Here is a 57,088-nt window from a genome sequence, read left to right on the forward strand (position 1 = left end):
GATGGGCAGCGCCCCGTCGGAGTTGTCGATGGTCAGGGAAACCTCGGCGCGGCCGAGCGGCGGGCGCCCGGTGGTGCCGGCGAAGATGACGTCCTCCATCTTGCCGCCGCGCAGCGACTTGGCGCCCTGTTCGCCCATGACCCAGCTGAGGGCGTCGACGACGTTGGACTTGCCCGAGCCGTTGGGCCCCACGACACAGGTGATCCCCGGCTCGAACCGGAGCGTGGTCGCCGAGGCGAACGACTTGAACCCCCGGAGGGTCAGGGCCTTGAGGTGCACGCCGCTGGACTCTACCTTCCGGGGGTGTCTCGCTCCATGAACGCGCTCTCCCCCGCGGTTTCACCGTTGAACATGCAGGGCACACCAAACGTTAAGAGGGTGAAAGGATGCGCGGGGGAAAGAAAGAAGGGACGCCGAAGCGTCCCTTGCAAACTCTGACAACTTAGCGGTTGGTACGAGCCGCTCGACCACTGCGTGAGCTGTCGTGGAGCAATGCAGCGATCAGGTGAGCGCAGGCTCCGCCTGGTGTGCGTCGATGCTCTCCATGATCCTGTCGTGAGAAGCGGCAGCCGCGAGCGCGTCGTTCTCGGCCTGGATCCGTACGAGCTCGGATTCCAGGTCCTGGACGCGCTGCTGGAGCCGTCGCATCTCGGCGAGGAGTCGAGGGTCGGAGCCGCCGACGTAACCGAGAAGCGCCTTTGCCATGATGGATGGTCCTCCACACTGAGTGACCGACCGAAGCGGTGTGGGTCGTGAGGGATTCGCACCCGCGGTGCTTGACACTTTTGAGTTCATACTGCCGTTCAACCATGCCAAACAGCTAAGGTGCTCGGGGTGCTTTCAGCGTCTCACCAAAAAGTTTGACGGTCAACACGATCACGCCCCGTATTGGCAGGCAACCCGGTGCGGCGCGGCCTGGAACGGCGGCGCGACGGCACGCTCGGGACCCCCGGGGCGTAGCGATCAATCTTAGGTGCGGAGCCTGCCACGGCAGGCGCTTCTTGGCAACCACCAGCACCTTTCCGCTGCGGGCAGGTGCCGGTGGCACATCCCTACGCCTCCACCGGGGCCGTTCCACAGAAACGGCTCATCGGATGGCGAAGCCGTCGTAACCCCCGCGAGGTGTGTCCCAGATCTCGGTGACGCCGTCCACACGACCGGGCGTGTCGTCACCCAGGAGCCAGTCCAGGAGCCCTTGGCAGCCCGCGCGCGGTCCCTCTGCGACCACTTGGACGCGTCCGTCGTCCAAATTGAGAGCAAAACCACTCAGGCTGCCGATCTCGAGAGCCTTGGCCCGCGTGAACCAGCGGAAACCCACACCTTGGACGCGTCCGCGCACCCAGGCCACCAGTCGTACATCCTCGCTCATGGGTGCAACCTAACCGGCCAATGTCTCTCCGGACACACCCTCCCCTGGCGCCATGCGGTACTGTCCGCAGCCAATGAATCTCATACGAAACTCACTCGATCGTGTGGGTTTTGTGACTTTGGTTGACCGGGGGGACGCGTCGACCTCAAGAACAGACGAGGAAGGCAAGGACATGGGACGCCACCGACGCTCCGCCGCCGGCCGCGCCGCCACGGGCCGCGCCACGGGGGTCACAGAGACATACAGCTCCCACCGGAGCGGCTTCGACCCGCAGGACTCGTACAACTTCGCCTCGGCGAGCACCACCACTTACTCGAGCCACGTCGAGCCCGACCCCTACGCGCGCAGTGACGCCTACCTGTTCGCGTCGGAGGAGGAGTACGCGCTGTACCGGGGCGAGGACTACACACCCGCCGACGGCTCCCGGCCCGGCCGCTCGCACCGCCGGCGCAAGAAGAGCCTTGTGACACCGGTCAAGACCGGTCTGCTCGGGGTCTCCGCGGCTGTCGCGATCGGCACCGTCGCGGTCGCCACCGGGGTCGTGCCCGGCCTGGACAACTACAAGATCGGCGGCAGCACCAAGACCGGCGGCGACGTGCAGGCGGCCGGCTCGCCGACCAACACGCCCGCCGAGCAGGGCGGCACCTCCGGCGGCGCCGCCGAGGGCCGTGAGGACGGCAGCTCCACGAGCCGGGACGCCCAGCGTGCCCCCTCCCCCGCCCCGTCCTCGCCGTCCGCCTCGACGGCCGCGCCGACCGAGAAGCCGACGGAGAAGCCGCAGGCCACGCCCAGCAAGAAGCCGAAGGCGACTCCCACCCAGAAGGAGCGGGAGCCGGCCAAGAAGGAGACCACCGCGCCGGTGGAGGTCTCCACGGAGGCCGCTGCCGCCGCCGAGGTCCTCCAGCTCGTGAACGTCGAGCGGGCCAAGGTCGGGTGCAGCCCGGTCTCCGCCAACAGCGCGCTGGCGGGCCTGGCCGAGGACTTCAGCAAGGCCATGGCCGCCCAGGGCTTCTTCGACCACACCGACCCGAGCGGCGCCTCGCCGTGGGACCGGGCCTCGCTGGCCGGGATCACCAACCTCGGCGGCGAGAACATAGCCCGGGGGCAGTCCGACCCGGCGGCGGTCATGGAAGCCTGGATGAACAGCCCGGGCCACCGGGCCAACATCCTGAACTGCGACTTCAAGACGCTCGGCGTCGGCGTCCAGTTCGGGACCGGCGGCCCCTGGTGGACCCAGGACTTCGGCTACTGACGGCGCCCCTCCCCCAGGTGGCACTAACTATTGGTTAGTGCCACCTGGGGGTTAGCGCTGTACGCTGGTGGTATGGACACCACGCAGCAGCCCGTGGAGCCTCAGCTCCCGTACGACGTGTTCGCCAAGGCCTGTCCCTCACGCGGCACCCTGGAGCACGTGACGGGCCGCTGGGGCGCACTGACCCTCGGCGCCCTGTACGAGGGCTCGCTGCGCTTCAACGAGCTGCGCCGCCGGGTCGACGGCGTGAGCGAGAAGATGCTCTCCCAGACCCTCCAGTCCCTGGAGCGCGACGGCCTGGTGCACCGGGAGGCCCAGCCGACCAACCCGCCGCGGGTCGACTACGAACTGACCCCGCTCGGCCACGACGTCGCCGAGCGCCTCCTGGGCCTCATCCACTTCGTGGAGGGCCGCATGGACGACGTCCTGGCCGCCCGGGAGCGCTACGACGTGACGCGCGGCGCCCGCTGACAGCTCGGGCAGAAGTAGCTGGACCGGTTCATCCAGGGCCGTCGGCGCATCGGCGTACCGCACCGCTTGCAGGGCAGCCCCTCACGGCCGTACGCGTCGAGGGACCGGTCGAAGTACCCGGACTCCCCGTTCACGTTGACGTACAGGCTGTCGAAGCTGGTGCCGCCGACGTGCAGGGCCGCGGTCATCACCTCCCGCACATGGCCGAGGAGTTCGGCCGTGCGCGGGCGCGTGAAACCGGCGGTCGGACGCTCGTAGTGGATGCGGGAGCGCCAAAGCGCCTCGTCCGCATAGATGTTGCCGACTCCGCTGATCAACGACTGGTCCAGCAGGGCCCGTTTGATGGTGGAGCGCTTGCGGCGCAGGGCCTGGTGGAAGGCCTCGTCGTCGAAGAGCGGGTCGAGGGGGTCGCGGGCGATGTGCGCGATGACGTCGGGCAGCCCGTCGGGGGTGTTGTCGTGCAACGACAGTCCGCCGAAGGTGCGTTGGTCCACGAAGCGCAGCTCGGTGTCGATTTCGTCGGCGAACCTGACGCGGATCCTGAGGTGCTTCTCGTCCGGCGCGGCATGCGGCTGCACCAGCAGCTGGCCGCTCATGCCGAGATGCGCCAGGATCGACTGGTCGGTGTCCTCCAGCGGCAGCCACAGGTACTTGCCGCGACGGCACGGGGTGCCCACGCGGTGCCCCTTGAGGCGGTGCGCGAAGTCGTCGGCACCCGCCAGGTGACGCCGTACCGCACGCGGGTGCAGCACCTCGGCCTCGGCGACCGTGCGGTGGGCGACCCACCGCTCGAGACCGCGCCGTACGACCTCGACCTCGGGCAACTCGGGCATGGGGCTCCCCCGTCACGGACCGGTGTATGAGCCGAGCGCCCGCCCCGGTGTACCAGGACAGGCGCTCGACTGCGCTGTACTTCCGGACGCTCTGCTTTCAAGCGTCGCACGCGCTGGTTCAGACGCCGACGCTCTGCTTGCAGGCGTCGGACGCGCTGTTCCAGGCGTCAGGCGGAGACGGACGACGGACCCTCGTCGTCCTCGGAGGCTTCGACTGCTGCGGCGACTTCGACAGCCTTCGCTGCCGCCGCCTCGGCGCGCTCGTCCGCGGCGGCCCGGATGGACCTCCAGGCGGACTCCGCGGCCTGCTGCTCCGCCTCCTTCTTGCTGCGGCCGGTGCCGGTGCCGTACGAGACGCCTCCGACGCGGGCGGCAGCAGTGAAGGTCTTCTCGTGGTCGGGGCCGGTCTCCGTGACCAGGTACTCGGGCACGCCGAGTCCTTCGGTCGCGGTGAGCTCCTGGAGACTGGTCTTCCAGTCCAGGCCGGCACCGAGGTTGGAGGACTTCTCGATCAGCGGATCGAAAAGCCGGTGGACGAGCTCGCTCGCCGCATCGAGACCCTGGTCGAGATAGACAGCGCCGATCACCGCTTCCAGGGTGTCGGCGAGGATGGACGCCTTGTCCCGGCCGCCCGTGCCCTCTTCACCACGGCCGAGCCGGATGAAGGAACCCAGGTCGAGCCCACGGCCGACCTCCGCCAGCGCACGCGAGTTGACCACCGCGGCCCGCAACTTGGCCAGCTGGCCTTCGGGCAGGTCGGGGTGGGTGGTGTACAGCGTGTCCGTGACCACGAGCCCCAGCACGGAGTCCCCGAGGAACTCCAGGCGCTCGTTGGTCGGCAGACCGCCGTTCTCGTACGCGTAGGACCTGTGGGTCAGCGCACGCACCAGAAGGGCGGACTCGAGCTTGTACCCGAGCCGCCCTTCCAACAGCGTGTGGGACGAGGCCTGATTGTCGACCGAGTTCTTCTTCGGAGTGGACACAGTGCCTCTCACCAGCCGCTCAGACCTCGAGGACCTGGCGCTTGTTGTAGGTGCCACAAGCGGGGCACGCGATGTGCTGCAGCTTGGGCTCGTGGCAGCGCTCGCACGCAACCAGGGTGGGGACCGCAGCCTTCCACTGCGACCGGCGGTGGCGCGTGTTGCTGCGCGACATCTTCCGCTTCGGAACAGCCACGGCTACTTCTCCTGCTTCTCGTCGACGCCCGCTTCCGCGTCAGCGCCGCTCATCTCGTCCTTCTCGCCGTCTTCGAGTGAACCGGCGAGTCCCTGCAATGCCGCCCAACGGATGTCGACGGCGTCATGGTGGTGGTCCGGGTCGTCCGTGAGCCGTGCTCCGCACTCGGAGCACAGACCCAGACAGTCGTCCTGGCACACCGGCTGCATCGGCAGTGCGAGCACCACCGCATCACGCAGCACGGGTTCGAGGTCGAACAGGCCGTCCTCGATGAAGAGCCTGTCCTCGTCTTCCTCGGCGTCGTCGGCCGGTTCCGCTTTCACACGGCCCCGGTCGTCGGCGTCAGGGTACGAGAACATCTCCTGGAAGTCCGCTTCGAGCGCAAGCTCCAGCGGCTCCAGACACCTTACGCACTCCCCCTTGGCCTGTGCACGGGCGGTGCCTGTGACAAGCACCCCTTCCATGACCGACTCCAGGCGGAGTTCGAGCTCGACCGGGGCGCCTTCCGGCACTCCGATCACTCCCTGGATCCCGAGATCCTTGGGAGCGTCGATCTCACGGGTCAGGCGCTGGAGCGCGCCAGGACGCCGCCCCAGCTCGTGTGTGTCGAACACGAGAGGGTTGCGGTGGTCGAGGCGCGCGTTGGGAGCCATTCCTGCTTTCGATCTTCGAGCTCAGAGGGACGCCGCCCTTCGGTGTTCCCGGGCAGCGTTGATCGCGGACGTACGCGCGACCGAAGAGCCAGGATACTGGACCTTTCGCTCACGGCCCAATCCGGTGCTCTCCTACCGGTTGATCACTGGCCGCGACCCTGCTCGTAGGCCCTCAGCTGCTCCGGCGTGATCATGCCGGTGTCGAAGAGGCTGGTCTCGTCCAGGGCGTACGACTGGTGCGCCTGCTGGGCCTGGTGACCCTGCTGGACCTGGTGGGCCTGGTTCGGGTCGTAGGCCTGCTGCTGGTCGTACCCCTGGTAGCCGGCGGCGTACGGGTCGGCCTGCTGGTAGCCGTACGGGTCCTGCTGCTGGGCGTACGGGTCGGGCTGTTGCTGGTAGCCCGCGTAGGCGTCGCTCTGCTGCTGGTAGCCGTACGCCGCCTGCTGGGCGTAGTCCTGCTGCTCGGCCGCGGCGCCCGCCGCCCGGGCCGCCGCCTGGCTGTCCCGCTCGGCGAGGGCGGCCAGATCGGCCAGGTAGTCGGCGTCGCTGGAGTGCTGGACCGTGGACAGGTCGTCGGCGAGGGCACCGAGGTCGTCCGTGGCGATGCGGCCGTGCAGTTTCTGCCGGCCCCGGCCGACCGCCTCCAGGGTCTTGGCCAGGACCGCCTCGAAGGCCCCGAGCTTGGCGTCGACATAGGTGTCGGCGTCCTTGCGCAGGGTCTCGGGGTCGTGGCTGCGCTCGGGGGCGTCCTCGTCCTCGTAGCCGTTCTCGTCGAGGCCGGGACCGGTGCCGAGGAGCTTCTCGCGGCCGCGGCCGACCGAGCCGAGGGTCTTGGTGAGGACGACCTCGAAGTTGGCGAGCTTGGAGTCGACGTAGTCGTCGGCCTCGGCACGGACCTCCTCGGCCTCCTGCCGGGCCTCGTTCAGGATCCGGTCGGCCTCGGCCTGCGAGCGGCGGGCCACCTCGGTGTCGGAGATCAGCGAGCCGCGCTCCTGGTGTGCCTGCCCGATGATCCGCTCGGCCTCCTGGCGGGCCTGCTCGACCAGCTGCTCGCGGTCGCCGATCAGCTCCTCGGCCTGCGCGAGGGAACCCGGCAGGGCCTGGCGCAGTTCCTCCAGCAGCGCGAGCAGTTCGGCGCGGTTGACCATCACCGAGGCCGACATGGGCATCGACCGGGCGCCGGAGACCGTGGCCACGATCTCGTCGAGCTTCTTCTGCACGTCCACCTGTGCTCGCCACTCTCTACAGCTGTGTTGGAGACGGACGGGACGACTGTAGCCCCATCAGCCTTTGCGGAGGCGCTCGTTCAGCGCTTCCAGGACCCTCGGGGGTACCAGGTGGGAGACGTCTCCGCCCCAGGTCGCGACCTCCTTGACGAGCGAGGAGGACAGGAAGCTGTAGGTGGGGTTGGTCGGCACGAAGAGGGTCTCGACACCGCTGAGACCGTTGTTCATCTGGGCCATCTGGAGTTCGTAGTCGAAGTCGCTGACAGCGCGCAGGCCCTTGACGATGGCCGGGATGTCGCGCTCCTTGCAGTAGTCGACGAGGAGGCCGTGGAACGCCTCCACGATCACGTTGCCGTACTCGGCGGTTACCTCGCGGATCAGGTCGATCCGCTCGTCGATGTCGAACAGGCCCTTCTTGGACTTGTTGATCATCACCGCGACATAGACCTCGTCGTACAGCCTGGAGGCGCGGGAGATGATGTCGAGATGTCCGTTGGTGATCGGGTCGAACGACCCGGGACAGACGGCGCGGCGCACTTGAGATCCCTCGCTCTCCGGTCCGGTCATCGTGCGTCTTCGCACGTAGAGGCGTTGTCGCCCATGGCGGCGCGACCGTACCAAAACGTTCCCTCGCCGTAGCGACGGGCCTTGACCGCCTCGAAACCGGGCGGCCAGGCGAATTCGCCCCCTCTGGTACTGCGCTCAACGGTGACCAGGGCCTCCGGCGCTAGCCAGTGTTCCGCCCGGAGTGTGAGGAGAATCTCCCGAAGATCGTGATCCGTGACGCGGTAGGGCGGATCGAGGAACACGATGTCGTACGGCTGCGCCGGCGCCGGTTGCTGGATGATCTGTTCCGCTTTGCCCGCGCGCACCTCGGCGCCGGGGAGACCGAGGCTCCTGACGTTCTCGCGGATCGTGCGGGCGGCTCGCGCGTCGGCCTCGACCAGGAGGGTGTGGCTCGCACCGCGGGAGAGGGCTTCCAGACCCACCGCGCCCGAGCCCGCGTACAGGTCGAGGACCCGCTCGCCGTCCAGGGGGCCGCCGAGGAGGGACTGCCAGGTGGAGAGGAGCCCTTCTCTGGCGCGGTCGGAGGTGGGGCGGGTGCCGTTGCCCGGCGGGACTGCGAGTCGGCGTCCGCCGGCCCGGCCGGCGATCACGCGGGTCATCTTCGGTCCTTGTTCGGGGAGTGGTTACGGGGTCAGTTTCTCAGCCCTTCTCCAGGTACTGCTCCCTCTCCTCGTCCAACAGCGCGTCCAGGGCCGTGCGCAGGCCGGGCAGGCCCTTCAGCTCCGGGTCCGCCTCCACCACTGCCGTCGCCTCCTCCCTCGCCTCCGCGATGATCTCCTCGTCCTCGATCACGGCGAGGACGCGCAGGGAGGTCCGGGCGCCGGACTGGGCCTGGCCCAGGACGTCGCCCTCCCTGCGCTGTTCCAGGTCGATGCGGGAGAGTTCGAAGCCGTCCAGGGTGGACGCGACCGCGTTCAGGCGCTGGCGGGCGGGGCTCGCCTCCGGCATCTCCGTGACCAGCAGGCACAGGCCCGCCGCGGAGCCGCGGCCGACCCGGCCGCGGAGCTGGTGGAGCTGGGAGACGCCGAAGCGGTCGGCGTCCATGATGACCATCGCGGTGGCGTTCGGGACGTTGACGCCGACCTCGATGACCGTGGTGGCGACCAGGACGTGGGTCTCCCCGGCGGCGAAGCGGCGCATGACCGCGTCCTTGTCGTCCGGGTGCATACGGCCGTGCAGGACCTCGACCCTCAGACCGCTGAGCGGGCCCTTGGTCAGCTGGTCCGCCACCTCCAGGACCGCGAGCGGCGGGCGCTTCTCCGCCTCGTCCTCGGCGGACTTCTTCCGGCCGGACTTCTTCGGGTCGTCCTCCTCGTCGCCGATGCGGGGGCAGACGACGTAGGCCTGGTGGCCGTTCTCCACCTCCTCGCGGACCCGCTCCCAGGCGCGGCTGAGGAAGTGCGGTTTGTCGGCGGCGGGGACGACATGGCTGGCGATCGGGGAGCGGCCGGCCGGGAGCTGGTCGAGGACGGAGGTCTCCAGGTCGCCGAAGACCGTCATCGCGACGGTGCGCGGGATGGGGGTGGCCGTCATGACGAGGAGGTGGGGCGGCTGCTTGCCCTTGCCGCGCAGGGCGTCCCGCTGCTCGACCCCGAACCGGTGCTGCTCGTCGACCACGACCAGGCCGAGGTCCTCGAACTGCACCTTGTCCTCGATCAGCGCGTGCGTGCCGATCACGATGCCCGCCTCGCCGGTGACCAGGTCCAGCATCGCCTGCCGGCGTGCGGCCGTCCCCATCGAACCGGTGAGCAGCACGACCTTGGTGGCGTGCTCGGCCCCACCCAGCATGCCGCCCTCGGCCAGCTCCCCCATCATCTCGACGATCGAACGGTGATGCTGCTGGGCAAGCACCTCGGTGGGCGCGAGCATGGCGGCCTGCCCACCCGCGTCGACTACGGCGAGCATGGCGCGGAGGGCCACCATCGTCTTTCCGCTGCCGACCTCTCCCTGAAGCAGGCGGTGCATCGGGTGGGCCGTTGCCAGGTCGTCGAAGATCTCCTTGGAGACCTTCTGCTGGCCTTCGGTGAGGGTGAAGGGGAGGCGGTCGTCGAAGGCGGTCAGGAGGCCGTCCGGGGACGGTTTCCGCGGGACCGCGGGGAGTTGGGCGTCCGCGTGGCGGCGGCGGGCCAGGGCCACCTGGAGGACGAAGGCCTCGTCCCACTTGAGGCGGGCGTGGGCGTCGGCGATGTCGGCCTTGGTGTGCGGGCGGTGGATCTTGAGGAGGGCTTCGGGCAGGGTGACCAGGCCCCGGCCCTCGCGCAGGGACTCCGGGAGGGGGTCGAGTGCCTCCTGCGCACTCGGCAGGACGGTCTGGATCGCCTTGCCGATCTTCCAGGACTCCAGTTTGGCGGTGGCGGGGTAGATGGGGATCAGGGCGCCCGCCCAGGTCTCCACCGACTCCGCCGCATCGTCGTCGGCGCCGCGCAGCAACTCGTAGGCGGGATGCGCCAGTTGGAGGCGGCGGTTGAAGAGGGAGACCTTGCCGGCGAACATCGCGCGGGTGCCCGGCAGGAGTTCCTTGTGGGGCTTGTGGACTCCGCTGCCGAAGAAGACCAGTTGGAGGCGGCCGCTGCCGTCCGTGATGGTGACCTCGAGACGCTGGCCCTTGCCGCGCGGCGCCTTGGCGGAGGCGAAGCTGTGCAGCCGGGCGTCGGCGACCTGGGCGACCACGGTGACGTGCTCGTCGAGGGGGAGGTCGGCGAGGTGGGTCAGCTGCCCCCGCTCCTCGTATCGGCGCGGGTAGTGGTGCAGGAGGTCGCCCACGGAGTGCAGGCCGAGGTGCTCGGCCATCACCTTCGCGGTGGCGGGGCCGAGCACCTTCTTCAACGGTTCTTCCAGTGCGGGCACGAGATCCATTGCACACCACGCCACTGACATTCCCGTATACGTCCTGGGAAACCCCTGGTCAGACGGCTGGTTGGGGACTTAGGATGACGCGCTCCGGCCATCCCCGCGGTCACCGCCCCACCCGGGACCGCCCGACCCCGCGCCGCGCGAACGTTCCCCCCACCGGCGCTGCGACGATGGATTCCCAGACCTCACAGTCATCACAGACACCCCAGGTACCTCAGCAACCTCATACGTTCCAGGTCGACCTGCGCGGTCTGGTGGACCTCCTCTCCCATCACCTGTACTCCAGCCCCAAGGTCTACCTGCGCGAGCTGCTCCAGAACGCGGTGGACGCCATCACGGCCCGGCGGGCCGAGGAGCCGGACGCCCCGGCCAGAGTGCGGCTGTACGCCGAGGAGGGCGCCCTGCGGGTCGAGGACTCGGGGGTCGGGCTCACCGAGGCGGACGTGCACAACCTGCTGGCCACCATCGGGCGCAGCTCCAAGCGGGCCGAGGGGCTCCAGGAGGCGCGCGCCGACTTCCTCGGGCAGTTCGGCATCGGTCTGCTGGCCTGTTTCGTGGTCGCCGAGCGGATCCGGGTGGTCAGCCGCAGCGCCCGGACGCCGGACGCCCCGCCCGTGGAGTGGACGGCGAGCGACGACGGTTCGTACCGGGTGCGGACGCTGCCCGCCGACGCCCGCCCGGAGCCGGGGACGACCGTGTACCTGGTCGCGCGGGCGGGCACCGGCGAGTGGCTCGCACCCGAACGGGTGCTCCAGCTGGCGCGGGACTTCGGCTCCCTGCTGCCGTACGACGTCCGGGTGGGCGAGGAGGCGGTCACCGATCTGCCCGCCCCCTGGGACCGTCCGTACCCGTCCCCGGCCAACCGCAGGGTGGCCCTGGCCCGGCACTGCCACGACCTGTTCGGCTTCACCCCGCTGGACTCGATCGAGCTGAACGTGCCGCTGGCGGGGGTCCGGGGCGTCGCGTACGTCCTGCCCTCCGCCGTGAGCCCCGCCCAGCGGGCGACCCATCGCGTGCACCTCAAGGGCATGCTGCTGACCGAGCGGGCCGAACAGCTGCTGCCCGACTGGGCGTTCTTCGTGCGCTGCGTCCTGGACACCGACAGCCTGCGGCCCACGGCCTCGCGCGAGTCGCTGTACGAGGACGAGACGCTGGCCGCCGTACGGGAGGCGCTCGGGGAGCGGATCCGGTCCTGGCTGACGGGGCTGGCCGCCGGGGACCCGGAACGGCTCGGGGCCTTCCTGTCCGTGCATCACCTGGGCGTGAAGTCGCTGGCGCGGCACGACCGGGAGATGCTGCGCACGATGCTGCCCTGGCTGCCGTTCGAGACGACCGACGGGCGGCTGTCCCTGGAGGAGTTCGCCCAGCGGCACCCGGTGGTGCACTTCACGCGGACCGTCGAGGAGTACCGGCAGGTCGCGCCGATCGCCTCCGCCCAGGGCATCGGGGTCGTGAACGGCGGTTACACGTACGACAGCGACCTGGTCGAGGCGTTGCCCTCGGTGCGGCCGGGGACGGTCGTCACCGAGCTGGACGCGGACACCGTCACGGCCCACATGGACCTGGTCGATCCGGCGGAGGAGCTGGCGCTGTCCGGGTTCCTGGCGGCCGCGCGGGCCAAGCTGGATCCGCTGGGCTGTGACGTGGTCCTGCGCGCCTTCCGGCCGCTGTCCGTGCCCGCGCTGCACCTGGACGACCGGGACGGACGGCACGAGCAGGCGCGGGCGGACGCCGAGGAGCAGGCCGACGACCTGTGGGCGGGCATTCTCGGCTCGCTGCGCGGCAGCGCCCCCCGCGCGCGTCTCGTGCTGAACCATCTGAGCCCTCTGGTACGGCGGATCGGCGCGCTCGGCGATCCGGAACTGATCGGCACCGCCACCGAGTCCCTGTACGGGCAGGCGCTGCTGATGGCCCAGCGCCCGCTCAGGCCCGCGGACTCGGCGTTGCTGAACCGGGCCTTCATCGGCCTCCTGGAGTGGGCCACGAACGGCGAGGAGGGCCGCTGATGAGCGGATTCGACGGGGAGGCGGCGTTCGACGCGCTGCGCCGCGCGATGGCGGAGAACTCCGAGGAGCCGGAGGGTCCCGCCCGCAACGCGCGCGCGGAGCAGCTGCTCGCCGAGGCGGAGAAGCTGAACATCCCGCTCGCGGTGATCGAGGCGCTCGGACACCAGCTGAAGGTCTACAACTACAGCTCCGAGAAGGCGAAGATGTTCGTCCCGTTCGCGCGGCTGCTGCGCATGTGGGACGAGCGCCCCGAGGACTTCGACGAGTACGAGACGCACACGCTGCACTGGGTCTTCAAGTGGATGACGGCCGGGATGCTCGACCAGCCGCACATCCCGCTCGCCGCGATGGAGAAGTGGCTCGGCGAGATGGAGCACCGCTACCGGCTGGCGGGACACTCCGAACGGGCCGTGCGCAGCGCCGAGTACAGCGTGGCGGCGCACATCGGGGACCGGGTGCGGGCCGAGCGCGCGTACGCCGCGTGGCTGGCCGCGGACCGGGACGCCATGGCCGACTGCCACGCCTGCGAACTGCACGAACAGGGCTGGTGGCAGGTGCGGCAGGGCCGGGACGCGGAGGCGCTCGACCTGTGGGCGCCGGTCCTGGAGGGCGAGTTCACCTGCGCCCACGAGCCGCACGCGGCCCTCGCCTCCTCGCTGGCGCCGCTGCTGCGGCTGGGGCGCCTTGAGGAGGCGCGCGCCAACCATCTGCGGGGCTTCCGGCTCGTGCGGTCCATGGAGAGCATGCGCGGCGCCTACGCGGACCATGTCGAGTTCTGCGCGCTCAGCGGCAACGAGGCGCGCGGCCTGGAGCTGCTCGCGGAGCGTCCCGCGTACTTCACGGACGACGGTCATCCGCGCAGCAGGCTGGACTTCATGGCCGTGGTGACGCTGCTCATGGACCGTCTCGTCGAGCTCGGTCCGGCCGACCGGCCGGTGCCGGGGCCTTCGGGCCGGTCCTGGACCGCGGCCGAACTCGCCGCCCACGCGCGCGAGGAGGCCCTCGCGCTGGCCGCCCGCTTCGACGAGCGCAACGGCACGGCCCATGTCAGCGAGCGGGCACGCGCGCGCATGGCGCAGCGGCCGCTGGTGGACCGGCTGCCGCTCGGGGTGCGGGCGGCCCGGACGGTCGCCGCTCCCCCGTCTGCTCCCCCGGCCCCCGTGCCGGCGCAGGAGCCCGACCTGCCCGCGCTGATCGCCGAGGCCCGCCGGTTGTCGGACACCCTCCAGCCGAACGCCGTGGAGGCGTGGGCGGCGGTCGCACGGGCCGCGCAGGACGTCGAACTGGACCCGCGCGACCGTGCCGAGATAGCCGACCACGAGGCGATGGACCGCGGCCCCGAGGGCGCCGGACTCTTCGAACAGGCCGCCGAGCTGTACGAGCTGGCGGGCGACCCCGGCGAGGCACTGGCCGCACACGCGCGTGCGGCGTACGTCCGGGCCCTGGCCGGCGAGGTCGACGAGGCGCTCACGGCGGTCGCCGGGCCGTACGACGAGGTCCTCGCGCTCTACGCAGCGGACGGCACCGGCGTACGGCAGACCGCGTCGGTGGTGATGTCCCGGGCACGGATCCTGATGCGGCAGGTGCAGGAGGGCGGGGAAGGCGGGGAGGGCGAAATCCTCTCCGAGGCCGAGCGGGCCGTGCGGGAGGTGCTTGCCCTTGTGGAGGGTCGCACCGAGGACGACGTACGGCTCGCCGCGCGGGTCGCCGAGGCCCGGGCGATGCTGGCGGAGCTGGCCGCGCGGACCGGGGACGTGGAGTCGGCGGCGGAGCTGTTCACCCGGTCCGCGGCGGGGTTCGTGGAGGCGGGGCTGCCGTGGTTCGCGGTGGAGTACGAGGCCCGTCTGGCCGGCCTCCTGCACCACCTGGGCGACCTGGCCGGGACCGAGCGGGCGCTGCGGGCGGCCCTGGAGCACGGCGGGCCGCATCTGGAGCCGGTCGGACGGGCCCAGCTGCGTCTTCAGCTCGCCGAGGTCGTCGGGGGCCGGGGACTCGCCGAGGAGGCCGCCGAGCACGCCCTGGAGGCGGCGCACTGGGCCGACGAGGCCGGGGAGGGCCGGACGCTCGGGGCCTGGGCCCGGCACCAGCTGGGTGGCTACCTGGTGCGGCTGGGGCGGTGGGCCGAGGCCGCTGAGGTCCTGGAGTCGGCGCTGCCCGACCTGCGCCCCGAGACGCACGGTGACGGGGTGGTCGTCCAGACGCAGTGGTGGCTCGGTGACTGCCTCAGCGAGCTGGGCGAGCACCGGGAGGCGGCCGAACGGCGTCTTCAGGCGGCGGAGATCGCCCGGCACTGGCCGGAGCAGCACGACCACGCGACGCTCGCCCACCTCGCCGCCGAGTCCCTCGGGGCCGCGGGGCGGCCGGCCGAGGCGGACCGGGCGTACGCCCGCGCGGGTAACCTCTGGCGCGAGATCGGCAATGTGCACGGTCTGATCCGCTCTCTGCGGGCCCGGGCGTGGCTCGCGCTGCGGGCCGAGGACGGGGCGGACGCGGCGCGGGAGTTGATGGCGCAGGCGGTCCGGGAGTGCGAGGCCGCGCTGGGCGACGCGGGGAGCGACGAGGAGGCCCGGGCCCGGCTGGTCGGCGAACTCGGCCACACGCACCGGCAGTTCGGTGACCTGCTGGCTCGATCGGTGTCCGAGGACGCCGAGGACGACGCGATCCGGGCGGTGCTGGAGGAGGCGCTGACGCAGGTGGCCGAGTCGATCGTGCTGTTCGCCTCGCTCGGCGAGGACGCCCTGGACGCCCGGACGGGCGCCGAGCTCGCGGCCGGCTGGCTGGCGGCCGACCTGAGCCGCCCGGAGGAGGCGGCGGCACGCGCGCGGGCGGTGCTGGCCGCCTACGGCTCCCCTGGCTTCCCCTCCGGCGACGACACGACGGAACGGGACCGTCGCGACGCCGCCGATCCCACGGCACAGGACCGTCCCGACGCCGGCGGTGGGACGGGACGGGCCCGTCGCGACGCCGGCGACGCAACGGCACAGGCCCGTCGCGCCGAGGCCGCCCAGATGCTCGCGCTCATGGAGGAACAGCAGGACTGACCCGTGCCGCCTTCCGGTCCCGGCGCCCTGTCTACTCGACCCCGATGAGCAGCACGGCCCCCTGCCGCCCGCCCCGGTACACCACGGTGTCCACGGCGAGGTACGCCTCCCGCACCCGCGTCTCCAGGTGATCGGCGACCGTCTCGGGGGCCTCGTCGCCGAGGACGAGGGTGACCAGTTCACCGCCGGCCGAGAGCATGCGGTCGAGGACGCTCTCCGCGGTGGCGGTGACGTCCGAGCCGATCACGGCCACGTCCCCGTCGATGAGACCGAGGACGTCACCGGCCTGGCAGATGCCGGCCATGGTCCAGGACTGGCGTTCCGCGACGACGACCTCGGCATGGCGGGTCGCGCCGGCCGCCGAGGTCATCTGGACGACGTCCTCGTCGAACCGCCGCTCCGGCTCGTGCACGGCGAGCGCCGCGATGCCCTGGACCGCGGACCGGGTCGGGATCAGCGCGACCCGGATGCCCTCCGCGCGGGCCTGCTCGGCCGCCGCGGCGGCGGTGTGGCGCAGGTCGGCGTCGTTGGGCAGCAGCACGACCTCGCGCGCGTGGGCGCGCCGTACGGCCTGCACGAGCTCGCCGCTCGCGGGCGGCTCCCCTGGCCGGGCGAGCACGGTGGTCGCGCCGGCCTCGGTGTAGAGCCCGGCCAGGCCCTCGCCGGGCACGACGGCGACAACGGCCCGCTGGGCGCGCTCGCGGGGCGGCCGTTCGGCGCCGGTGGTGTGGACGTCGCCGACGCCGAAGTGGGTGATCCGTATCCGGTACGGCCGGCCGGCCTCGACGCCCGCCTCCACGGCGGCGCCCGCGTCGTCGACGTGCACATGGACGTTCCACAGTCCGTCGCCGCCGACCACCACGAGGGACTCGCCGAGCCCGTCGAGCCGCTCCCGCAGTCGCGCCACGGCGGTGTCGTCGGCCTCCAGGAGGTAGATCACCTCGAAGGCGGGGCCGCCGGTGTCCGGGCCGTCGGCGCACTCGTCCAGGGGGGTCGCGGAGACGTCGGACACCTCGGCGACGAGCTCGGGGGACGTGAGGGCCGTAGCGCCCGCCCCGCGCGCGTACTCCGGACCGGCCGCCACCGGGACGGCCCTGGGCGTCTCGCCGGTGAACGTCTCCACCAGGGCCGCCAGTACCGCCACCAGCCCGCGTCCGCCGGCGTCCACCACTCCGGCCCGCCCCAGGACGGCCAGCCGGCCCGGGGTCTCGGCGAGGGCGGCGCGGGCCCCGTCGTAGGCGGCCCGTGCGACCGTCCCGCAGTCGCCGTCCGTGTGCTCGGCCGCGTCGGCGGCGGCCGAGGCGACCGTGAGGACCGTGCCCTCGACGGGGTGGGCGACGGCCTGCCGGGCGGAGTCGGCGGCCTGCCGCAGGGCGAGCCGCAGTCCCTCGCCGTCCGTGTGAGGCGTCTCACTGTCGGCGGCCAGCACCTGGGCCATGCCGCGCAGCAACTGGGCGAGAATCGTGCCGGAGTTGCCGCGGGCGCCTATGAGGGCACCGTGCGCCATCGCGCGCGCGGCGTCGGCGAGTGCGGGTTTCCCCAGGTCATGGGCGTTGTGAGCCTCGAAGACGGCCTCCACGGCCGCGGCCGCCGACTCCGCCGTGAGATACAGGTTGGTGCCGGTGTCCCCGTCGGCGACGGGATAGACGTTGATCGCGTCGATCTCCTCGCGCGCCCGACCCAGCGCCCGCAGCGCGAGACCGCACCAGGTGCGCACCGCGAGAGCATCGAAGAATGTCTGCGGCACCTGCGCCACCTGCGCCTCCTCGGGCTGCTGGACTGGACGCAGCGTAGACCCCGGGCGGGCGTCCGCCGGAAGAGGGCCGGGAGCGAGTGCCTGATCAGCCATGGTAGTTTCGTTCTACTGGCGCAGTCGTTGTATGCTGCTCCGGTTGCCCGATCCCGATCGGGCCATTCCCCTGGCAGCGCCACTCAGATCTTTGATCCTGCGATCTCGATCCCGGCCCGCCCGGGATCCCACCGTAAGTGCATCTGAAGTCTTTGGAGTGACCCGTGGCTGCCAACTGCGACGTCTGTGGCAAGGGGCCGGGCTTCGGCAACAGCGTGTCCTTCTCGCACCGCCGTACGTCCCGTCGCTGGAACCCGAACATCCAGCACGTCCGTACCGTGATCGGCGGGACGCCTAAGCGCCTGAACGTCTGCACCTCGTGCATCAAGGCCGGCAAGGTCTCGCGCTGACGCACCGCTGAAGCGCGCGGCCACTGCTGGTTCGCTGCAAAGCCGGTCCACCGCAAGGTGGGCCGGCTTTTTGCTGTGCTCACTGCGCTTATGTGCTGTGCCCATTGCGCTTGTGCGACCGGCGTCAGCGTCAGGCCGTCGGAGCACCCGGCGTGAGATCCCGGTCCAGCGCCCAGCCGTGATCCACCGGTCCGATCCCGCCGCCCAGCGCGAAGCCGGACGCGATCGCGCCGGTGACGAAGTCCTTCGCGTCGGCCACCGCCTCCGGTACGGACCGGCCCTTCGCGAGCTGGGAGGCGATCGCGGAGGCGAGCGTGCACCCCGTGCCGTGCGTATGGCGGTTGTCGTGGCGGGGCGCGCGCAGCCAGTGCTCCTCGGAGCCGTCGGTGAGCAGGTCCACGGCGTCCCCGCTCAGATGGCCGCCCTTGATCAGCACCCAGGACGGCCCGAAGGACAGGACGGCGTCGGCGGCCTCTCTCATGCCGGCCTCCGACTCGACGCGGACACCGGTGAGTTGGGTCACCTCGTCGAGGTTCGGAGTGGCGACCGTGGCCACCGGGAGCAGCTTGTGCCGCATGGACTCCAGGGCGGTCGAAGCCAGCAGGGAGTCCCCGTGCTTGGAGACACCGACCGGGTCGACCACGGTCGGGACACCGGTCGAGCCGAGCAACTCGGCCACCGTCTCGACGAGTTCGGCCGAGGCGAGCATCCCGGTCTTGACGGCCTGGACGCCGATGTCGTCCACGACACTGCGGTACTGCGCCCGGACCGCCTCCACCGGCAGCTCCCAAGCGCCCTGCACGCCAAGGGAGTTCTGCGCGGTGACCGCGGTGACCACGCTCATGCCGTGCACGCCGAGCGCGAGCATGGTCTTCAGGTCGGCCTGGATGCCGGCCCCGCCGCCGGAGTCGGAGCCCGCCACCGTGAGCACCAGCGGCGGCCTCACGGCTCGATGTCCTCGCCGAAGTGGTCCCAGCCGCCCTTGCTCGTCCACGGGGCCCCGTCCACCGTCACCTGGGGCAGCGCCGAGGGGTTGAGGACCTCGCCGATCACCTTCCAGCGGGCCGGCAGCTTCACGTCCGGGTGGAAGGTCGCCACGATCGCGTGGTCCTCTCCCCCGGTCAGCACCCACTGGAGGGGGTCGACACCGACGGCCTGCCCGATGTCGTTCATCTGCGAGGGGATGTCGATCGCGCCGGAGCGCACGTCGATGCGGACCTTGCTGGCCTCGGCGATGTGTCCGAGGTCGGCGATCAGCCCGTCGCTCACGTCGCACATGGCGGTCGCGCCGAGCGCCGCGGCGGCCGGGCCCGCGTGGTACGGCGGCTCGGGACGCCGGTGCGCCTCCACGAACGCGCGGGGCGAGCGGAAGCCCCGGGCGAGCACCGCGTACCCGGCCGCGGACCAGCCCAGCCAGCCGGTGACCGCGACGAGGTCGCCGGGCTGGGCGCCGGCCCGGGTGACGGGCTCCTGGCCCCGCAGATCGCCGAGGGCGGTGATGGAGACCATGATCGTGTCCCCTCGTACGACGTCCCCGCCGACCACCGAGGCACCGGCGACCTGGCACTCGTCGCGCAGGCCGTCCATGAGCTCCGAGGGCCAGGTCACGGGGAGTTCGGCGGGCACGACCAGGCCGAGCAGCAGGGCGGTCGGCACCGCGCCCATGGCGGCGATGTCCGCGAGGTTCTGCGCGGCGGCCTTGCGGCCCACGTCGTAGGCCGTGGACCAGTCGCGGCGGAAGTGCCGGCCCTCCAGGAGGATGTCGGTGCTCGCGACGACCCTGCGGTCGGGTGCGGCGACCACCGCGGCGTCGTCGCCGGGGCCCACCCGGACCGCCGGGGTGGTGGTGAGACGGGAGGTGAGCTCCCTGATGAGCCCGAACTCCCCGAGCTCACCAACAGTGCCCTTCATGGCGCTTACGCCCCTTCTGTGCCGTGCCGTGCCCGGTCGCGCGTCATCAGTGTCCTCGATACGGTCGAGGGGACCGTGAACTTCTGTCGTGTCCGCACCCCGGCGCGGGCGTCCACGCCCCCGCGGGTCTCCCCGTGGTGAGCGACGACGCGATACCGTGGCGTTCCTTTTCCCCACATGATCCTCGTGGCCGCCCTGGAGGTTCCGTGGTACAGGCGTACATCCTGATCCAGACGGAGGTCGGCAAGGCGTCGACCGTCGCCGAGACGATCAGCAAGATTCCTGGGATCATCCAGGCCGAGGACGTGACAGGACCGTATGACGTGATCGTCCGCGCGCAAGCCGACACCGTAGACGACCTGGGCCGGATGGTGGTCGCCAAGGTCCAGCAGGTGGACGGCATCACTCGCACCCTGACCTGCCCGGTGGTCCATCTGTAGCCCCCGTCTACCCTTGGCCGGTGATTGATTTCCGTCGCCGGCTCATCGGCCTGCCCGCGCTCCTCACCCTGATCACCATTGCGGGCTGCTCCTCAGCAGACGACGGCACCCGGGCCGCGGTTCCCAGCCCGGGCACGGACGTCACCGAGCTGTGCGAGAACCTCGACAAGGCGCTGCCGTCCAAGGTCGACGGTCAGGATCGCCGGGACCCCGAGCCGGCATCCGCGCTGACCGCGGGCTGGGGTGACCCGGCGATCATACTGCGGTGCGGTGTACAGCGGCCCTCGAAGATGGACGATCCGGAGGCCGACGGCGTGGAGGCCAACGGGGTGGGGTGGCTGCTGGAGAAGCAGGAGGACGGCTCCTTCCGCTTCACCACGACCCTGCGGAAGGCGTACGTCGAGGTGACGATCCCCGAGAAGCGCACCGGGAACGGCATGGCACCGCTGGTGGATCTGGCACCGGCCGTCAAGAAGACGATCCCCGAGGGAATCGCCGACTAGCCACCGAGGCCGGTCCACTGCATCTGCTGCGCCGATCTGCCGCAGCCCCGCGAACGGACTGCCGCGGGGTCCGGACCGGCCGAGCGGCTGACTCCGGGTCCGGACCGGCCGAGCGGGTCACGGACGGCTGACGCGAGGCCGGACCGGCCGAGCGTGTCACGGACGGCTGACACGGGCACAGCCCGGCCGACGCAAGCCGTCGACCAGCCGGCCGAGCCCCCGCTACCGCAGCCCCGTAGACCTCCGCAGCGCCGCCTCGATCAGCCTGCTCACCAGTTCCGGGTAGCCGATCCCGCTCTTCTCCCACATCTGCGGGTACATCGAGATCGGAGTGAAGCCGGGCAGGGTGTTGATCTCGTTGATGACGAACTCGCCGTCCTCGGTGAGGAAGAAGTCCGCGCGGACCAGCCCCTCGCAGGAGGCCGCCTCGAAGGCGTCGACCGCGAGCCGCTGGACCTCGGCGGTCTCCTCGGGCGTGAGCGGCGCCGGCACGATTCCCGGGGTCGAGTCGATGTACTTCGCCTCGAAGTCGTAGTACGCGTGCTCCTGCGGCGGCGGGATCTCGGCCGGTACCGACGCGCGCGGGCCGTCCTCGAACTCCAGGACCCCGCACTCGATCTCGCGCCCCCGCAGCGCCGCCTCGACGAGGATCTTCGGGTCGTGGCTCTGCGCCTCGGCGATCGCCTCGTCCAGGCCGGAGAGGTCGTCGACCTTGGTGATGCCGATCGACGAACCCGCGCGCGCGGGCTTCACAAACAGCGGCCAGCCGTGCTCGCCCGCGAAGTCGATGATCTTCTTGCGGGCGGCGGACTCGTCCCGCTCCCACTCGCGCGGCCGGATCACCATGTACGGGCCGACTTTGAGCCCGAAGGAGGTGAACACCCGCTTCATGTACTCCTTGTCCTGGCCGACGGCCGAGGCGAGCACGCCCGAGCCGACGTACGGGACCCCGGAGAGCTCCAGAAGGCCCTGGAGGGTGCCGTCCTCGCCGTAGGGGCCGTGCAGGACGGGGAAGACGACGTCGACCTCGCCGAGCGCCTTGGGCACCGATCCGGGCTCGCTGTAGACGACTTCACGGTTCGCGGGGTCCACGGGGAGCACCACACCGCCCTCGTGCGACTCGGCGAGCTCCGTGACGTTCGGCGTACGGCGGTCGGTGATCGCCATGCGTTCCGGTTCGTCGGCGGTGAGCGCCCAGCGGCCGTCCTGGGTGATGCCGATCGGCAGGACGTCGTACTTCGTCCGGTCGATGGCCTTGAGGACGGCGCCGGCGGTGACCACGGAGATCCCGTGTTCGGAGCTGCGCCCGCCGAACACGACGGCCACGCGCGGCTTGCGAGGCGGCTGCTCAGGGCTCTGGGGGAGGTTCTCGGTGCTCATATCGCGTTGAGAGTACCCGTTGGTAGTGCCCCGATACAGCGTCCGCCCCGGTGGTGGACGAGGCGAACGGCGAGGTCGTAGCTCAGTGTCGCTCGGGCTTCGCGCTGCGCGACATCAGCTCCTTGACGGCGACCACCGGGGACTTGCCCTCGTGCACGATGCCGACGACGGTCTCGGTAATGGGCATGTCGACGCCGTGCCTGCGGGCCAGATCCAGCACGGACTCGCAGGACTTGACGCCCTCGGCGGTCTGCTTGGTGACCGCGATGGTCTCCTGGAGGCTCATGCCCTTGCCGAGGTTGGTGCCGAAGGTGTGGTTGCGCGACAGCGGCGAGGAGCAGGTCGCCACCAGGTCGCCGAGCCCGGCGAGTCCGGAGAAGGTGAGGGGGTCCGCGCCCATCGCCAGGCCCAGGCGGGTCGTCTCCGCGAGACCGCGCGTGATGAGCGAGCCCTTGGCGTTGTCGCCGAGCCCCATGCCGTCCGCGATGCCGACGGCGAGGCCGATGACGTTCTTCACGGCACCGCCCAGTTCGCAGCCCACCACGTCCGTGTTGGTGTACGGGCGGAAGTACGGCGTGTGGCAGGAGGCCTGGAGGCGGGTGGCGACCGCCTCGTCGGTGCAGGCGACCACCGCGGCGGCCGGCATCCGGGCGGCGATCTCCCGGGCGAGGTTGGGTCCGGTGACCACGGCGATGCGGTCCTGGCCCACCTTGGCGACGTCCTCGACGACCTCGCTCATCCGCATGGCGGAACCGAGTTCGACGCCCTTCATGAGCGAGACGAGGACGGTGTCGGGCGCGAGCAGCGGGGTCCACTCGGCAAGGTTGGCGCGCAGGGTCTGCGAGGGGATCGCAAGGACGGTCAACTCGGCGTCGCGCGCGGCCTCGGCGGCGTCCGCGGTCGCCCGGAGGTTCTCCGGGAGTTCGACGCCGGGGAGGTAGTCCGGGTTCGTGCGCGTGGAGTTGACGGCTTCCGCGAGTTCGGGACGCCGCGCCCAGAGGGTGACCTCGCACCCCGCGTCGGCGAGCACCATGCCGAAGGCGGTACCCCATGAACCGGTGCCGAAGACGGCCGCCTTGACGGGCTTGCTCACTTGCTCTTCTCCCCCTCGTGACCGCTCTGGGCCTGGGTCCGGCGCCGCTGCTCGATCCGCTCCCGGCGTGGGTCGTACGCCGTCCCGGGCGCCTTCTCGCCGCGGATGATCTCCAGCTGGGCGGTGATGGCGGCCATGATGACCTCGGTGGCTTCCTTCAGGAGGTCCTGGGTCATGTCCTTGCCGTAGAAGCGCGTGAGGTCCACGGGCGGGCCGGCGAGGACGTGGTGCGTCTTGCGCGGGAAGAGGTGGAGCTTCTTGGCGTAGGGCGGCAGCACCTCGTTGGCGCCCCACTGGGCGACCGGGACGACCGGGCACTTGGTCTGAAGGGCCACGCGCGCGGCGCCGGTCTTGCCGATCATGGGCCACTGGTCGGGGTCGCGGGTGATGGTGCCCTCGGGGTAGAAGGCGACGCATTCACCGCGCTCCACGGCCTCGATCGCGGCCCGGAAAGCGCTCAGCGCGTCAGTGCTCTCGCGGTAGACGGGGATCTGACCGGTGCCGCGCATGACGGCGCCGACGAATCCCTTCTTGAAAAGACCGCTCTTCGCGAGGAATCGCGGAACGCGCCCGGTGTTGTACTGAAAGTGCGCGTAAGCGAAGGGATCGATGTGCGAATTGTGGTTGACCGCGGTGATAAATCCGCCGTCGGCCGGAATGTTCTCCAATCCGCGCCAGTCCCGCTTGATCAGAACCACGAGCGGCGGTTTGGCGATCACCGCTGCCAGGCGGTACCAGAAGCCGATTCTGCGGCGGGGCACGCGGACACCTTCCTCTTGGGCCGGGGGGCCGGACAAGTGTCGCCCCGGGCCGTCTGTCTGTCGAGAACACCGTACGCCCCGCCGCCGACACCGCCAGATGGGCCGCGTGACGACTGAGTGACAATGACCGTGAGAAGAGAAGGACGGAACGCTCGTGCAGTGGACGTTGGTCATCCCGCTGAAACCCCTGGCGCGGGCCAAGAGCAGGCTCTCGGACACGGCCGGGGACGGGGTGCGTCCGGGTCTGGCCCTCGCCTTCGCCCAGGACACCGTGGCGGCCGCGCTGACCTGCCCGGCGGTCCGCGCTGTGGCGGTCGTCACGGACGACGCCCTGGCCGGCCGCGAACTGGCGGCCCTGGGCGCCCGCATCGTCCCCGACGAGCCCCGGGGCGGTCTGAACGCGGCTCTGCGGCACGGAGCGTCCGCCGTACGGTCCGCGCGCCCCGAAAGCGCCCTGGCGGCCCTGAACGCCGATCTGCCGGCGCTGCGCCCCCTGGAATTGGCCCGGGTCCTCGACGCGGCCGGTGAATTCCCGCGCGCTTTTCTCCCGGACGCGGCGGCACTCGGCACGACCTTGTTGGCCGCGGCGGCGGGCGAGGAATTGCGCCCGGCCTTCGGCCCGGATTCCCGGCGCCGCCACCACACCTCGGGAGCCGCGGAACTCCGTCTCGACGACGTCGATTCCGTACGCCAGGACGTGGACACCGGCGAGGACCTGCGAGCGGCGCTGGCGCTGGGGGTCGGCCCCCGGACGGCCGCCGCGGCGGCGCGGCTGCTGATACCCGGGCAGTAGGCTGCGGCCATGCAGGCGACCGCGTACACGTACGACCCCGAAAGCCGCAGCGGGCAGGTGCTGCTCGACGACGGCACCCCGGTGCCCTTCGATGCGCCGGCGTTCGACGCGGGCGGCCTCCGCCTGCTGCGTCCCGGTCAGCGCGTGCGCGTCGAGACGGACGGCGAGAAGATCACCCTGGTGACCCTCCAGACCTTCTGAACCCGCTCAGTCCTTCTGAACTCTCAGCCCGGCTGAACCCGCTCAGTTCTTCTGAACTCTCAGCCCGTCTGAGCCCTCTCAGGCATGTGAAACCCTCCTGAACACGCCGCGGGCCGGACTCCGTCACGGAGTCCGGCCCGGCGCGTGAGTGCCCCTGTGCCCTTACCTCTTGCGGGCCGTGGCCTTCTTGGCGGTGGTGGTGCGGGCGGCCGACTTCTTGGCGGGCGCCTTCTTGGCGGTCGCCTTCTTCGCCGGGGCCTTCTTGGCCGTGGTCTTCTTGGCGGCGGTCTTGCTCGTGGCCGTGGTCTTGGCGGCGGTGCCGGTCGCCTTCTTGGCGGGGGCCTTCTTCGCCGTCGTCTTCTTGGCGGTGGCCGTGGTCTTCTTGGCCGTCGTCTTCTTCGCGGTGGTCTTCTTCGCGGCGGCGGTCTTGGCGGTGGTCGCCTTCTTCGCGGCCGCCTTCTTGACCGTGGCCGAAGCCCCGCCGGTCAGGCTGCCCTTGGGCGCCTTCTTGACCGCGACGTCGTTCTTCGGGAGCTTCTTCGTGCCGCTGACCAGGTCCTTGAAGCCCTGGCCCGCGCGGAAGCGCGGAACGGAGGTTTTCTTGACCCGAACCCGCTCGCCCGTCTGGGGGTTGCGGGCGTAACGGGCCGGGCGGTCGACCTTCTCGAACGAACCGAAGCCGGTGACCGAGACACGGTCGCCAGCGACCGTCGCGCGGACGATGGCGTCCAGGACCGCGTCGACCGCGTCGGCGGCCTGCTGGCGGCCGCCCACCTTGTCGGCAATCGCTTCTACGAGCTGCGCCTTGTTCACGTCTTCCCCTTCGGAGACATTGCCCGAACGAAAGTGTTCAAGCGTTTTCGCACGTTAGGCAGATATATACCGCAAATCAAACACGAAACGGGCTTATCACCCTTGTGCCGCAACGAACTCGGCCGCTCTGGACTTGTTCAGCGTTCCTCTTCCGGGATTCGACCCGCGTCGAGGTCAGCGGTGAACCGCTCCAGACGCCTTGTCGCTTCGACGACGTCGTGCTTGGCCGCGGCCGTAATGACCAGCAGCTTCCGGGTCAGCGCCATCCGTACGCCCTCCGGGACTTGCAGTGCGCGCACTCTTGCGTGCGCTTCCTTGAGTTGGTCCGCGACTGCCGCATAGAGCTCGAGTTGGCCGTCGTGTTCCATGCACAGATTGTGCCATCTGGGGCGAGTTGTCGCCTGCCAGGGGTGCAACTGCCGCCTGAAACGGCCTTCCGGGCACATGGGGAAGCCACGGTGACAAGGGACGCGTACCCCGACAACACCCTTCTTAACGTGGGAAGTTGAGCGGGTGTGTCGCACGGCGCGGGGCAGTCCGGGAGCAGACACGGCCGTACCCCCGATCGGGCTGATCGGGGGTACGGCGGGGGTGTTGGGGTGGCCGAAACTCGACCTGTTCAGTTGCTCCGAAGGAGGGGCGGCGTCACCCCGGGAGGGGCGCCCCGGGGTCAGACCTGAAGCGTCCGCGGCTTGAACGAGGGCCGCTTGGCCTCGTACGCCGCGATGTCGGCCTCGCTCTGGAGGGTGATGGAGATGTCGTCCAGGCCGTTCAGCAGCCGCCAGCGGGAGTTCTCGTCCAGCTCGAAGCTCGCCGTGATGCCCTCGGCGCGCACCTCGCGGGCCTCGAGGTCGACGGTGATCTCGGCCTCGGGATCCTTCTCGGTCAGCTCCTGGAGCGCGTCCACGATCTTCTGGTCCAGAACCACCGTGAGCAGGCCGTTCTTCAGCGAGTTACCGCGGAAGATGTCGGCGAAGCGGGAGGAGATCACGGCCTTGAAGCCGTAGTTCTGCAACGCCCACACCGCGTGCTCACGGGAGGAACCGGTGCCGAAGTCGGGGCCGGCGACCAGGACCGTGGCGCCCTCGCGCTCGGGCTGGTTGAGGATGAATTTCTCGTCCTTGCGCCAGGCCTCGAACAGTCCGTCCTCGAACCCGTCCCGGGTCACCTTCTTGAGCCAGTGAGCAGGGATGATCTGGTCGGTGTCGACGTTCGAGCGACGCAGCGGAACGGCCCGGCCGGTGTGCGTGGTGAATGCTTCCATGACTCTCAGACTCCAGCGGCGGCAGGGGCGTCGGACAGGTCGGCGGGCGAGGCCAGGTGGCCCAGTACGGCGGTGGCGGCCGCGACCTGCGGCGACACCAGGTGCGTACGGCCGCCCTTGCCCTGCCGGCCCTCGAAGTTGCGGTTGGAGGTGGACGCGGAGCGCTCACCCGGGGCCAGCTGGTCCGGGTTCATGCCCAGACACATCGAGCAGCCCGCGTGCCGCCATTCGGCGCCGGCCTCCTTGAAGACGACGTCCAGGCCCTCGGAGACGGCCTGGAGACCGACCCGCGCGGAGCCGGGGACGACCAGCATCCGTACGCCGTCGGCGACTTTGCGGCCCTTGACCAGCTCGGCGGCCGCGCGCAGGTCCTCGATGCGGCCGTTGGTGCACGAACCTACGAAGACGGTGTCCACCTTGATGGAGCGCAGCGGCTGCCCGGCCTCCAACCCCATGTATTCCAGGGCCTTTTCGGCGGCGAGGCGCTCCGAAGCGTCTTCGTACGAAGCAGGATCGGGGACGTGGGCCGAAAGCGGCGCGCCCTGGCCGGGGTTGGTGCCCCAGGTGACGAACGGCGACAGTTCGGCGGCCTCGATGACGACCTCGGCGTCGAACTCGGCGTCCTCGTCCGTCTTCAGGGTCTTCCAGTACGCGACGGCCGCGTCCCAGTCCTCGCCCTTGGGGGCGTGCGGACGGCCCTCGAGGTAGTCGAAGGTGGTCTGGTCGGGGGCAATCATGCCCGCGCGGGCGCCGGCCTCGATCGACATGTTGCAGATGGTCATGCGGGCTTCCATCGAGAGCTTCTCGATGGCGGAGCCGCGGTACTCCAGGACGTAGCCCTGGCCGCCGCCGGTGCCGATCCTGGCGATGATCGCGAGGATCAGGTCCTTGGCGGTGACGCCGTCGGGCAGTTCGCCGTCGACCGTGATGGCCATGGTCTTGGGGCGGACCAGCGGCAGCGTCTGGGTGGCCAGCACGTGCTCCACCTGGGAGGTGCCGATGCCGAAGGCCAGACCGCCGAAGGCGCCGTGCGTGGAGGTGTGGGAGTCGCCGCAGACCACGGTCATGCCGGGCTGGGTCAGGCCCAGCTGCGGGCCGACGACGTGCACGACGCCCTGCTCGACGTCGCCCAGCGGGTGCAGGCGCACACCGAACTCGGCGGCGTTCTTGCGCAGCGTCTCCAGCTGGACCCGGGAGACCGGGTCGGCGATGGGCTTGTCGATGTCGAGGGTCGGGGTGTTGTGGTCCTCGGTCGCGATGGTCAGGTCGAGCCGGCGCACCTGGCGTCCGCTCTTGCGCAGTCCGTCGAAGGCCTGCGGGCTGGTCACCTCGTGCAGCAGGTGCAGATCGATGAAGAGGAGGTCGGGCTCGCCCTCGGCGCGCCGGACGACGTGGTCGTCCCAGACCTTCTCCGCGAGTGTCCTACCCATCGCTTTCCCTCCGGCCGGCGAGATCGTCCACCGGCCCAACTAGAGATCTTGAGGAGACGGCACCCGGCCCCAGTTCACGGGCGCCCGTCACCAGGCCCGTACGGTCACCGGGCCGCTGTGCCTACAAGGGTTGCGCGTCTCACGAAAAAAGGAACTTGCGTTTCACAGAGTGAGACGTGAGTATCGTTTCATGGACAACAGTAGCGGCGTCGGCGTTCTGGACAAGGCAGCCCTTGTCCTCAGCGCCCTGGAGTCCGGTCCGGCCACCCTCGCGGGTCTGGTCGCGGCGACCGGACTGGCACGACCCACGGCCCACCGGCTGGCCGTGGCTCTGGAACACCACCGCATGGTGGCACGCGACATGCAGGGCCGTTTCATCCTGGGCCCCCGGCTGGCCGAGCTGGCCGCCGCGGCGGGCGAGGACCGCCTCCTGGCGACCGCGGGCCCGGTGCTCACACATCTGCGGGACATCACCGGCGAGAGCGCGCAGCTCTACCGTCGCCAGGGCGACATGCGCATCTGCGTCGCCGCGGCGGAGCGCCTGTCCGGCCTCCGGGACACCGTCCCGGTCGGTTCGACGCTCACCATGAAGGCGGGCTCCTCGGCGCAGATCCTGATGGCCTGGGAGGAGCCGGAGCGCCTGCACCGCGGCCTCCAGGGCGCCCGCTTCACGGCCACGGCCCTGTCGGGCGTCCGGCGCCGGGGCTGGGCCCAGTCCATCGGCGAGCGCGAGCCGGGCGTCGCGTCCGTCTCGGCACCCGTACGCGGTCCGTCCAACCGCGTGGTGGCCGCGGTCTCCGTCTCCGGTCCGATCGAGCGTCTGACGCGCCACCCGGGGCGCATGCACGCGCAGGCGGTCATCGACGCGGCGGCCCGCCTCTCCGAGGCCCTGCGCCGCACGGGTTGAGGGCGGTTCCCTGTCGGATCCGGGCCGGCCTCAACGCCGCGGCAGGCCTGTGCACCGACGGGGACATGTCTCACCTTCTCGGGGGCGCGGGGAACCGCGCCCCCGACGACTCACCTACGTCGCGCTGCGAGCGAAGAGCCGAACAGCTCGTGCCGTACGCCGAGTTGGTGCACCGGACGGCGACCCTGGACCAAGCGGTCCCGGACGCAGCGAAGGCCCTCCGCCGAAGCGAAGGGCCTTCATCTCGTACCCCCGACCGGATTCGAACCGGCGCTACCGCCTTGAGAGGGCGGCGTGCTAGGCCGCTACACAACGGGGGCGTGGAGCCTGTAGGCGATGAGTACTCCACCGCCACAGGTCCGAGCTGGTCTACCTGGACTCGAACCAAGACTAACTGAACCAGAATCAGTCGTGCTGCCAATTACACCATAGACCAATGTGGTTTAGACCAGTGCGTACCCCCGACCGGATTCGAACCGGCGCTACCGCCTTGAGAGGGCGGCGTGCTAGGCCGCTACACAACGGGGGCCCTAGCGATCCTGCATGAGAGTCAGCGGGTGCGACCCGGACTGACCCTCCGGGAAGGATCTGTACCCCCGACCGGATTCGAACCGGCGCTACTGCCTTGAGAGGGCAGCGTGCTAGGCCGCTACACAACGGGGGCTTCGCGGAGTTGATCTCCGCTTGCAGATGAGCTCTGCGAGCTGGCCTACCTGGACTCGAACCAAGACTAACTGAACCAGAATCAGTCGTGCTGCCAATTACACCATAGGCCACTGGAACGCAAGCCCCTGCGGGGATCTTGTTCTAGTTCTGCTCCTCCGGTTTCCGGCCTTTCGGCCCGCTCCCCGGCGGCGCAGGAAGAACATTACCCGAAGGTGGACGGGGCTCCAAAACGGGTATCCGCGCCGAGGATCGTGGGGAGTTCGGCGAGGGAAGCGATGCGGTGGGTGCCGTCGGGGGCTTCGACGGTCGCGTACAGGCCCCCGCGGGCGATCCAGACCGAGAGCAGCCCGGCGTCCGCGGCACCCCGCCCGTCGATCTCCGGGTGATCGCCCACGTACGCCACCTGGTGCGGGTCCAGCTCCAGGGCGTCGCAGGCCGCGAGGAAGGCGCCGGCCTCGGGCTTGGAGACGCCCAGCTCGGCGGCGCACAGGATGACCTCGAAGCGGTCGTGGACCCCGAGCACGCGCAGCTTGTGGTCCTGGACGTGGATGCTGGAGTTGGACAGCACCGCGTGCCGGTGGCTGGCGGCGAGGGCGTCCAGCGCGGGCAGGACGTCCGGGAAGAGGGACCAGGCGGTCTCGTAGTGAGCGATGTAACGCTGGAACCAGGCGTCGGCCTCGGCGTCGGTCAGCTCCTCGCCCAGGAACACCCGGACCCGGTCCCGCCGCTGGCCCTGGAAGTCGACCTCCCCGGCCGAGAAGCGCGCCCACTGCGCGTCGGTGACCTCCCGCCACCGGTCGATGGCCTGCTCGACGCTGTCGTGGGCCGCCAGCAGCCCCTCGGCCGCCAGGTGCAGCCCCATTCCGATCCGGTCGGCCCCCCTGTAGTCGAAGAGAGTGTCGTCGACGTCCCAGACCACGGCCCGAATGCTCATGACCCGACGGTAACCCGGGGTACGGAGCCGCGTCCGGGGATTGCCGCCCCTCAGGAGGGGTCGGGCGCGACGAAGAAGTCCGTGAGGAAGCAGGTGACCTCGCCGGACGCCGAACGCCCGATCCAGGTGGGGTAGAAGCCGTCTCCCCAGCCGGAGGTGAACGTGACGAGGGTGTGACCGGTGGAGGGGGACGTCACCAGGTGCGGGCCGGGGGACCAGTCGCTGTTCTCGAAGGCGTCCCACAGGGGCCCCTCGTCCTCCTGCGCCTCCGGGAAGGCCTCCTCGGCCGCGGCGTCGTAGAAGCAGCCGGTCCCGGCGTCCACGCCGTAGCCGTAGAACTCGTCGTCCCCCAGCTCGGCGGGGTCCTGGTCGGGACGCAGGGCCAACTCCCATGACGTGGTGGGCTCGGCGCGTATCACCAGACGAGCTGCCGCGACCCGCAGATGAGGCCGGTCGGCCGGGGGTTCGTCGGGCCGGCCGAGGGTCGCGACGGCAGCCTCCACGCGGTAGCGGCCGGGAGGCACGGAGACCGTGAACGGCTCGATGTCCCCGGAGCCGAGGTAGACGAACGGATCACTGGCGACCACCTGTCCGGTGGGCAGATCGAGCTCCCCGCCGTCTGCCACGTGGATCACGCCGGTGATCCCGGACTCGTACGCGAAGGTGCTGCCCGGCGTGAACAGCCAGGTGTAGTCGCGGGGGGACATCGGCATGACGGGCCTTTCGGATCTTGTGTGCGGGCGAGCCGGAACACTAGTGCCCGCCACTGACACCGACGCGTGAGGGGCGGCGACCGGGATCCCGGTCGCCGCCCCTCACGGGTGCCTTCGTCAGGCGGCCAGCTTCTCCAGGGCCGCGTCGATCCGGGCCAGGGTCGTGTCCTTGCCCAGGACTTCGAGGGACTCGAAGAGGGGGAGGCCGACCGTGCGGCCGGTGACGGCGACGCGGACCGGGGCCTGGGCCTTGCCGAGCTTGAGGCCGTGGGTCTCGCCGGCGGCCAGGACGGCCTCCTTGAGGGACTCCGGCGAGGTCCAGTCGGCCGACTCCAGCTTCTCGCGGGCCGTGCGCAGCAGGGCGTCCGAGCCCTCCTTCATCGCCTTCGTCCAGGACGGCTCGTCGAAGACCGGCTCCGGGAGGAAGAGGAAGTCGACGTTGTCGGTGATCTCCGAGAGGACCTTGAGGCGGGTCTGGGCGTGCGGGGCGATCGCCTGCCACTTCGTCTCGTCGAAGTCCTCCGGCGCCCAGGGCGCGAAGGGGGCCTTCAGCCAGGGCGCGCAGCGCTCGGTGAAGTCCTTCACGTCGAGCATCCGGATGTGGTCGGCGTTGATCGCCTCGCACTTCTTCAGGTCGAAGCGCGCCGGGTTGGGGTTGACGTCCGCGATGTCGAAGGCCGCGATCAGCTCGTCGGTGGAGAAGATGTCCTTGTCCGCCGAGAGCGACCAGCCCAGCAGGGACAGGTAGTTGAGCAGGCCCTCGGGCAGGAAACCGCGCTCACGGTAGAGGTTGAGGGACGCCTGCGGGTCACGCTTGGAGAGCTTCTTGTTGCCCTCGCCCATGACGTACGGCAGGTGGCCGAACTGCGGGATGCCCTTGGCGACGCCCAGCTCGATCAGCGCCTTGTAGAGGGCGATCTGGCGGGGGGTGGAGGAGAGCAGGTCCTCGCCGCGCAGGACGTGGGTGATCTCCATCAGGGCGTCGTCGACCGGGTTGACGAGGGTGTAGAGCGGGGCGCCGTTGGCGCGCACGATGCCGTAGTCCGGGACGTTCTCCGGGGTGAAGGTCAGCTCGCCGCGGACCAGGTCCGTGAAGGTGATCGTCTCGTCGGGCATGCGGAAGCGGACGATCGGCGTGCGGCCCTGGGCGACGTACTCGGAGACCTGCTCGGCGCTCAGGTCGCGGCAGTGGCCGTCGTAGCCGGACGGCTTGCCGGCGGCGCGGGCGGCCTCGCGGCGGGTGTCCAGCTCCTCCTGGGAGCAGTAGCAGTGGTAGGCGTGGCCGGCGTCCAGGAGCTTGGCGGCGACGTCCTTGTAGAGGTCCATCCGCTGCGACTGGCGGTACGGCGCGTGCGGGCCGCCGACCTCGGGGCCCTCGTCCCAGTCGAAGCCCAGCCAGCGCATGGAGTCGAGCAGCTGGTTGTAGGACTCCTCGGAGTCGCGGGCCGCGTCGGTGTCCTCGATGCGGAAGACGAGCGTGCCCTGGTGGTGCCGGGCGAAGGCCCAGTTGAACAGGGCGGTGCGGACCAGGCCCACATGGGGGTTACCGGTGGGCGAGGGGCAGAAACGTACGCGGACGGGTGCGCTAGCCACGCTTGACAACCTTGTTGGTGAGAGTGCCGATGCCTTCGATGGTGACGGCGACCTCGTCGCCGACGGTGAGCGGCCCGACGCCTGCCGGGGTGCCCGTGAGGATCACGTCGCCGGGGAGCAGCGTCATGGCCTCGGAGATGTTGACGATCAGATCCTCGATCGGGTGGATCATCTCGCTGGTGCGGCCGAGTTGGCGCTGCTCGCCGTTGACGGTGAGCTGGATCGTCAGGTCGGCGGCCGTCCCCAGGTCCAGGTCGGTCTCCACCCAGGGGCCGAGCGGGCAGGAGGTGTCGAAGCCCTTGGCCCGCGCCCACTGCTTCTCGCGCTTCTGGACGTCGCGCGCGGTGATGTCGTTGGCGCAGGTGTAGCCGAAGATCACGTCCTTGACGCGCTCGCGCGGGACCTCGCGGCACATACGGCCGATGACGACGGCCAGTTCGGCCTCGTGGTGGACGTCCGCGGAGAAGGAGGGGTACTGGATCTCGTCGCCGGGGCCGATCACCGAGGTGGACGGCTTGAAGAAGGCGAACGGAACGTCCGGGACCTCGTTGCCCAGTTCCTTCGCGTGGTCGGCGTAGTTACGGCCGTACGCCACGACCTTGTTGGGGAGCACCGGGGGCAGCAGCCGCACCTTGCTCAGCGGGACCTTCGTACCGGAGAGCTGGAAGTCCGCGAACGGGATGCCCTTGATGATGTCGAGGACGAGTTCGTCCGGCTTGTCGCCCTCGACCGCGCCGAAAGCGACATTCCCGTCGATGGAGAATCTGGCGATGCGCACGGGATCTGGGCGCCCCTCACTGAGAACTGTGCGTACGTGGGCCGGCCGGCGGGTGCGACGGCCGACTCTGGACGGCTCCAGGCTAACCGGTCCGGGCCCTCCGTCGTCGGGCGGCGGGGCAGGTGGACGGGCCGCGGGCACCCGTCACTCCCCGGCCATCCCCTGGCCAGAAACCGCTTGTCGTGATCGCTTCATGCTCTTTAGGGTGATCTCCGCGAATGCTGCTCAGCGCATTCACAAAAGAGGGGATTTCATGAAGTCGAAGCGTAAGGCTCTTTCTCTCGCCATGGCGGTTCCCGCTGCCGCCGTGGCGGTTCTCGGTGTGGCCCCCATGGCACACGCGGAGGCCAGGGAGAGCTGTCCCACCTGGGCGAACGACTGCGCCGTCTTCTATTTCAACAGCGGACTCTCGGGGTCGCGCACCGCTTTCACGGACGACGGCGTCTCCAATCTCGCGGGTTACACGTACCTGACCCCCGGGAGCGGCAAGGGGCAGGCCGTGAAGAACAACGCGGCGTCGTTCTGGAACGCCAGCGTCGACCACATCGCCACGGTGTTCTTCAACAGCAACTACAGCGGCGCCTGCGACACGTTCGCTCCTCTGGCGGACGCCAACAAGCTCGCCAGGACGTACAACGAGAACGCCTCTTTCGATTTCAACCGGAACGGTACCAACTGCTACAAGTGGAACTGACCGGCCACCTGTAGGGAAACATAGAAGTGCATTTCAAGAGACATCTGGGCTCATGAGACGTTTGGCGATTCCCGTTCTGTTCCTGACGCTGCTGGTCGGCTGTGCCTCGCAGGAGCCGTCGGCCTCGGGCACCTCAAGCGCTTCCCCCTCGGCACAGGGGAGCATCCCGCGCCCCTCTTCACCGGCGGGCGCGAGCTACACCTTCCGGCTTCCCCTCGCCGTGTACAGCTACAGCGACGCCGACTACGAGGTGATCCGCTCGGCCGAGCAGGTCCTGGCCCGGGACTGCATGAAGGACTTCGGCCTCTCTTATCGCCCCGCGAAGAATCCGGCCCCGGCCGATGCTCAGGATCGCCGGTACGGGCTGACGGACAGGGCGAGCGCCGAGCGGTACGGATACCGGATGCCGCCGCGGCCCGAGACCCCGAAGGCGAAGCTCACGGAGGACCAGATCAAGGTCCTCTACGGAAACAGGTCCGCCCCGGCCCCCGCCGCGAAGAACCCGCAGCTGCGGTACCGGGGAAAGAAGGTGCCGGACGAAGGCTGTCTCGGCGCGGCGGTGCTCGGATTCCGCAAGCCCTACGAGGACGTGGCCGGAGCAGAGGTGGCGAGCCGGATATCGACGGCGAGCTACGAGAATTCGCAGAAGGTCCCGGAAGTCCGGGCGGTCTTCGGGAAATGGTCCTCCTGCATGAAGCAGAAGGGATACGACTACGCCTCCCCCATGGCGGCGATGGCGGCGCCCGCATTCGTCCGGGGCGAGGTGTCGGCCGTCGAGAAGGACACCGCCCAGGCCGACGTCTCCTGCAAGGAGAGGACCGGACTTGCGGACGTCTGGTTCGCCGCGGAGTCCTCGATCCAGAAGAGCATGATCAAGGCCGACGCCGAGGCCCTGCGGAGACTGGGCGAGCTGCACGAGAAGAAGCTGCGCGCGGCGCGGAAGATCCTGGCCGGGGCCTGACACGAAGAAGGCTCCCCGGCCTGCCGGGGAGCCCCTTCGGTGGCCCGTGGGCCTCGTCGACTACTCTGCGGCTGCGGAGACCGGGATCTCCATCAGGACCGTCCGCCGCGGGTTGGCGGTCTGGGCCGGGAGATCGAGGGTGTGCTCCGGCTGCTCCGGGGTGTGCAGTTCGCCGGCGTTCTTGACGTGCACCAGCGTCGTGCGCCGCGGGTTGGCAATGTTGCGGAACATCATCGTCGTCTTCACGGTTGTACTCGACCTCGGATGTGGTGGGTTCGACAGAAGTGTCACTCTTGTAAAGCGTCAGGCTATGCGCGCCATTCCCCTCTGCCGTCGCGAAGACTCAATGATCGGCATGTGAGTTTGCTCACTGACGTGCGGGCAAACCGGACAATTGTGAGCCGCAACCCACCCCAACGAAACGGACATTGACTCCCTGAAGCCCTCATTCCGCTCCTGATCATGGCGACTGGGACACCCTTGACCGGGGTGGGACTCGCGGAGAGATGCCCGATTTCCACCAGAACTGTTTCCACGTCGGGTGACTCAGTCCTCACTTGGTGTCACCTAGGTCACGGTCTGACCCATGGACCTTGTTGGAGATCCGGCACTGTGCTGGAATTCCACGGACCGCTGCGGGATCGAGCCGGCGCACAGGGGGCGCAGGGAAGCGCCGAGCGGCGGTGAGACAGGGGGAGCAGCGCCGGGTCACTCATGATCCACCGGGGTGCGCATTCAGGGCGCTCCCCACAACGCCGACACCGTGCTTCTCCGTTCTGCGGAGAGGTGCCTGGTCCAGAGGTTGCGACGCTAGTGCAGGGACGTTTCAAGAGGGATGGCAGCGCTTCGGCCGAGCCGGAGCGGCACGGCGGGACTGGCCCCAATGTCGGCAGTTCCTCCCCCCAGCACGCCCAGAACCCGGGCCCGGCTCCGTCGGCTGACGGCGGCCCCGGCCGTCTCGGCTCGTCGGCGTCCTCGGGCCCGGCGGCTCCGGCGACACCACCGGTGAAGCCCCCGAAGGGCCCGACCGGCCCCGGATCGCGAATAGCCCTGCGCAACTGGCGGATCTCCACCCGCCTGGTGTCGCTGCTCGCGCTCCCCGTGGTGGCGGCCACCTCGCTGGGCGCGCTGCGCATCAACGACTCCATGGACGACATCCAGCAGCTCGACAACATGAAGCTGCTGACGGAGATGACCAAGCAGGCCACCGAGCTGGCGGCCGCGCTCCAGGACGAGCGCGACCAGTCGGCGGGCCCGCTGGCGCACGACTCCACGGCGAGCAACATCACGGTCAAGGGCTACCGGGACAAGACGGACCGGGCCGCGACCAACTTCGTCAACGCCGCCGAGGACATCGACACCTCCAGCAAGGACGGCAACCTCCAGGGCGTCCGCGACAGCCTCGTCGGCCTGGTCCGCGACCTGGACACGCTGAACAAGATCCGCACCGACGCCTACGACACCAAGGGCAACGCGACCCAGACGGTGGAGTCCTACCACCGGCTGATCACCCACCTGCTGGACCTCTCCCAGGACATGGCCGAGGCCACCAGCAACCCGGACATGATCCAGCGCACGCGTGCCCTGGCGGCCTTCTCCTCCGCCAAGGAGTACGCGTCCATCCAGCGCGCGGTCCTCGCCGCGGCCCTGCCGGACAACAACAAGACCCTGGGCAATCTCTCCGAGAACGACCGGCTGTACGCCCAGGGCGCCCTCGACAGCGAGGAGTCCGATCTCAGCACCTTCCGGAGCATCTACGGCGACGACGACGCCGAGGCGCTCCTGAAGCCCATCGAGAGCGGCAACTCCACCATCGAGGCCTCCGACCAGTACGCCGACCGCGCCTTCGGCCGGCCGGAGGGCCTGGCCGACCTGGACCGGCGCTCGTACAAGGACTGGGTCGACGACAGCTCGACCAAGATCCAGCAGATGGGCAACATCGAGCACACGCTGCTCGAGGACATGGAGCAGAAGGCCCGCGAGCTGCGCAGCGCCACCGAGCGCGACGCGATCATCGCCGGTGCCCTGATCCTGCTCGTGCTCGGTGTCTCCCTGGTCGGCGCCTTCGTCGTCGCCCGGTCGATGATCCGCTCGCTGCGCCGGCTCCAGGAGACCGCCACCAAGGTCGCCCAGGACCGGCTGCCCGAGCTGGTCAAGCAGCTCTCCGAGTCCGACCCGCAGGACGTCGACACCTCCGTCGAGTCGGTCGGTGTGCACTCCCGGGACGAGATCGGCCGGGTGGCCGCGGCCTTCGACGACGTGCACCGCGAGGCCGTCCGCCTCGCCGCCGAGCAGGCCCTTCTGCGGGGCAACGTCAACGCGATGTTCACCAACCTCTCGCGCCGCTCGCAGGGCCTCATCCAGCGTCAGCTCTCGCTCATCTCCGAACTGGAGTCCCGCGAGGCCGACCCGGACCAGCTGTCCTCGCTGTTCAAGCTCGACCACCTCGCGACGCGTATGCGCCGTAACGGTGAGAACCTCCTCGTCCTCGCCGGTGAGGAGCCGGGCCGCCGGTGGACCCGTCCGGTCCCGCTGGTCGACGTGCTCCGTGCCGCCGCCTCCGAGGTGGAGCAGTACGAGCGCATCGAGCTGGCCGCCGTGCCGACCACCGAAGTGGCCGGCCGCGTGGTCAACGACCTCGTGCACCTCCTCGCCGAGCTGCTCGAGAACGCGACCTCGTTCTCCTCGCCGCAGACCAAGGTCAAGGTCACCGGTCACGCGCTGCCCGACGGCCGCGTCCTGATCGAGATCCACGACACGGGTATCGGCCTCTCCCCCGAGGACCTCGCGGCGATCAACGAGCGGCTCGCCTCGCCGCCCACCGTGGACGTCTCGGTCTCCCGCCGCATGGGTCTGTTCGTGGTCGGCCGGCTGTCCCAGCGGCACGGCATCCGCATCCAGCTGCGTCCCTCCGACTCCGGTGGCACGACCGCGCTGGTCATGCTGCCCGTCGATGTCGCCCAGGGCGGCAAGAAGCCGCAGCCCAAGCCCGGCCAGGGTGGCCCCGGCGCCCCCGCCGCGGCCCAGGCCGCCGCCGGTGTGGCCTCGGCCCGCCGCGGCGGCAACGGCCAGGGGGGCGCCCTCGGCGGTGCGCCCGGTGGCGCAGGTGCCCTCGGTGCCGGCGCCCCCTCGGGCGGCCGACTGAACGCCGGTCAGGGACCGCGGGCCGCGCTGCCCGGCAGTGGCCAGGGCGGTCGCCCCGGTGCGCCGGGCGGACCGCAGGGTCCGGGTGTCCCCCCGCAGGGCCGGCCCGCTCCGGCGGGTGCCGGGTTCGGCGGCCAGGCGCCGGGCGCCCCGCAGGGCCTCCAGGCCGCGGGTACCGGTGGGCCGGGCCAGGACGCCTTCAGCGCGCAGGACGCCTTCGGCGGCCAGGACTCGTTCGGCGGACAGAACTCCTTCGGTGCCGGCCAGGACGCCTTCGGCTCCCGGACTCCGGTCCCGCCGCAGGCGCAGGCCCCCAAGGGCGGCCAGGCTCCCGAGCAGGGCTCCCGGCGCCGTCGGCCGCAGCTGCCGGGTCGCGGTGGCCCGCGGGCCGAGCTGCCCGGCGGCAACGACCAGCCCCGCACGCCCAGTTGGAGCGACGAGAACGCGCAGCCGCCGGTGCCGCGCGCCTCCCTCGACGTACCGCGCGGCCACGACGAGCAGGACCCGGCGGCCACCTCCCGCATGCCGCGGATCGAGGAGCACCACAGCCCCGCGGCCACCTCGGAGTTCCCCCGCCCGGACTTCGGCGCCCCGCAGAACACCGGCCAGTTCCCGCGGCCCGGTGCGATCGCTCCCCGCAACGACCTCCCGCGGCCCGGTGCCAACGGCGCGCAGGGCACGGGTCAGTTCCCGCGGCCCGGTGCCAACGGCTCTCAGGACACGGGCGAGTTCCCCCGCCCGGACGCCAACACCCAGCAGAGCACGGGTTCCTTCGTCCGCTCGGACGTCTACGGCAATCCGGCCGGGCAGAACGGCGGCTCGGGGCAGTTCCCGGGTCCGCAGGCGTACGACAGCGGTTCGACGGGCCAGTTCAACATGCCGGGCTTCGACGGCAGCTCGACCGGGCAGCACTCCCTGCCGGGCCGTCAGGACCCCGCGCACACGGGTCAGTTCGAGCGCCCCCAGGCGGGCGGTCCCGACTTCGGCGCCCCGCGGCCGCCCATGCCGCCGCGTCCGCAGCAGCGGCCGGTCCGCCAGGAGCCGGAGGCGCTGCCCCCGGCCTCGGGCCCCGGTGACGGCCGTACTCCGCTGTACGACACGCTGGAGACCAACTGGTTCCACGGCGGTCAGGGCGGTCAGAACGGTCAGGGACAGCCGGCCAACGGCAACGGCTCCTCCGCCGCGGCGGCCCCGCGGCCGCCGCAGCAGGCGCCGGCCCCCCAGAGTTCCGCTGCGGCCCCGCAGCGGCCCACGGCCTCCTCGGCCTGGCGTTCCTCTCCGAACGACGATCTCGTCCGGCAGGCGGAGCGCGTGCGGCAGCCGGCGGCGGGCGGTGTCACCACCTCCGGTCTCCCGCGCCGGGTGCCCAGGGCGAACCTCGTCCCGGGAACCGCACAGCAGCAACAGCACCAAACCGGTCCGCAGGTCTCGCGTGCGCCTGACGACGTACGCGGTCGGCTGACCAATCTCCGTCGGGGTATCGCACAAGGTCGTCAGGTCGGCGGCAACGGCCAGACGGGCAGTTTCCCGAACCCCACTCACCAGCAGGAGCGTTAGTTGAGCCCGATGAGCCAGGCGGCACAGAACCTCAACTGGTTGATCACCAACTTCGTGGACAACACCCCCGGGGTGTCCCACACCGTCGTCGTGTCCGCCGACGGTCTCCTGCTGGCGATGTCCGAGGGCTTCCCGCGCGACCGTGCCGACCAGCTGGCGGCCGTCGCGTCCGGACTCACCTCGCTGACCGCGGGTGCCTCGCGGATCTTCGAGGGCGGCAGCGTGGCCCAGACCGTGGTGGAGATGGAGCGGGGATTCCTGTTCCTCATGTCCGTCTCGGACGGTTCCTCGCTCGCAGTCCTCGCCCACCCGGAATGCGACATCGGCCTCGTCGGGTACGAGATGGCACTGCTGGTCGACCGCGCGGGCGCTGTGCTCACGCCCGACCTGCGAGCCGAACTGCAAGGCAGTCTGCTCCACTGACCCGCCCCGGATCCACCCGTCTCACCAAACCACCGTCCGGCCGCCACAATCCCCCCACCGGCCTCACCAGACGGCTTGCCCGACCGACTTGCTGTCCCGCCCGGAGGATTCATGACCCCGCCCACCGCCTCTCATGATCCGTACGCGGAGCCGTACGAGGATGAGGGCGACCAGCCGCTGGTACGTCCGTACGCGATGACCGGCGGCCGGACCCGGCCGCGCTACCAGCTCGCCATCGAGGCCCTGATCAGCACCACGGCCGACCCGGCGGCGCTCATGGGGCTGCTCCCCGAGCACCAGCGCATCTGCCACCTGTGCCGCGAGGTGAAGTCGGTCGCCGAGGTCTCGGCGCTGCTCGCCATGCCGCTCGGCGTGGCTCGGATCCTCGTCGCGGACCTCGCCGAGGCCGGCCTGGTGGCCATCCACCAGCCGGGCGGCGACGAGAACAACGGCGGCGCGCCCGATGTGACGCTGCTCGAAAGGGTGCTCAGTGGACTTCGCAAGCTCTGACGCGGGGCGGGCCACCACCTCCGCGAAGATCGTGGTGGCGGGCGGCTTCGGCGTGGGCAAGACCACGTTCGTCGGCGCGGTCTCCGAGATCAACCCGCTGCGTACCGAGGCCGTGATGACGTCCGCGAGCGCGGGCATCGACGACCTGACCCACACCGGGGACAAGACGACCACCACGGTCGCCATGGACTTCGGCCGGATCACACTCGACCAGGACCTGATCCTGTACCTCTTCGGTACGCCGGGCCAGGACCGCTTCTGGTTCATGTGGGACGACCTGGTCCGCGGCGCGATCGGCGCGGTGGTCCTGGTCGACACCCGCAGGCTCGCCGACTGCTTCCCGGCCGTCGACTACTTCGAGAACAGCGGTCTGCCGTTCGTCGTGGCCCTGAACGGCTTCGACGGACACCAGCCGTACGCTCCCGAGGAGGTGCGCGAGGCCCTTCAGATCGGGCCGGACGCCCCGATCATCACGACCGACGCGCGGCACCGGTCGGACGCCAAGAGTGCCCTGATCACACTGGTCGAGCACGCCCTGATGGCCCGTCTGCGGTAACGCCCTCAGGGTGTGTCGAGCAGATCCCAAATCAAAAGCGTCATACGGCAGTTGTCGTAGATGTACCGGAGCCGGCTGTGGCCTTGGACACGGTCGGCCCCGGTGTTCATAACGTTTCGGCAGAGGAATCGGGTGGTACGGCCACGCATGGTTGCCAACCGGTCTCGCTGCGCTCACAAAGGCCCCGTCTTTTGACGGGGCTCGCTCTTTATGACCGTTTTATCTGGTGCTTACATCACGTGTAATCCCCGCGTACCAATGTTTGGAGGTGCGCAGGACGGCATGCTGGAATGCCTGAACTGCCCAATAGTCAAAGACGTACTCACTAGTCGATGACGTACTGGGCTCTGAGAGACTGCGGCACAACGTAGGTGCCGACCCCTCCGAGAGGTTGTTGGTCGAGTGAGGCGAAGCAAGAACGGTCCCGAGCCGTCGGCCCGGGGCAACTTCACCCCGCCGCCGCGCGGAGCGGCGCCCGCCCCTGTGTCCGGTCCGGAACCGACGGCCGCGCCGCCGTCGAGCGGTGGCCGTTTCTCCCCGCGCAACTGGCGGGTGCCGACCCGGCTGAACGCGATCCTGCTCATACCCGTGATCGTCGGCCTCGTCATGGGCGGCTTCCAGGTCAAGAGCTCGATCGACACCTGGCGGGAGGCCGAGGACGCGGAGAACACCGCGCGTCTGGTGCGGGCCTCCCTCAGCTATGCCGACGCCCTCTACAACGAGCGCGACAGCACGGCGGCCCCGCTGCTGAGCGGCCAGGGCCAGGACAACCCCACGGTCGTCGCCGCCCGCAAGAAGACCGACCAGGCCGCCGAGGTCTTCAACGAGGCCGCCGCGAACATGCCGAAGAAGGCGGGCCTCGAACGCCGCCTGAAGCTGTTCCGGGACGGTGAGGGCGGCCTCCAGACGCTGCGCGCCGGCGCCTACACCTCCTCCAAGTTCACCGGGGTGAAGACCGAGGAGGGCTACACCCAGGTCGCGCACCCGCTGACCGAGTTCGCCAACGAGCTCGGTCTGGGCACCGGAAACATCACCAGCTACGGCCGTACGGTCTACGCCATCGAGCTCACCAAGGCGGCCCTGTCGCTCCAGCGCTCCATCGGCATGCACCTGCTGATCAAGCCGGGCCCCGGGCTGAGCAGCTTCGCCAGCCAGCGGGTCGCCCTGTCCTCGTACGCGTACCTCGAGGGCATCGCCGTCGAGGAGTACGTCGGCGGTGGCACCGCGGCCGACGCGGCGAAGCTCGACACGGCCAAGAAGCAGATCCAGACGGAGGGCGTGGCGCTGGCCAAGGAGGCCGCCGCCAAGAACCCCAACTACGTTCCGCCGCCGTCCAACCCGGTGGTCATGGTCTCCAGCCTCGCCCAGCTGCCGTCGATGGACCAGAGCGCCCGTGAGTCGCTCGCCAAGGACGGCATCACCGCCGAGAACTGGTGGGCGGTCAACACCCTCAAGTACAACGCGTACCGCCAGATCGAGACCGACCTGGCCGACACCGCGGTGAACGAGGCCGCGGACATCGCCGACAACGCCAAGCGGGACGCCTTCATCGTGGGTGCCGCCGTCGTGGTCGCCCTGCTCCTCGCGTTCATCCTGGCCGGTGCCGTGGCCCGCCAGATGTCCCGCTCGATGCGCCAGCTGCGCAACGCCGCCTTCGGCATCGCCGAGCAGCGCCTGCCGATGCTGGTCGACCAGCTCTCCCGCACCGACCCCGGCCGGGTCGACACCCGGGTCGCGCCGATCCCGATCAACACCAAGGACGAGATCGGCGAGGTCGCCCGCGCCTTCGACCAGGTCCACCGCGAGGCGGTCCGGCTCGCCTCCGAGCAGGCCCTGCTGCGGGGCAACATCAACGCGATCTTCACCAACCTCTCGCGCCGCAACCAGTCCCTGATCGAGGGCCAGCTGACCCTGATCACCGACCTGGAGAACAACGAGGCCGACCCGGACCAGCTGGAGAACCTCTTCCGCCTGGACCACCTCGCGACCCGTATGCGCCGCAACGGCGAGAACCTCCTCGTCCTCGCCGGCGAGGAGCCCGGCCGCCGCTGGGACCAGCCGGTCCCGCTGGTCGACGTGCTGCGCGCCGCCTCCTCCGAGGTGGAGCAGTACGAGCGCATCGAGCTGTCCGGCGTCCCGGAGGCCGAGATCCACGGCCGCGCGGTCACCGACCTCGTGCACCTGCTCGCCGAGCTGCTGGAGAACGCGACCACGTTCTCCTCGCCGCAGACGAAGGTCCGCGTCACCGCGACCCGTCTCCCCGACGGCCGCATCATGATCGAGATCCACGACAAGGGCATCGGCCTCACCGCCGAGGACTTCGCGGACATCAACCACAAGCTGGCCAACCCGCCGACCGTGGACGCCGCGATCTCCCAGCGCATGGGTCTGTTCGTGGTCGGCCGGCTGTCCGACCGGCACGGCATCCGCGTTCAGTTGCGCCCCTCGGGCGAGCAGGCCGGCACCACCTCGCTGGTCATGCTGCCCGACGCGATCACCCACGGTGGTGGCGGCGAGCACCAGCCGGCCAACGACGAGTTCACCGTCTCGCAGATCATGCCGGAGCAGCAGTACCAGGGCGAGGACTTCAACAACGGTCTGCCCATGCGTACGGCCGCGGAGCTCGGCTTCGACGACAGCCGCTACTCCGAGGTCCCGGACGACATACGCGAGCTGGACCCGGTCGGCCGTTCCCTGATGCGTGAGGAGCGCCGCGCGGCCCTGGAGGCCCAGAGCCACGACCAGCCGCAGGCCCTCCAGGGCCCGGATCCGTCGTACACCGAGGCGTTCGACGGTCCCCGGAACGCCCCGCAGGGCGGCGGGCAGAACGGCTACGACAGCAACCGCAACGGCTTCCCCGAGCAGCAGCCCGCCGGGTACGACCAGCAGACGTCGTACGAGGAGGCTCAGCAGGCTCCGTACGAGGAGCAGCGGCAGCCGTCGTACGAGGAGCCGGGGCGCCCGGCGTACGACGAGCCGTATTTCGCGCAGAACGGCGGCCTGCCGCAGAACGACCCCTTCTCCACCAACGGCGGCTACCCGGATCCCGCGTATGCGGAGCAGGCCCAGGAGGAGCCCGCCGCGGTGCACGCGGCCGCCCCGGAGACCTTCTCGGGCTTCGAGGAGCGCCGCCACCAGGATGACTGGCCGCAGCCGGACGGTTACCAGGGCGGCTACGCGGACCAGTACGCTCCGGAAACGGAATCCGTGCAGGCCGCTGACGTGAGTGAGCGTGACCGCGTAGGCTTCGAACGTCCGGGGCCGGCCCCCGCCAACGTGGGTCACGAGTTGACCGACGCCGGGCTCCCCCGCCGTGGCTCCACCGGGAGCGGCGCGAACGGCTCGAACGGTACGCGGCACGCGCACCAGGAGTCGCCGGCCTCCGCGCCGGAGAGCAACGGCGGCGGCGACATCTGGCGCTCGGCCAACGACGCGCGGTGGCAGCAGGCCTCCCAGCTCCGGAAGCCCAAGGCGGGCGGGGTCACCTCCTCCGGCCTGCCGCGGCGGGTACCCAAGGCCAATCTGGTCGAGGGAGCCGCCGAGTCCACCCCGCAGGGGGGCCCATCGGTCTCCCGCGCCCCGGAGGACGTCCGGGGCAGGCTGAGCAACCTGCGTCGGGGGGTCCAGCGGGGCCGCAACGCAGGCAGTGAAACGAACGGTCAGGGCTTCGGTTCTGACAGCACCTACAACCAGGAGCGTTAGTGTGAGCCCGATGAGCCAGGCGGCGCAGAACCTGAACTGGTTGATCACCAACTTCGTGGACAACACCCCGGGGGTGTCCCACACGGTGGTGGTCTCCGCCGACGGACTCCTTCTGGCGATGTCCGAAGGCTTTCCGCGCGACCGAGCCGATCAGCTTGCGGCCGTCGCCTCCGGTCTGACCTCGCTGACCGCGGGTGCCTCGCGCATCTTCGAGGGTGGCGCGGTGAACCAGACGGTTGTGGAGATGGAACGGGGATTCCTGTTCATCATGTCCGTGTCCGACGGTTCGTCCCTCGCGGTTCTCGCACATCCGGAGGCGGACATCGGCCTCATCGGCTACGAGATGGCTCTTCTGGTGGACCGCGCCGGTTCGGTCCTTACGCCCGATCTGCGTGCGGAGCTCCAGGGCAGCCTGCTCAACTGACAGACAGACGGTGCGTTTTGGCGTCCCGGGGCCGTAAGGTTTCGGGACGCGGCTCCACAGTGATGGGTGCGCGGCGCAGTCGGAGGAGGAGAGAAAGTGGCAACACCCCCAGGCGGTTCATCTGGCAATTGGTCGTACGGACCTGGCCAGGGTCCGAACGACGGCCAGAACCCGAACCGTTACAACTTCCCCTCCACTCCCAGCCATCGGCAGCAGCCGTACGCGCCCCAGGGCCCCGGTCCCTCGCCGTACGACCAGCCGCCGGCCCCGCGCATCCAGCCCGTGCAGCCGCAACGACGCTCCGAGCCGGCGCCCGCCGGGGCCTCGAACAACCCCCTGGTGCGTCCGTACGCCATGACCGGCGGCCGGACTCGCCCGCGCTACCAGCTCGCCATCGAGGCGCTGGTGCACACCACCGCGCAGCCGCACCAGATGCAGGGCCAGTTGCCCGAGCATCAGCGGATCTGCAACCTCTGCCGGGAGATCAAGTCGGTGGCGGAAATCTCCGCGCTCCTGACGATCCCTCTCGGCGTGGCCAGGATCCTCGTCGCCGACTTGGCGGAGGCGGGCCTGGTCGCCATCCATCAGCCCGGCGGCGACGAGAACGCCGGCGGCCAGCCAGACGTGACACTGCTCGAAAGGGTGCTCAGTGGACTTCGCAAGCTCTAGCGGCGGTCCTTCCCGCTCCACCACCTCGGCGAAGATCGTGGTGGCGGGTGGCTTCGGCGTGGGCAAGACCACGTTCGTCGGGGCCGTTTCGGAGATCAACCCGCTGCGCACAGAGGCCGTGATGACGTCCGCGTCGGCCGGCATCGACGACCTGACCCACACCGGGGACAAGACGACCACCACGGTCGCCATGGACTTCGGCCGTATCACCCTGGACCAGGACCTGATCCTGTACCTCTTCGGTACGCCCGGTCAGGACCGCTTCTGGTTCATGTGGGACGACCTGGTCCGCGGTGCCATCGGGGCGATCGTCCTCGTCGACACGCGGCGCCTCGCCGACTGCTTCCCCGCGGTCGACTACTTCGAGAACTCCGGGCTTCCGTTCGTGATCGCCCTGAACGGGTTCGACGGGAACCAGCCGTACAACCCGGACGAGGTCCGGGAAGCCCTTCAGATCGGGCCGGACACGCCGATCATCACGACCGACGCCCGGCATCGGGCCGACGCCAAGTCCGCTCTCATCACGCTCGTGGAGCATGCGCTGATGGCTCGTCTGCGGTAGCGGACGCGACAGCTTCGAGGGGCCCTTTTCCCTACGAAGGGCCCCTTTGTCGTATCTCGCTGCCACACTGAAATCCTTCGGGAGTCGGGGACGACGGGGGCGCGCATGAGCGTCGAATTGGCTGCGTTACGGCTGGGGCAGACGGTCGCGACGAGTGCGGCACGACTGTGGCTGGGCGGCCGCAGAAGCGAGCAGGAACGCCAGGCCGGGATGTCCGAGCTGGTGCGGCTCCGCGTCCCGGGACTACGCCCTCAACGCAGTGTGGAGCGGCAGTTCGAGGAGATCGCGGATGCGGTGGCAGCCCGACTGGAGCCCCTGCTGGCGCACGAATTCCAGGGGCTGGCCGAGAACGAACGGCTGGCCGCCGCGCACGGCGTCATGGACACCTTCCGTCACGCGGATCTGTCGGACGAGTCGGTGCTCGGATCGGACGCCGACGCGGCGGAGCTGGCTCGCCGGATCCGTCGCGAGGCACCGCAGCCGTTCGGTCTGGCCGAACCCGCCCAGCGCTACTACGACCTGTTGTTCGCCGAGTGCTGCGACTGCTACGTACGTGTCCTGCGCCGCCTGCCGGTCTACTCCGAGCGCGCACTGACCGAGTTGCTCGGCCGCACGACCTCCCTGGGCACCGAGCTGACCCGGGTGCTGGAGCGATTACCGACGCGGTCGCTGTACGCCCCCGAGGGCACGGACGAGGACACCGCGTTTCTGCGGGAGTACCTGGAACTGGTGAGCCGTTCCCTCGACGAGGTCGAGCTGTTCCGGCTCGCCTCCGAACAGATGACACGGGCGAAGCTGTCGGTGGCGTACGTGAGCATGCGGGCCACGTCGGACGACGGACGGCGGCGCAGGGCAGCCGGGAGCCGGCCGCCGCTGCGGCGCGGGCTGCGCGCCTGGGAGGAGTCCGAGGGCACCGGGACCCGCGTGGAGAAGGCCCTCGGGGGCGCCTCCCGGGTCCTGCTGCGCGGCGAGGCCGGGTCCGGCAAGACCACCCTCATGCAGTGGCTGGCGGTGATGGCGGCGCGCAGCGCCTTCCGGGGGCCGTTGCGGGAGTGGAACCAGCTCATCCCGGTCCTGGTGAAGTTGCGCCGGTACGCCGGACGGGACTTGCCGTTGCCCGAGGCCTTGCTGGACGGGGTGGCGGGTCCGCTCACCGGTCACATGCCCAAGGGGTGGATGGACCGGATGCTGCGGGAGGGCAGGGTGCTGCTCCTGGTCGACGGGGTGGACGAACTGCTGGCCGTCGAGCGCGGCACGGTCCGCGACTGGCTTCGCCGGCTGCTGCACGCCTACCCGGACGTGCGCGTGGTCGTCACCTCGCGCCCCGCGGCCGCACGGGTGGACTGGTTGCGCACCGAGGGCTTCACGGTCTACCAGCTGGAACGGATGGCCCCGGCCGATCTCACCGCGTTCGTGCGGCAGTGGCACGCAGCCGTGCGTGAGCAGGGCGACGAACTCCCCTGCTCCGTCGAGGAACTCCCCCAGTACGAGCGTTCGCTTCTGACCAGCCTTCAGGACAGACCGCACCTCCAGTCCCTGGCGACCAATCCCCTGCTGGCCGCGCTGATCTGCGCCCTGCACCTGAGCAAGGGCCGGCAGTTGCCGCGCAACCGCATGGAGCTGTACAAGATCGCGCTGGAGACGCTGGTCCAGCACCGGGACGCCGAACGGCGGGTGCCCAGTGCCGAGGCCGGTCCGCTCACCCTGCCGGACAAGCTCTGCGTGCTGCGTGATCTGGCCTGGCGGCTGTCCGACAACAACCGCACGGAGATCCCGACCGCCCAGGCCCGTCGGTTCGTGACCTCCCGGATGACGTCGATGCGGCACCTGGACGGGGTCGACAGGGCAGCCGTCCTGGACCATCTGGTGGCCAGGTCGGGGGTGCTGCGCTCGCCCGTGGAGGGCCGGGTCGACTTCGTGCACCGGACCTTCCAGGAGTACCTCGCCGCGCAGGACGCCGCCGACGAGGACAACATGGGCAACCTCGTCGAGCGGGCCCACCTCGACCTGTGGCACGAGACGATCATCATGGCGGCGGGACACGCCAACCTGCGTCAGCGGCATGAACTCGTCGACGGCATCCTGGCCCGGGCCGACGTCGAGCACCGGTACACCCGGCGCCTGCGCCTGCTGGCGGCTGCCTGCCTCGAGACGATGAGCACGGTTCCGGACGACCTGGCACGACGCCTGGACGCCGCCCTGGACGCCCTGGTGCCGCCCCGGCGAAGCTCCGAGGCCGGGTCGCTCGCCTCGGTCGGGCCCGCGTTGGTGCGGCGGCTGCCCGGCACACTGGACGGCCTGTCGGAGCGGGCGGCGTGCACGACCGTACGGACCGCTGCCCTGGTCGGCGGCGAGGCGGCGCTCGGCCTGCTGTCCGGGTACGCGGAGGGTGCGAACGAGGACGTGCAGAAGGAACTCGTCGACGTCTGGGAGTACTTCGACCCGGACGAGTACGCGGCGCGGGTGCTGGTCCGGCTCCCCCTGGAGGAGCTGCTCCTACAGGTGACACACCCCGCCCAGTGGCCCGCGGTGCTGCGGTTGAAGGAGGCCCGACGGGTGTGGCTCGACTACGAGTTCACGGACGGGCTGGCCGCGACCTCGGCCCTGGGGGACCTGGACTGGTTGTGGGTCCCGCGGCTGCTCGGGGACAACGACCTCTCCCCCCTGTGTCGGCGGCCGGGGCTGCGCAATCTGGTCGTGGGCGGTGGCGAGCATCTCCCGCTCCTGGACTTCGGGCCGCTGCGCGGTCTGGCCTCGCTGCACAACTTGCAGCTCCAGGACTGGGCGTCCGTGCCACCGCTCGAGACCCTCCCGATGCCGGCCGGCCTGGTGGGGCTGGGGCTCGGCAGGCTGGACGAGGACACCGATCTGGGACCGCTGCTGGAGCGGACGAACTGGACGTCTCTGGCGCTCCAGAGCGGCGGCACCCCGCGAGGCCTGTCCGGCCTGGCGCGCCTGACCCAGCTGACGCATCTGACGCTGTACCACTTCGATCTCCGCACGTGGTTGCCCACGTTGGAGAGCCCGCCGCCCCGGCTGAGCGTGCTGAATCTGTTCAACTGCCGACTGCCCCGTGACCTGGGGCCGATCGGTGCTCTGGATCGACTGCGGCGGCTGGACCTGCGCGCCTGCCGCACGGACGACGAGCAGCCCCTGGAACTGTCGCCCCTGGCCCGAGGCCCGCGGCAGACGCGGCTGACCGTGACGGTCGACTCGAGTGTGCGTCCACCGACCGCCCCGGTCCCCGGCGTTCGGGTGAGACGCCGTTGAACGGCGACGGCCCCGCACTCCCGACCGGGAGCAACGGGGCCGTCGGCGCGCTGAGGGGATCAGTGCCAGCTGTGGGGTGCCCTGAAGCCGCCCTCGCGCTCCAGGCGGCGCCAGCGGGCCTTGGGGCGGCCGGGGTGGGACGGGGTCTCGGAGGGCCGGGCAGCTGCGCGGGCCAGGAGGATCGCCGTGATGGCGGCGACTTCCTCGGGCTCGGCGTGGCCCTTCTCGACGCGGATGTCAGGGGTGCTCATAGGTCACAGTCTCCGTGAGAGAGGTTTCCGCGAGGGTGACGCGGAGGGTCCGCCGGGTTACTGCGGAGGGTTGCCGTGCTTGCGGGAGGGCAGGTCGGCGTGCTTGGAGTGGAGCATGGCGAGGGACTTGATCAGGACCTCGCGGGTCTCGGCGGGGTCGATGACGTCGTCGACCAGGCCGCGCTCGGCCGCGTAGTAGGGGTGCATGAGCTCGGACTTGTACTCCTTGACCATGCGGGCCCGCATCGCCTCGGAGTCCTCCGCCTCCGCGATCTGGCGGCGGAAGATGACGTTCGCGGCACCTTCGGCGCCCATCACGGCGATCTCGTTGGTGGGCCAGGCGTAGGTGAGGTCCGCACCGATGGACTGGCTGTCCATGACGATGTAGGCGCCGCCGTAGGCCTTGCGCAGGATCAGCGAGATCCGCGGCACGGTGGCGTTGCAGTAGGCGTAGAGCAGTTTGGCGCCGTGGCGGATGATGCCGCCGTGCTCCTGGTCGACGCCCGGCAGGAAGCCGGGCACGTCCAGGAGGGTGACGATCGGGATGTTGAAGGCGTCGCACATCTGGACGAAGCGCGCGGCCTTCTCCGAGGCCTCGATGTCCAGGACACCGGCGAGCGTGGAGGGCTGGTTGGCGACGATGCCGACGACCTGGCCGTCCAGGCGGGCCAGCGCGCAGATGATGTTGCGGGCCCAGCGCTCGTGGACCTCGAGGTAGTCGCCGTCGTCGACGATCTCCTCGATGACCTTGGTCATGTCGTAGGGCCGGTTGCCGTCCGCCGGCACCAGGTCCAGCAGGACCTCGCCGCGCCGGTCGGGCGCGTCGGTGGACTCCGCCCGCGGCGGGTTCTCCCGGTTGTTCTGCGGGAGCATCGCCAGCAGGTAGCGGACTTCGGCGAGGCAGGTCTCCTCGTCGTCGTAGGCGAAGTGGCAGACCCCGGAGGTCTCGGCGTGCACGTCCGCGCCGCCCAGGCCGTTCTGGGTGATCTCCTCGCCGGTGACCGCCTTGACGACGTCCGGTCCGGTGATGAACATCTGCGAGGTCTCGCGGACCATGAACACGAAGTCGGTCAGGGCGGGGCTGTAGGCCGCGCCGCCCGCGCACGGGCCCAGCATCACCGAGATCTGCGGGATGACACCCGAGGCCTTGGTGTTGCGCTGGAAGATGCCGCCGTAGCCGGCGAGCGCCGAGACGCCCTCCTGGATGCGGGCGCCCGCGCCGTCGTTGAGGGAGACCAGCGGGGCACCGGCCGCGATGGCCATGTCCATGATCTTGTGGATCTTGGTGGCGTGGGCCTCGCCCAGCGCGCCGCCGAAGATGCGGAAGTCGTGGGCGTAGACGAAGACCGTACGGCCCTCGACCGTGCCCCAGCCGGTGATCACACCGTCGGTGTACGGCTTCTTGGCCTCCAGGCCGAACCCGGTCGCCCGGTGCCTGCGCAGCTGCTCGACCTCCTGGAAGGAACCGGCGTCGAGGAGCAGTTCGATGCGCTCACGTGCTGTCAGCTTGCCCTTGGCGTGCTGCGCCTCGGTCGCCTTCTCGCTGGGGCCGGCCAGGGCCGCCGCACGGATCTCGTGCAGCTCGGCCACCCGCCCGCGCGCGTCCGTCGGCTCGCCCGTCGACTCACTCGGCGCCTCATCCAAAACGGTCATGTAGTGACCTTACGAAGACCCGCGAGGAAAGCGAGCCGTCGACTCCGTACAGTCTCCGGCCCGTTTTCCTGGTGCCACTGAACAGAACCGTGGAGCCATGCAGGCCTTCTGACTGCTCAGGGGGCCTTTCGCTTGTAGGGGTCGCACAAAGTCAGCCCGTGAGAGTCACTTCACACACATGGGTGGCGCATAGCTCCCCCGGAGTGACGCGCAGCCGGAGCGGACGGCCCGCGGCGAGCACCTCGACCGTGTTGTCGGCGCGGATCACCGAGCGCACCGGCCGGTTCCAGACGATCTCGAGGGGTTCACCCGTTCGAGGGGGTTCGGCCACGCAGAGCGTAGCCGTACGGCCCGTGCGGCGGACCAGCACGCTCGCCGGCGCCGACGCGGTGAGCGGTCCCGCAGTGCCCGGCTGCCAGAAGTTCGCAGCGGTCAGACCGAGGCGGTCGACGTGGACCGCCTGGCAGCTGCCGTCGTTGGCGAGGACCGACAGCCAGTGGCGGTCGGCGGCCCGGGCGGCGACGGTACGGCGGGCGGCTCCGGGCAGGAGGACGTAGGCGTACGTGGCGTCCACGGGGTCGGTGCCGTGGTCGAGCCAGAGGGTCTGCCAGCGCCGGGTGCGCCGCTCGGTCGTACTGCCGGTGTTGATGTCGGACCAGGCGCCGGTGCGGTCCTCGCGCAGGGCGTGCACCGCGTCGGGGACGAGCCAGCCGCCGTGTCCTTCCAGATGTGCCCAGCCCGGCCCTCGTACGAAGGTCTGCTCGCCGCCCTCGCCGAGGTTGCGGTTGTCGACGACGGTCTCGACCGGGACGCCGTCCGTGCAGGTGATCCCGGCGCCGAGGCAGACCACGGCGTCCGCGAGGCAGAACCACGACTTGCGGGCCTGGAGCGTCGACTCCAGGCCCTTCAGGTGCTGGCCGATCGCCGCGTACTCGCCGTCGGTGGTGCCGCCTACCCAGCGGACGTCCGGCCGGGGCTCGCCCCACTCGCCGCCCGCGCGGTCGGGGAGGCGTCGGGTGGAGACGGTGGTGCCGGGGAGGCGGTACCAGTCGACGGTGGGCCAGTACCAGTCCGTGTACTGGTCGCTCCGCTTCCCGGTCCACCAGGAGAGCATTCCGGCGCCGGTGTGCCAGCCGCGCGGGTTCTCGCCGTTGCCGCACTCGTAGGCGGCGATGCGGTCGCTCGCCATGGCGATGCCGGCGACGAAACCGGGGCGGCGGTGGACGGCCCGGTCCATGGCGGCGAAGAGGCGGTGGCCGACGGGGGCGGGGGCGGCCGGGACCGGTGAGGCGGCGACCGTGTGCAGCCGGGCGAGGTCGGCGACGCCGAACTGGGGGGAGGTCAGGACCGGCGTGACGGTGTCCCGTTCGATCCAGCCCTTCACCAGGCCGTACCAGCGCTCCCGTTCCGCCGTGCCCGCTCCGCCCGCGAGCAGCGCGACGGCGGCGATGAGCCCGTGGCCGTGGAAGTGGTCGCTGCGCAGCACCTGGCGGTCGTCGCTCTTGAGGTGACCCCGGCTGATGGCACGGCCGTTGACGCCGTCCATCACCAGCCCGTCGTGGATCAGCGGGGCGAAGGCGTGCTGGACGCTGTCGAGGACGGTCCGCCGGTTCGGGTCGGTCACCTCCCACGCGGAACCGGCGAGGAGGGTGAGGAGGCGGCCCAGGCCGTCGAGCAGGACCTGGCCGTAGGTGCCGGAGTAGGCGACCCGGGTGTGCTGGACGAAGGACCCGTCGGCATACAGGCCGTCGCCCCTGGTGACGTACGGGAAGACCGGCGTGAGGGCGTCGCGGGCCAGGGCGATCCGGTCGGGAGCCCGGCCGAGGACGCCGCGCAGGGCGACCGAACGGCACAGGTCGACGCGGTTGGCGCCGGTGGAGGTGCCGGAGTAGTCGGTGAGCAGCGCGTCCGGGATGAAGTGGTCCACGGCGGCGCAGGCCGCTTCCCTGCGGGCGTCGGTGAGGCGGTCGTACAGCGCGGCCGTGATGTCCATGAGGAGCCGGGGGCTGCCGATCTGCCATTCCCACCAGTTGCCGTAGCGGGTGGCGGAGGGGTTGTAGACGGTGGCGGAGAGGTGGTCGAGGCCGCGCAGGACGGCCGCGAGGAGGTCCTCGTCGCCGGTCGAGCCGGTGCCCTGCTGGACGTAGGCCTGAGTCATGGTCCACAGGCGTCCGTAGCTCTGGGTGATGCCCGCCGGGGGGTCGAAGGGGACGCCGGGCCAGAGGGAGGTGGGGGTCGGGGCCATGGCGGCGTAGAAGCCGCGGGCGAGCTCGCCGGTCTCGGCGAGACGGCCGGCGTAGGGCTCGGACGCGGGGTCGTAGCCGGTGCCGAGGGCGATGTCGAGCCAGCGGTGGCGCAGGGTGTCGTAGGGGTCGGCGGCGCCGGCGGCACGGACGGGGACGGCCGGGAGGGCGGTCGTGGACAGGAGCGCCGCCGCCAGTAAGGCGGTTCTGCGGCTCACCAGGGGACTCATCTGCGGGTTCATACGGGGGCATGTACCACTGCGGCAAGGTCCGGCCAACACTTCGCGGATGACGTTGAAACCTTCAAGGAATAGGTCTACGGTCGTTCGCGTTGAGTGGTTCAACGTTCAACATACTCATCCAAAGGAGCCCCGTCATGACGAACACCGACCTGACCGCGCTGACCGGCGACTACACGATCGACCCCTCGCACTCCACGATCGGCTTCACCGTCCGGCACGCCATGGTCACCAACGTCAAGGGCAAGTTCAACGAGTTCAGCGGCTCGCTGCACCTGGACGGCGGCGACCCGTCCCAGTCGACGGCCTCCATCGACGTCAAGATGGACAGCATCGACACCGGGGCGCCGGACCGCGACGGGCACCTCAAGAGCGCGGACTTCTTCAAGACCGACGAGTTCCCCACGATGACCTTCCGCTCCACCAAGGCGGAGGCGCTGGGCGACGAGGACTACCGCATCACCGGCGACCTGACGATCCTCGGCACCACCAAGCCGCTCACCATCGACCTCGAGTTCAACGGCGCCGCCAAGGACCCCTTCGGCAACGAGCGCGTGGGCTTCGAGGGCAAGGCCGAGATCAAGCGCTCCGAGTGGGGCCTGACCTGGAACGCGGCCCTGGAGACGGGTGGCGTCCTGGTCTCCGACAAGATCAAGCTGCACTTCGACATCTCGGCGATCAAGAACGCCTGAGCCGCCGACAGCGCTCAGTCCGTACGTCAGCAGGTGCGCCGGTACGGCAGGTCCGGGAGGTAGGTCTTCCAGGCCGCCTCGGACAGTCCCGAACCGGCGCGCTCGCAGACCTCGCCGATGAGCCGGTCCGGGCTGAGGTCGTAGCGCAGTACGGGGACGTGGGCACCGGAGGCGCGGAGCGTGCCGTCCGGGGCGAACGCGAGGGCGCGGATGTCGTCGCCCGGGGTGGGCAGCGCCGTTCCCAGGAGCGTCTGGGACGCCAGGTCCCACAGGTGCAGGGTGCCGCCCGCCCCGGCGACGGCGAGCGTCCCTCCGTCCGGAGAGAAGGCGAGCGCGGTCACCCCGCCGCCGGCATCGGTCGTCAGGTCGGACGTGGTGCCGTCCAGCACGCCGAGCCGGGCCCGCGCGGCACCGTCCCAGAGCGTGACCCGGCCCAGCACGTCACCCACGGCCAGCCGCGAGCCGTCCGGGCCGTAGGCCGCGGCGCTGATCAGGTCCTCGCCCAGCACCCGCGGCTCCATGCGGTCGGCGCCCAGATCGGCGACCAGCCCCTCCTGGGTCACCAGGGCGGCCCCGTCGGACCGCAGAGCCAGGCGCACGCCGTCCGAACCGGCGGTGACGGAGTCCGCCTCCCGGACGCTGCGCACGGTCTTCACCCGCTGGCGCCGGCCCACGTCCCACACTTCGACGGCAGGCCGTGCCACGGACCGGTACACCAGCAGGGTGCGGCCGTGGAGGTCGAGGGCGAGACCGTCCACCGCGAGCGAACCGCCCGGGGCGGCGCCGATCATCACGGTGGCGCGGACCCGGCGGTGCGCGAGGTCCCACACCGTGATCCTGGTCCGGTCGCGCGGCGGCTGCTGCCCCTTCGCGTAGGGGTTGAGGCCGGTCGCCAGGTATCTGCCGTCGCCGCTGAGCGCCATGAGGTCGGCGCAGGACTCGGTGCCGGGGCACGGCGTGGCCGGCGGCTCGAAGACCACGCGCCCGGCGCGCCCGTCCCGGGTGTCCAGCACCTGCACCCGCCGCTCCCCGCCCGTCTCCGCCAAACGGGCCAGGACCCGGCCGTCGTCGGAGAGTTCCGCCCGGTACGCCGTGGGCCCCTGCCAGGGCGCGGCCGTCGCGGCGCCGAGGGCCAGTGAGCGTACGACGGTCGCGGAGCCGTTGAGATACCGCACGGCTCCCGCGGTCCGGTCGAAGGCGATGTCGTCCCACTCGTCCGCGTCGATCCGACGGCTCAGCACGGGCACCTGTGGATGGGCGGTCCGCAGCACGACGAGCCGGTGGGGTCCGGTGGCCACCAGGAAGGCGCCGGCCCCGCCGGGCCACACCTGGGTCAGTCCGTCGGCCGTGAAGGACGGTGTCGCGCGTCCGCTGCGCAGGTCCCAGCCGTGGATCCCGTCGGCGGCGGCGACCGTGAGCGCGCGGCTGTCCGGGGTGAACGCCAGCGCCTGGTCACGGCAGTCGGCGGGCCGCGCCTTCGCCACCCAGGGCGCCGAGACCTGCCGCCGGTGCGTGACGTCCCAGAGCTCCGGGGCGTGGCCGCCGCCCGTGCACAGGGCGAGCCACCGGCCGTCCGGGCTGGCCGCGACACCGCTCACGCCGCCGGCCGGTTCCGGGAGCCGCAGGGTGGAGCGACCGGTGCGCGGGTCCCGGACGTGCACGCTGCCGTCGTCCCAGTCGACGGCGACCAGAGCGTGCGCGGTGTAGGCGAA

52 protein-coding genes and 5 tRNA genes (2 of these 57 only partly in view) are annotated in these 57,088 nt (G+C 70.5%); 22 read left to right on the plus strand and 35 right to left on the minus strand.

The window, feature by feature from the left end:
* The 3 genes from smc to IF54_RS0107565 all read right to left on the minus strand — a co-directional run.
* Positions 1-279 carry the beginning of a chromosome segregation protein SMC gene (gene smc, locus IF54_RS0107555; protein WP_030315855.1) on the minus strand. It extends 3,327 nt beyond the left edge of the window, so the window shows 279 of its 3,606 coding nt (coding positions 1-279); its start codon is at positions 277-279; its stop codon lies off the left edge, out of view.
* 222 nt (positions 280-501) lie between these two features.
* Positions 502-705: a hypothetical protein gene (locus IF54_RS0107560; protein ID WP_016432419.1), complete on the minus strand. Its 204-nt coding sequence runs from the start codon at positions 703-705 to the stop codon at positions 502-504.
* Between the two features lie 382 nt (positions 706-1,087).
* A complete protein-coding gene (locus IF54_RS0107565) occupies positions 1,088-1,369 on the minus strand; it encodes an acylphosphatase (RefSeq protein ID WP_028809831.1) in 282 nt (93 codons plus the stop codon).
* A gap of 172 nt (positions 1,370-1,541) precedes the next feature.
* Between IF54_RS0107565 and IF54_RS0107570 the strand changes: the two genes are divergently transcribed.
* The gene (locus IF54_RS0107570; protein WP_030315858.1) at positions 1,542-2,621 is read left to right on the plus strand and encodes a CAP domain-containing protein; all 1,080 of its coding nucleotides are present in this window, start codon (positions 1,542-1,544) and stop codon (positions 2,619-2,621) included.
* 72 nt (positions 2,622-2,693) lie between these two features.
* Positions 2,694-3,092, plus strand: coding sequence for a winged helix-turn-helix transcriptional regulator (locus IF54_RS0107575; protein ID WP_030315860.1), 399 nt, complete (start codon positions 2,694-2,696; stop codon positions 3,090-3,092).
* Here IF54_RS0107575 and mutM read toward each other — a convergent pair.
* The 8 genes from mutM to recG all read right to left on the minus strand — a co-directional run bounded on the left by mutM (position 3,065) and on the right by recG (position 10,403).
* The gene (gene mutM, locus IF54_RS0107580; protein ID WP_030315861.1) at positions 3,065-3,925 is read right to left on the minus strand and encodes a bifunctional DNA-formamidopyrimidine glycosylase/DNA-(apurinic or apyrimidinic site) lyase; all 861 of its coding nucleotides are present in this window, start codon (positions 3,923-3,925) and stop codon (positions 3,065-3,067) included. The genes IF54_RS0107575 and mutM overlap by 28 nt on opposite strands.
* A gap of 167 nt (positions 3,926-4,092) precedes the next feature.
* Entirely contained in the window at positions 4,093-4,908 is an 816-nt protein-coding gene (gene rnc / locus IF54_RS0107585) for a ribonuclease III (protein WP_030315862.1), read from the minus strand.
* A gap of 19 nt (positions 4,909-4,927) precedes the next feature.
* Positions 4,928-5,101, minus strand: a complete 174-nt coding sequence (gene rpmF / locus IF54_RS0107590) for a 50S ribosomal protein L32 (RefSeq protein ID WP_006139588.1) — start codon at positions 5,099-5,101, stop codon at positions 4,928-4,930.
* A 2-nt stretch (positions 5,102-5,103) separates the two neighbouring features.
* Positions 5,104-5,754 (minus strand): YceD family protein, encoded by a 651-nt coding sequence (locus tag IF54_RS0107595; protein ID WP_020138734.1) that lies wholly within the window; start codon positions 5,752-5,754, stop codon positions 5,104-5,106.
* A 143-nt stretch (positions 5,755-5,897) separates the two neighbouring features.
* On the minus strand, positions 5,898-6,980 hold the full coding sequence (locus tag IF54_RS0107600) for an ATP synthase F0 subunit B (protein WP_030315868.1): 1,083 nt from the start codon (positions 6,978-6,980) through the stop codon (positions 5,898-5,900).
* Positions 6,981-7,037: 57 nt separating this feature from the next.
* Positions 7,038-7,517 (minus strand): pantetheine-phosphate adenylyltransferase, encoded by a 480-nt coding sequence (gene coaD / locus IF54_RS0107605; protein WP_030315870.1) that lies wholly within the window; start codon positions 7,515-7,517, stop codon positions 7,038-7,040.
* 26 nt (positions 7,518-7,543) lie between these two features.
* Entirely contained in the window at positions 7,544-8,146 is a 603-nt protein-coding gene (gene rsmD / locus IF54_RS0107610) for a 16S rRNA (guanine(966)-N(2))-methyltransferase RsmD (RefSeq protein WP_030315873.1), read from the minus strand.
* Between the two features lie 40 nt (positions 8,147-8,186).
* Positions 8,187-10,403, minus strand: a complete 2,217-nt coding sequence (recG, locus tag IF54_RS0107615; protein ID WP_030315875.1) for an ATP-dependent DNA helicase RecG — start codon at positions 10,401-10,403, stop codon at positions 8,187-8,189.
* Between the two features lie 167 nt (positions 10,404-10,570).
* On the opposite strand from recG, the gene IF54_RS0107625 reads away from it, so the two are divergent.
* Both IF54_RS0107625 and IF54_RS0107630 read left to right on the plus strand, forming a co-directional pair.
* Positions 10,571-12,406 carry an HSP90 family protein gene (locus tag IF54_RS0107625; RefSeq protein WP_078851903.1) on the plus strand — a complete coding sequence of 612 codons (1,836 nt, stop codon included), beginning with the start codon at positions 10,571-10,573 and terminating at the stop codon, positions 12,404-12,406.
* Positions 12,406-15,447 (plus strand): tetratricopeptide repeat protein, encoded by a 3,042-nt coding sequence (locus IF54_RS0107630; protein ID WP_037819527.1) that lies wholly within the window; start codon positions 12,406-12,408, stop codon positions 15,445-15,447. Before IF54_RS0107625 ends, IF54_RS0107630 begins: the two co-directional genes overlap by 1 nt.
* 31 nt (positions 15,448-15,478) lie before the next feature.
* Here the strand turns inward: IF54_RS0107630 and IF54_RS0107635 are convergent, their stop codons facing one another.
* Entirely contained in the window at positions 15,479-17,203 is a 1,725-nt protein-coding gene (locus tag IF54_RS0107635; RefSeq protein ID WP_030315880.1) for a DAK2 domain-containing protein, read from the minus strand.
* Between the two features lie 257 nt (positions 17,204-17,460).
* Here IF54_RS0107635 and rpmB point away from each other — a divergent pair, with 257 nt between their 5' ends.
* On the plus strand, positions 17,461-17,646 hold the full coding sequence (gene rpmB / locus IF54_RS0107640; RefSeq protein WP_020138726.1) for a 50S ribosomal protein L28: 186 nt from the start codon (positions 17,461-17,463) through the stop codon (positions 17,644-17,646).
* Between the two features lie 130 nt (positions 17,647-17,776).
* Here the strand turns inward: rpmB and thiD are convergent, their stop codons facing one another.
* The gene (gene thiD / locus IF54_RS0107645; RefSeq protein WP_030315882.1) at positions 17,777-18,592 is read right to left on the minus strand and encodes a bifunctional hydroxymethylpyrimidine kinase/phosphomethylpyrimidine kinase; all 816 of its coding nucleotides are present in this window, start codon (positions 18,590-18,592) and stop codon (positions 17,777-17,779) included.
* On the minus strand, positions 18,589-19,557 hold the full coding sequence (locus IF54_RS0107650) for a thiamine-phosphate kinase (protein ID WP_030315884.1): 969 nt from the start codon (positions 19,555-19,557) through the stop codon (positions 18,589-18,591). Before IF54_RS0107650 ends, thiD begins: the two co-directional genes overlap by 4 nt.
* A gap of 206 nt (positions 19,558-19,763) precedes the next feature.
* On the opposite strand from IF54_RS0107650, the gene IF54_RS0107655 reads away from it, so the two are divergent.
* Together IF54_RS0107655 and IF54_RS0107660 are read left to right on the plus strand one after the other, a co-directional pair.
* Positions 19,764-19,997, plus strand: coding sequence for an Lrp/AsnC family transcriptional regulator (locus IF54_RS0107655; RefSeq protein WP_020138723.1), 234 nt, complete (start codon positions 19,764-19,766; stop codon positions 19,995-19,997).
* A 20-nt stretch (positions 19,998-20,017) separates the two neighbouring features.
* The gene (locus IF54_RS0107660; protein ID WP_051735358.1) at positions 20,018-20,500 is read left to right on the plus strand and encodes a DUF3515 domain-containing protein; all 483 of its coding nucleotides are present in this window, start codon (positions 20,018-20,020) and stop codon (positions 20,498-20,500) included.
* 222 nt (positions 20,501-20,722) lie between these two features.
* On the opposite strand, the gene IF54_RS0107665 is transcribed toward IF54_RS0107660, so the two are convergent.
* The 3 genes from IF54_RS0107665 to IF54_RS0107675 all read right to left on the minus strand — a co-directional run bounded on the left by IF54_RS0107665 (position 20,723) and on the right by IF54_RS0107675 (position 23,734).
* Positions 20,723-21,880, minus strand: coding sequence for a D-alanine--D-alanine ligase family protein (locus tag IF54_RS0107665; protein WP_030315888.1), 1,158 nt, complete (start codon positions 21,878-21,880; stop codon positions 20,723-20,725).
* A gap of 82 nt (positions 21,881-21,962) precedes the next feature.
* Positions 21,963-22,973, minus strand: coding sequence for an NAD(P)H-dependent glycerol-3-phosphate dehydrogenase (locus IF54_RS0107670; protein WP_030315890.1), 1,011 nt, complete (start codon positions 22,971-22,973; stop codon positions 21,963-21,965).
* Positions 22,970-23,734: a lysophospholipid acyltransferase family protein gene (locus IF54_RS0107675; protein ID WP_020138719.1), complete on the minus strand. Its 765-nt coding sequence runs from the start codon at positions 23,732-23,734 to the stop codon at positions 22,970-22,972. The genes IF54_RS0107670 and IF54_RS0107675 overlap by 4 nt, the downstream gene beginning before the upstream one ends.
* Positions 23,735-23,888: 154 nt before the next feature.
* On the opposite strand from IF54_RS0107675, the gene cofC reads away from it, so the two are divergent.
* Complete coding sequence (gene cofC, locus IF54_RS0107680) at positions 23,889-24,527, plus strand: 2-phospho-L-lactate guanylyltransferase (protein ID WP_030315892.1); 639 nt, start codon at positions 23,889-23,891, stop codon at positions 24,525-24,527.
* Positions 24,528-24,536: 9 nt separating this feature from the next.
* A complete protein-coding gene (locus IF54_RS0107685; RefSeq protein WP_030315894.1) occupies positions 24,537-24,728 on the plus strand; it encodes a hypothetical protein in 192 nt (63 codons plus the stop codon).
* Positions 24,729-24,890: 162 nt separating this feature from the next.
* Here the strand turns inward: IF54_RS0107685 and IF54_RS0107690 are convergent, their stop codons facing one another.
* From IF54_RS0107690 to leuC, 4 genes are all read right to left on the minus strand, one after another.
* Complete coding sequence (locus IF54_RS0107690) at positions 24,891-25,541, minus strand: HU family DNA-binding protein (protein ID WP_030315897.1); 651 nt, start codon at positions 25,539-25,541, stop codon at positions 24,891-24,893.
* Positions 25,542-25,678: 137 nt separating this feature from the next.
* Positions 25,679-25,909 carry a hypothetical protein gene (locus IF54_RS0107695; RefSeq protein ID WP_028809826.1) on the minus strand — a complete coding sequence of 77 codons (231 nt, stop codon included), beginning with the start codon at positions 25,907-25,909 and terminating at the stop codon, positions 25,679-25,681.
* 302 nt (positions 25,910-26,211) lie between these two features.
* Positions 26,212-26,805, minus strand: a complete 594-nt coding sequence (gene leuD, locus IF54_RS0107700) for a 3-isopropylmalate dehydratase small subunit (protein ID WP_030315899.1) — start codon at positions 26,803-26,805, stop codon at positions 26,212-26,214.
* A 5-nt stretch (positions 26,806-26,810) separates the two neighbouring features.
* The gene (leuC, locus tag IF54_RS0107705; protein WP_030315901.1) at positions 26,811-28,235 is read right to left on the minus strand and encodes a 3-isopropylmalate dehydratase large subunit; all 1,425 of its coding nucleotides are present in this window, start codon (positions 28,233-28,235) and stop codon (positions 26,811-26,813) included.
* Positions 28,236-28,425: 190 nt separating this feature from the next.
* Between leuC and ndgR the strand changes: the two genes are divergently transcribed.
* Entirely contained in the window at positions 28,426-29,142 is a 717-nt protein-coding gene (ndgR, locus tag IF54_RS0107710) for an IclR family transcriptional regulator NdgR (RefSeq protein WP_007384919.1), read from the plus strand.
* A gap of 247 nt (positions 29,143-29,389) precedes the next feature.
* Here the strand turns inward: ndgR and IF54_RS0107715 are convergent.
* The 9 genes from IF54_RS0107715 to IF54_RS0107755 all read right to left on the minus strand — a co-directional run bounded on the left by IF54_RS0107715 (position 29,390) and on the right by IF54_RS0107755 (position 33,826).
* A tRNA-Glu gene (locus IF54_RS0107715) sits at positions 29,390-29,462 on the minus strand.
* 44 nt (positions 29,463-29,506) lie between these two features.
* A tRNA-Gln gene (locus IF54_RS0107720) sits at positions 29,507-29,578 on the minus strand.
* 20 nt (positions 29,579-29,598) lie between these two features.
* A tRNA-Glu gene (locus tag IF54_RS0107725) sits at positions 29,599-29,671 on the minus strand.
* Between the two features lie 62 nt (positions 29,672-29,733).
* Positions 29,734-29,806: transfer RNA gene (locus IF54_RS0107730), tRNA-Glu, on the minus strand.
* Positions 29,807-29,846: 40 nt separating this feature from the next.
* Positions 29,847-29,918, minus strand: a tRNA-Gln gene (locus IF54_RS0107735).
* 92 nt (positions 29,919-30,010) lie between these two features.
* Positions 30,011-30,742: an HAD family hydrolase gene (locus IF54_RS0107740; RefSeq protein ID WP_030315903.1), complete on the minus strand. Its 732-nt coding sequence runs from the start codon at positions 30,740-30,742 to the stop codon at positions 30,011-30,013.
* A 50-nt stretch (positions 30,743-30,792) separates the two neighbouring features.
* On the minus strand, positions 30,793-31,455 hold the full coding sequence (locus IF54_RS0107745) for a DUF4241 domain-containing protein (RefSeq protein WP_030315905.1): 663 nt from the start codon (positions 31,453-31,455) through the stop codon (positions 30,793-30,795).
* Between the two features lie 117 nt (positions 31,456-31,572).
* Complete coding sequence (gene gltX / locus IF54_RS0107750; protein WP_078851904.1) at positions 31,573-33,057, minus strand: glutamate--tRNA ligase; 1,485 nt, start codon at positions 33,055-33,057, stop codon at positions 31,573-31,575.
* Positions 33,041-33,826 (minus strand): fumarylacetoacetate hydrolase family protein, encoded by a 786-nt coding sequence (locus tag IF54_RS0107755; protein WP_020138708.1) that lies wholly within the window; start codon positions 33,824-33,826, stop codon positions 33,041-33,043. The genes gltX and IF54_RS0107755 overlap by 17 nt, the downstream gene beginning before the upstream one ends.
* Before the next feature lie 253 nt (positions 33,827-34,079).
* On the opposite strand from IF54_RS0107755, the gene IF54_RS0107760 reads away from it, so the two are divergent.
* The gene (locus IF54_RS0107760; protein WP_030315909.1) at positions 34,080-34,520 is read left to right on the plus strand and encodes a hypothetical protein; all 441 of its coding nucleotides are present in this window, start codon (positions 34,080-34,082) and stop codon (positions 34,518-34,520) included.
* A 52-nt stretch (positions 34,521-34,572) separates the two neighbouring features.
* Positions 34,573-35,481 (plus strand): hypothetical protein, encoded by a 909-nt coding sequence (locus IF54_RS0107765; RefSeq protein ID WP_030315911.1) that lies wholly within the window; start codon positions 34,573-34,575, stop codon positions 35,479-35,481.
* Positions 35,482-35,541: 60 nt separating this feature from the next.
* Here IF54_RS0107765 and IF54_RS0107770 read toward each other — a convergent pair whose 3' ends face one another.
* The gene (locus IF54_RS0107770) at positions 35,542-35,727 is read right to left on the minus strand and encodes a hypothetical protein (protein WP_030315913.1); all 186 of its coding nucleotides are present in this window, start codon (positions 35,725-35,727) and stop codon (positions 35,542-35,544) included.
* Positions 35,728-36,294: 567 nt separating this feature from the next.
* On the opposite strand from IF54_RS0107770, the gene IF54_RS0107775 reads away from it, so the two are divergent.
* From IF54_RS0107775 to IF54_RS0107815, 9 genes are all read left to right on the plus strand, one after another.
* Positions 36,295-40,182: a nitrate- and nitrite sensing domain-containing protein gene (locus IF54_RS0107775; protein WP_030315915.1), complete on the plus strand. Its 3,888-nt coding sequence runs from the start codon at positions 36,295-36,297 to the stop codon at positions 40,180-40,182.
* Between the two features lie 9 nt (positions 40,183-40,191).
* Positions 40,192-40,605 carry a roadblock/LC7 domain-containing protein gene (locus IF54_RS0107780; protein WP_003993189.1) on the plus strand — a complete coding sequence of 138 codons (414 nt, stop codon included), beginning with the start codon at positions 40,192-40,194 and terminating at the stop codon, positions 40,603-40,605.
* Positions 40,606-40,716: 111 nt separating this feature from the next.
* On the plus strand, positions 40,717-41,115 hold the full coding sequence (locus IF54_RS0107785) for a DUF742 domain-containing protein (protein WP_003973454.1): 399 nt from the start codon (positions 40,717-40,719) through the stop codon (positions 41,113-41,115).
* Complete coding sequence (locus tag IF54_RS0107790; RefSeq protein WP_007384912.1) at positions 41,096-41,671, plus strand: GTP-binding protein; 576 nt, start codon at positions 41,096-41,098, stop codon at positions 41,669-41,671. The genes IF54_RS0107785 and IF54_RS0107790 overlap by 20 nt, the downstream gene beginning before the upstream one ends.
* A 402-nt stretch (positions 41,672-42,073) precedes the next feature.
* On the plus strand, positions 42,074-45,373 hold the full coding sequence (locus IF54_RS0107795; protein ID WP_030315918.1) for a nitrate- and nitrite sensing domain-containing protein: 3,300 nt from the start codon (positions 42,074-42,076) through the stop codon (positions 45,371-45,373).
* A 10-nt stretch (positions 45,374-45,383) separates the two neighbouring features.
* Positions 45,384-45,797: a roadblock/LC7 domain-containing protein gene (locus tag IF54_RS0107800; protein WP_007384910.1), complete on the plus strand. Its 414-nt coding sequence runs from the start codon at positions 45,384-45,386 to the stop codon at positions 45,795-45,797.
* Positions 45,798-45,893: 96 nt separating this feature from the next.
* Positions 45,894-46,466: a DUF742 domain-containing protein gene (locus tag IF54_RS0107805; RefSeq protein ID WP_030315920.1), complete on the plus strand. Its 573-nt coding sequence runs from the start codon at positions 45,894-45,896 to the stop codon at positions 46,464-46,466.
* Positions 46,447-47,028, plus strand: a complete 582-nt coding sequence (locus IF54_RS0107810; RefSeq protein WP_026248371.1) for a GTP-binding protein — start codon at positions 46,447-46,449, stop codon at positions 47,026-47,028. Before IF54_RS0107805 ends, IF54_RS0107810 begins: the two co-directional genes overlap by 20 nt.
* Before the next feature lie 105 nt (positions 47,029-47,133).
* Positions 47,134-50,298 carry an NACHT domain-containing protein gene (locus IF54_RS0107815; RefSeq protein WP_030315921.1) on the plus strand — a complete coding sequence of 1,055 codons (3,165 nt, stop codon included), beginning with the start codon at positions 47,134-47,136 and terminating at the stop codon, positions 50,296-50,298.
* A 59-nt stretch (positions 50,299-50,357) separates the two neighbouring features.
* Here IF54_RS0107815 and IF54_RS0107820 read toward each other — a convergent pair whose 3' ends face one another.
* The 3 genes from IF54_RS0107820 to IF54_RS0107830 form a co-directional block, all read right to left on the minus strand.
* Positions 50,358-50,549 carry an acyl-CoA carboxylase subunit epsilon gene (locus tag IF54_RS0107820; RefSeq protein WP_020138701.1) on the minus strand — a complete coding sequence of 64 codons (192 nt, stop codon included), beginning with the start codon at positions 50,547-50,549 and terminating at the stop codon, positions 50,358-50,360.
* Between the two features lie 57 nt (positions 50,550-50,606).
* Positions 50,607-52,202 (minus strand): acyl-CoA carboxylase subunit beta, encoded by a 1,596-nt coding sequence (locus IF54_RS0107825; protein WP_037819532.1) that lies wholly within the window; start codon positions 52,200-52,202, stop codon positions 50,607-50,609.
* Positions 52,203-52,353: 151 nt separating this feature from the next.
* On the minus strand, positions 52,354-54,663 hold the full coding sequence (locus IF54_RS0107830; protein ID WP_420790356.1) for a polysaccharide lyase 8 family protein: 2,310 nt from the start codon (positions 54,661-54,663) through the stop codon (positions 52,354-52,356).
* A gap of 158 nt (positions 54,664-54,821) precedes the next feature.
* Here IF54_RS0107830 and IF54_RS0107835 point away from each other — a divergent pair, with 158 nt between their 5' ends.
* Positions 54,822-55,376: a YceI family protein gene (locus IF54_RS0107835; RefSeq protein WP_030315926.1), complete on the plus strand. Its 555-nt coding sequence runs from the start codon at positions 54,822-54,824 to the stop codon at positions 55,374-55,376.
* Between the two features lie 26 nt (positions 55,377-55,402).
* Here the strand turns inward: IF54_RS0107835 and IF54_RS0107840 are convergent, their stop codons facing one another.
* A protein-coding gene (locus IF54_RS0107840) for a DNA-binding protein (RefSeq protein ID WP_030315928.1) crosses the window boundary here: on the minus strand, positions 55,403-57,088 show its 3' end. The gene runs 2,178 nt beyond the window's last position; only the last 1,686 of its 3,864 coding nucleotides appear in the window; its start codon lies off the right edge, out of view — the gene reads right to left on this strand; the stop codon is at positions 55,403-55,405.

Source organism: Streptomyces sp. NRRL B-3229 (assembly GCF_000719505.1).
Taxonomy (GTDB): Bacteria; Actinomycetota; Actinomycetes; order Streptomycetales; family Streptomycetaceae; genus Streptomyces; species Streptomyces griseorubiginosus.

Bases quoted from the DNA above. Each gene is read 5' to 3' on its own strand.
- leuC (WP_030315901.1), bottom strand. From the start codon at position 28,235: ATGGGTAGGACACTCGCGGAGAAGGTCTGGGACGACCACGTCGTCCGG.
- IF54_RS0107575 (WP_030315860.1), top strand. From the start codon at position 2,694: ATGGACACCACGCAGCAGCCCGTGGAGCCTCAGCTCCCGTACGACGTG.
- IF54_RS0107685 (WP_030315894.1), top strand. From the start codon at position 24,537: ATGCAGGCGACCGCGTACACGTACGACCCCGAAAGCCGCAGCGGGCAG.
- IF54_RS0107595 (WP_020138734.1), bottom strand. From the start codon at position 5,754: ATGGCTCCCAACGCGCGCCTCGACCACCGCAACCCTCTCGTGTTCGAC.
- IF54_RS0107695 (WP_028809826.1), bottom strand. From the start codon at position 25,909: ATGGAACACGACGGCCAACTCGAGCTCTATGCGGCAGTCGCGGACCAA.
- IF54_RS0107565 (WP_028809831.1), bottom strand. From the start codon at position 1,369: ATGAGCGAGGATGTACGACTGGTGGCCTGGGTGCGCGGACGCGTCCAA.
- ndgR (WP_007384919.1), top strand. From the start codon at position 28,426: ATGGACAACAGTAGCGGCGTCGGCGTTCTGGACAAGGCAGCCCTTGTC.
- IF54_RS0107665 (WP_030315888.1), bottom strand. From the start codon at position 21,880: ATGAGCACCGAGAACCTCCCCCAGAGCCCTGAGCAGCCGCCTCGCAAG.
- rsmD (WP_030315873.1), bottom strand. From the start codon at position 8,146: ATGACCCGCGTGATCGCCGGCCGGGCCGGCGGACGCCGACTCGCAGTC.
- IF54_RS0107630 (WP_037819527.1), top strand. From the start codon at position 12,406: ATGAGCGGATTCGACGGGGAGGCGGCGTTCGACGCGCTGCGCCGCGCG.
- IF54_RS0107560 (WP_016432419.1), bottom strand. From the start codon at position 705: ATGGCAAAGGCGCTTCTCGGTTACGTCGGCGGCTCCGACCCTCGACTC.
- IF54_RS0107835 (WP_030315926.1), top strand. From the start codon at position 54,822: ATGACGAACACCGACCTGACCGCGCTGACCGGCGACTACACGATCGAC.
- IF54_RS0107570 (WP_030315858.1), top strand. From the start codon at position 1,542: ATGGGACGCCACCGACGCTCCGCCGCCGGCCGCGCCGCCACGGGCCGC.
- IF54_RS0107760 (WP_030315909.1), top strand. From the start codon at position 34,080: ATGAAGTCGAAGCGTAAGGCTCTTTCTCTCGCCATGGCGGTTCCCGCT.
- IF54_RS0107625 (WP_078851903.1), top strand. From the start codon at position 10,571: ATGGATTCCCAGACCTCACAGTCATCACAGACACCCCAGGTACCTCAG.
- IF54_RS0107780 (WP_003993189.1), top strand. From the start codon at position 40,192: ATGAGCCAGGCGGCACAGAACCTCAACTGGTTGATCACCAACTTCGTG.
- IF54_RS0107765 (WP_030315911.1), top strand. From the start codon at position 34,573: ATGAGACGTTTGGCGATTCCCGTTCTGTTCCTGACGCTGCTGGTCGGC.
- IF54_RS0107825 (WP_037819532.1), bottom strand. From the start codon at position 52,202: ATGACCGTTTTGGATGAGGCGCCGAGTGAGTCGACGGGCGAGCCGACG.
- IF54_RS0107820 (WP_020138701.1), bottom strand. From the start codon at position 50,549: ATGAGCACCCCTGACATCCGCGTCGAGAAGGGCCACGCCGAGCCCGAG.
- recG (WP_030315875.1), bottom strand. From the start codon at position 10,403: ATGGATCTCGTGCCCGCACTGGAAGAACCGTTGAAGAAGGTGCTCGGC.
- mutM (WP_030315861.1), bottom strand. From the start codon at position 3,925: ATGCCCGAGTTGCCCGAGGTCGAGGTCGTACGGCGCGGTCTCGAGCGG.
- IF54_RS0107785 (WP_003973454.1), top strand. From the start codon at position 40,717: ATGACCCCGCCCACCGCCTCTCATGATCCGTACGCGGAGCCGTACGAG.
- IF54_RS0107745 (WP_030315905.1), bottom strand. From the start codon at position 31,455: ATGCCGATGTCCCCCCGCGACTACACCTGGCTGTTCACGCCGGGCAGC.
- leuD (WP_030315899.1), bottom strand. From the start codon at position 26,805: ATGGAAGCATTCACCACGCACACCGGCCGGGCCGTTCCGCTGCGTCGC.
- IF54_RS0107650 (WP_030315884.1), bottom strand. From the start codon at position 19,557: ATGAAGGGCACTGTTGGTGAGCTCGGGGAGTTCGGGCTCATCAGGGAG.
- IF54_RS0107800 (WP_007384910.1), top strand. From the start codon at position 45,384: ATGAGCCAGGCGGCGCAGAACCTGAACTGGTTGATCACCAACTTCGTG.
- IF54_RS0107815 (WP_030315921.1), top strand. From the start codon at position 47,134: ATGAGCGTCGAATTGGCTGCGTTACGGCTGGGGCAGACGGTCGCGACG.
- IF54_RS0107740 (WP_030315903.1), bottom strand. From the start codon at position 30,742: ATGAGCATTCGGGCCGTGGTCTGGGACGTCGACGACACTCTCTTCGAC.